Annotated in this window: 45 protein-coding genes; 18 read left to right on the forward strand and 27 right to left on the reverse strand. The window is 64.1% G+C overall.

The features are described from left to right. Window positions 1-475: DJ-1/PfpI family protein (locus KA354_14855; protein ID MBP7935923.1), on the reverse strand; the 475-nt coding region annotated here is incomplete at its 3' end. A gap of 203 nt (window positions 476-678) precedes the next feature. Between KA354_14855 and fliM the strand changes: the two genes are divergently transcribed. Further along, window positions 679-1,686 (forward strand): flagellar motor switch protein FliM, encoded by a 1,008-nt coding sequence (fliM, locus tag KA354_14860; GenBank protein MBP7935924.1) that lies wholly within the window; start codon window positions 679-681, stop codon window positions 1,684-1,686. Window positions 1,687-1,700: 14 nt separating this feature from the next. Here the strand turns inward: fliM and KA354_14865 are convergent, their stop codons facing one another. The 4 genes from KA354_14865 to KA354_14880 all read right to left on the reverse strand — a co-directional run bounded on the left by KA354_14865 (window position 1,701) and on the right by KA354_14880 (window position 7,295). After that, window positions 1,701-2,066: a response regulator gene (locus KA354_14865; GenBank protein MBP7935925.1), complete on the reverse strand. Its 366-nt coding sequence runs from the start codon at window positions 2,064-2,066 to the stop codon at window positions 1,701-1,703. Then, window positions 2,066-3,931, reverse strand: a complete 1,866-nt coding sequence (locus tag KA354_14870; protein MBP7935926.1) for a PocR ligand-binding domain-containing protein — start codon at window positions 3,929-3,931, stop codon at window positions 2,066-2,068. The genes KA354_14865 and KA354_14870 overlap by 1 nt, the downstream gene beginning before the upstream one ends. 45 nt (window positions 3,932-3,976) lie before the next feature. Next, a complete protein-coding gene (locus tag KA354_14875; GenBank protein ID MBP7935927.1) occupies window positions 3,977-6,520 on the reverse strand; it encodes an ATP-dependent Clp protease ATP-binding subunit in 2,544 nt (847 codons plus the stop codon). A 247-nt stretch (window positions 6,521-6,767) separates the two neighbouring features. After that, the gene (locus tag KA354_14880; protein ID MBP7935928.1) at window positions 6,768-7,295 is read right to left on the reverse strand and encodes a hypothetical protein; all 528 of its coding nucleotides are present in this window, start codon (window positions 7,293-7,295) and stop codon (window positions 6,768-6,770) included. A gap of 80 nt (window positions 7,296-7,375) precedes the next feature. On the opposite strand from KA354_14880, the gene KA354_14885 reads away from it, so the two are divergent. Continuing rightward, on the forward strand, window positions 7,376-7,972 hold the full coding sequence (locus KA354_14885; protein ID MBP7935929.1) for a hypothetical protein: 597 nt from the start codon (window positions 7,376-7,378) through the stop codon (window positions 7,970-7,972). 117 nt (window positions 7,973-8,089) lie between these two features. Here KA354_14885 and KA354_14890 read toward each other — a convergent pair whose 3' ends face one another. From KA354_14890 to KA354_14905, 4 genes are all read right to left on the reverse strand, one after another. Then, window positions 8,090-9,841 carry a sodium/solute symporter gene (locus KA354_14890; GenBank protein MBP7935930.1) on the reverse strand — a complete coding sequence of 584 codons (1,752 nt, stop codon included), beginning with the start codon at window positions 9,839-9,841 and terminating at the stop codon, window positions 8,090-8,092. 5 nt (window positions 9,842-9,846) lie between these two features. Further along, window positions 9,847-11,184: a hypothetical protein gene (locus KA354_14895; protein ID MBP7935931.1), complete on the reverse strand. Its 1,338-nt coding sequence runs from the start codon at window positions 11,182-11,184 to the stop codon at window positions 9,847-9,849. 62 nt (window positions 11,185-11,246) lie between these two features. After that, window positions 11,247-12,044: an SDR family oxidoreductase gene (locus tag KA354_14900; protein ID MBP7935932.1), complete on the reverse strand. Its 798-nt coding sequence runs from the start codon at window positions 12,042-12,044 to the stop codon at window positions 11,247-11,249. A 54-nt stretch (window positions 12,045-12,098) separates the two neighbouring features. Next, a complete protein-coding gene (locus KA354_14905; protein MBP7935933.1) occupies window positions 12,099-13,025 on the reverse strand; it encodes a dihydrodipicolinate synthase family protein in 927 nt (308 codons plus the stop codon). Window positions 13,026-13,458: 433 nt separating this feature from the next. Between KA354_14905 and KA354_14910 the strand changes: the two genes are divergently transcribed. Beyond that, on the forward strand, window positions 13,459-15,621 hold the full coding sequence (locus KA354_14910; protein ID MBP7935934.1) for a hypothetical protein: 2,163 nt from the start codon (window positions 13,459-13,461) through the stop codon (window positions 15,619-15,621). Between the two features lie 405 nt (window positions 15,622-16,026). Further along, window positions 16,027-18,051, forward strand: a complete 2,025-nt coding sequence (locus KA354_14915) for a pyruvate dehydrogenase (protein MBP7935935.1) — start codon at window positions 16,027-16,029, stop codon at window positions 18,049-18,051. A gap of 57 nt (window positions 18,052-18,108) precedes the next feature. On the opposite strand, the gene KA354_14920 is transcribed toward KA354_14915, so the two are convergent. Beyond that, window positions 18,109-18,447, reverse strand: coding sequence for an ATP-dependent Clp protease adaptor ClpS (locus tag KA354_14920; GenBank protein ID MBP7935936.1), 339 nt, complete (start codon window positions 18,445-18,447; stop codon window positions 18,109-18,111). A gap of 314 nt (window positions 18,448-18,761) precedes the next feature. On the opposite strand from KA354_14920, the gene KA354_14925 reads away from it, so the two are divergent. Then, window positions 18,762-21,110, forward strand: coding sequence for a right-handed parallel beta-helix repeat-containing protein (locus KA354_14925; GenBank protein MBP7935937.1), 2,349 nt, complete (start codon window positions 18,762-18,764; stop codon window positions 21,108-21,110). Between the two features lie 100 nt (window positions 21,111-21,210). On the opposite strand, the gene KA354_14930 is transcribed toward KA354_14925, so the two are convergent. Together KA354_14930 and KA354_14935 are read right to left on the reverse strand one after the other, a co-directional pair. Continuing rightward, a complete protein-coding gene (locus KA354_14930) occupies window positions 21,211-22,842 on the reverse strand; it encodes a DUF4445 domain-containing protein (GenBank protein ID MBP7935938.1) in 1,632 nt (543 codons plus the stop codon). A 212-nt stretch (window positions 22,843-23,054) separates the two neighbouring features. Then, window positions 23,055-23,900: a prepilin-type N-terminal cleavage/methylation domain-containing protein gene (locus tag KA354_14935; GenBank protein ID MBP7935939.1), complete on the reverse strand. Its 846-nt coding sequence runs from the start codon at window positions 23,898-23,900 to the stop codon at window positions 23,055-23,057. A gap of 158 nt (window positions 23,901-24,058) precedes the next feature. On the opposite strand from KA354_14935, the gene KA354_14940 reads away from it, so the two are divergent. Further along, a complete protein-coding gene (locus tag KA354_14940; GenBank protein MBP7935940.1) occupies window positions 24,059-24,697 on the forward strand; it encodes a hypothetical protein in 639 nt (212 codons plus the stop codon). 10 nt (window positions 24,698-24,707) lie between these two features. Here the strand turns inward: KA354_14940 and KA354_14945 are convergent, their stop codons facing one another. The 3 genes from KA354_14945 to KA354_14955 all read right to left on the reverse strand — a co-directional run bounded on the left by KA354_14945 (window position 24,708) and on the right by KA354_14955 (window position 26,727). Beyond that, window positions 24,708-25,778 (reverse strand): protein arginine kinase, encoded by a 1,071-nt coding sequence (locus KA354_14945; protein ID MBP7935941.1) that lies wholly within the window; start codon window positions 25,776-25,778, stop codon window positions 24,708-24,710. Beyond that, the gene (locus tag KA354_14950) at window positions 25,775-26,260 is read right to left on the reverse strand and encodes a UvrB/UvrC motif-containing protein (GenBank protein ID MBP7935942.1); all 486 of its coding nucleotides are present in this window, start codon (window positions 26,258-26,260) and stop codon (window positions 25,775-25,777) included. Before KA354_14950 ends, KA354_14945 begins: the two co-directional genes overlap by 4 nt. A gap of 86 nt (window positions 26,261-26,346) precedes the next feature. After that, on the reverse strand, window positions 26,347-26,727 hold the full coding sequence (locus KA354_14955; GenBank protein ID MBP7935943.1) for a 6-carboxytetrahydropterin synthase: 381 nt from the start codon (window positions 26,725-26,727) through the stop codon (window positions 26,347-26,349). A gap of 85 nt (window positions 26,728-26,812) precedes the next feature. Here KA354_14955 and trpE point away from each other — a divergent pair, with 85 nt between their 5' ends. Then, a complete protein-coding gene (trpE, locus tag KA354_14960) occupies window positions 26,813-28,321 on the forward strand; it encodes an anthranilate synthase component I (GenBank protein MBP7935944.1) in 1,509 nt (502 codons plus the stop codon). Window positions 28,322-28,389: 68 nt separating this feature from the next. Further along, window positions 28,390-29,529: a magnesium/cobalt transporter CorA gene (gene corA, locus KA354_14965; protein MBP7935945.1), complete on the forward strand. Its 1,140-nt coding sequence runs from the start codon at window positions 28,390-28,392 to the stop codon at window positions 29,527-29,529. A 66-nt stretch (window positions 29,530-29,595) separates the two neighbouring features. On the opposite strand, the gene KA354_14970 is transcribed toward corA, so the two are convergent. The 3 genes from KA354_14970 to KA354_14980 form a co-directional block, all read right to left on the reverse strand. Further along, on the reverse strand, window positions 29,596-31,344 hold the full coding sequence (locus tag KA354_14970) for an acyl-CoA dehydrogenase family protein (GenBank protein MBP7935946.1): 1,749 nt from the start codon (window positions 31,342-31,344) through the stop codon (window positions 29,596-29,598). Window positions 31,345-31,438: 94 nt separating this feature from the next. Beyond that, on the reverse strand, window positions 31,439-32,479 hold the full coding sequence (locus KA354_14975) for an electron transfer flavoprotein subunit alpha/FixB family protein (GenBank protein ID MBP7935947.1): 1,041 nt from the start codon (window positions 32,477-32,479) through the stop codon (window positions 31,439-31,441). 153 nt (window positions 32,480-32,632) lie between these two features. Then, window positions 32,633-33,481 (reverse strand): electron transfer flavoprotein subunit beta/FixA family protein, encoded by an 849-nt coding sequence (locus KA354_14980; protein ID MBP7935948.1) that lies wholly within the window; start codon window positions 33,479-33,481, stop codon window positions 32,633-32,635. 274 nt (window positions 33,482-33,755) lie between these two features. On the opposite strand from KA354_14980, the gene KA354_14985 reads away from it, so the two are divergent. Together KA354_14985 and KA354_14990 are read left to right on the forward strand one after the other, a co-directional pair. Beyond that, a complete protein-coding gene (locus KA354_14985) occupies window positions 33,756-35,018 on the forward strand; it encodes an amidohydrolase family protein (GenBank protein ID MBP7935949.1) in 1,263 nt (420 codons plus the stop codon). Window positions 35,019-35,472: 454 nt separating this feature from the next. Then, the gene (locus KA354_14990; protein MBP7935950.1) at window positions 35,473-35,721 is read left to right on the forward strand and encodes a hypothetical protein; all 249 of its coding nucleotides are present in this window, start codon (window positions 35,473-35,475) and stop codon (window positions 35,719-35,721) included. A gap of 149 nt (window positions 35,722-35,870) precedes the next feature. Here the strand turns inward: KA354_14990 and KA354_14995 are convergent, their stop codons facing one another. Next, window positions 35,871-36,569, reverse strand: coding sequence for an HD domain-containing protein (locus KA354_14995; GenBank protein ID MBP7935951.1), 699 nt, complete (start codon window positions 36,567-36,569; stop codon window positions 35,871-35,873). Between the two features lie 72 nt (window positions 36,570-36,641). Then, complete coding sequence (gene nadB, locus KA354_15000) at window positions 36,642-38,282, reverse strand: L-aspartate oxidase (protein ID MBP7935952.1); 1,641 nt, start codon at window positions 38,280-38,282, stop codon at window positions 36,642-36,644. Window positions 38,283-38,421: 139 nt separating this feature from the next. On the opposite strand from nadB, the gene KA354_15005 reads away from it, so the two are divergent. Then, a complete protein-coding gene (locus KA354_15005; GenBank protein ID MBP7935953.1) occupies window positions 38,422-41,139 on the forward strand; it encodes a hypothetical protein in 2,718 nt (905 codons plus the stop codon). A gap of 90 nt (window positions 41,140-41,229) precedes the next feature. Here the strand turns inward: KA354_15005 and KA354_15010 are convergent, their stop codons facing one another. Further along, window positions 41,230-42,042 (reverse strand): hypothetical protein, encoded by an 813-nt coding sequence (locus KA354_15010; GenBank protein MBP7935954.1) that lies wholly within the window; start codon window positions 42,040-42,042, stop codon window positions 41,230-41,232. Between the two features lie 196 nt (window positions 42,043-42,238). Here KA354_15010 and KA354_15015 point away from each other — a divergent pair, with 196 nt between their 5' ends. The 3 genes from KA354_15015 to KA354_15025 all read left to right on the forward strand — a co-directional run bounded on the left by KA354_15015 (window position 42,239) and on the right by KA354_15025 (window position 45,907). Continuing rightward, entirely contained in the window at window positions 42,239-43,576 is a 1,338-nt protein-coding gene (locus tag KA354_15015; GenBank protein ID MBP7935955.1) for an arylsulfatase, read from the forward strand. 147 nt (window positions 43,577-43,723) lie between these two features. Then, a complete protein-coding gene (locus KA354_15020; protein ID MBP7935956.1) occupies window positions 43,724-44,701 on the forward strand; it encodes a TIGR01212 family radical SAM protein in 978 nt (325 codons plus the stop codon). A gap of 177 nt (window positions 44,702-44,878) precedes the next feature. Next, complete coding sequence (locus KA354_15025; protein ID MBP7935957.1) at window positions 44,879-45,907, forward strand: Gfo/Idh/MocA family oxidoreductase; 1,029 nt, start codon at window positions 44,879-44,881, stop codon at window positions 45,905-45,907. A 16-nt stretch (window positions 45,908-45,923) separates the two neighbouring features. Here the strand turns inward: KA354_15025 and KA354_15030 are convergent, their stop codons facing one another. After that, a complete protein-coding gene (locus tag KA354_15030) occupies window positions 45,924-47,150 on the reverse strand; it encodes a hypothetical protein (GenBank protein ID MBP7935958.1) in 1,227 nt (408 codons plus the stop codon). Between the two features lie 345 nt (window positions 47,151-47,495). On the opposite strand from KA354_15030, the gene KA354_15035 reads away from it, so the two are divergent. Together KA354_15035 and KA354_15040 are read left to right on the forward strand one after the other, a co-directional pair. Then, window positions 47,496-49,517: a hypothetical protein gene (locus KA354_15035; protein MBP7935959.1), complete on the forward strand. Its 2,022-nt coding sequence runs from the start codon at window positions 47,496-47,498 to the stop codon at window positions 49,515-49,517. A 452-nt stretch (window positions 49,518-49,969) separates the two neighbouring features. Next, the gene (locus KA354_15040; protein ID MBP7935960.1) at window positions 49,970-50,728 is read left to right on the forward strand and encodes a PEP-CTERM sorting domain-containing protein; all 759 of its coding nucleotides are present in this window, start codon (window positions 49,970-49,972) and stop codon (window positions 50,726-50,728) included. A gap of 173 nt (window positions 50,729-50,901) precedes the next feature. Here the strand turns inward: KA354_15040 and KA354_15045 are convergent, their stop codons facing one another. From KA354_15045 to KA354_15055, 3 genes are all read right to left on the reverse strand, one after another. Continuing rightward, window positions 50,902-53,148 (reverse strand): hypothetical protein, encoded by a 2,247-nt coding sequence (locus KA354_15045; protein MBP7935961.1) that lies wholly within the window; start codon window positions 53,146-53,148, stop codon window positions 50,902-50,904. Window positions 53,149-53,452: 304 nt separating this feature from the next. Further along, window positions 53,453-54,394, reverse strand: coding sequence for a hypothetical protein (locus tag KA354_15050; GenBank protein ID MBP7935962.1), 942 nt, complete (start codon window positions 54,392-54,394; stop codon window positions 53,453-53,455). 215 nt (window positions 54,395-54,609) lie between these two features. Further along, a complete protein-coding gene (locus KA354_15055; protein ID MBP7935963.1) occupies window positions 54,610-55,059 on the reverse strand; it encodes a hypothetical protein in 450 nt (149 codons plus the stop codon). 4 nt (window positions 55,060-55,063) lie between these two features. On the opposite strand from KA354_15055, the gene KA354_15060 reads away from it, so the two are divergent. After that, window positions 55,064-55,426: a hypothetical protein gene (locus tag KA354_15060; protein ID MBP7935964.1), complete on the forward strand. Its 363-nt coding sequence runs from the start codon at window positions 55,064-55,066 to the stop codon at window positions 55,424-55,426. A gap of 257 nt (window positions 55,427-55,683) precedes the next feature. Here the strand turns inward: KA354_15060 and KA354_15065 are convergent, their stop codons facing one another. Both KA354_15065 and KA354_15070 read right to left on the reverse strand, forming a co-directional pair. Continuing rightward, window positions 55,684-55,980 (reverse strand): hypothetical protein, encoded by a 297-nt coding sequence (locus KA354_15065; GenBank protein MBP7935965.1) that lies wholly within the window; start codon window positions 55,978-55,980, stop codon window positions 55,684-55,686. A gap of 97 nt (window positions 55,981-56,077) precedes the next feature. Next, window positions 56,078-56,743: an MBL fold metallo-hydrolase gene (locus KA354_15070; GenBank protein ID MBP7935966.1), complete on the reverse strand. Its 666-nt coding sequence runs from the start codon at window positions 56,741-56,743 to the stop codon at window positions 56,078-56,080. Between the two features lie 121 nt (window positions 56,744-56,864). Between KA354_15070 and KA354_15075 the strand changes: the two genes are divergently transcribed. Beyond that, a complete protein-coding gene (locus KA354_15075) occupies window positions 56,865-57,665 on the forward strand; it encodes a sulfite exporter TauE/SafE family protein (protein MBP7935967.1) in 801 nt (266 codons plus the stop codon). The last annotated feature ends 6 nt before the right edge of the window (window positions 57,666-57,671 follow it).

The following is a 57,671-nucleotide window of genomic DNA, read 5'->3' on the forward strand; positions in this document are numbered from 1 at the left end:
CCAGGGCGATGTTCGCGTACGCCCCTCCAGCATGGATCACGTCGGGCCCAACCGCCGGGTAAGCACTGCACGAGCGGCCCTTGAGAACGCCGGCACCGGCCAGCAGCTGAGCTCCGTGGCAGATGGCCGCGATCGGCTTGTTCGCCCCGGCAAAGTGCCGAACCACTTTCAGCACCTTCTCGTCCAGGCGAAGGTACTCCGGAGCTCGCCCACCCGGAATAACCAGGGCGTCATAGTCCTCGGGACTGAGCCCGGCGAACGTCGCGGTCAGGGCGAAGTTGTGACCCGGCTTCTCGCTGTATGTCTGATCACCTTCAAAATCATGAATCGCGGTTCGAACCTTCTCACCCGCCCGCTTGCCCGGGCAGACCGCGTGGACGGTGTGTCCGATCATGGTCAGGGCCTGGTAGGGGACCATAACCTCGTAATCCTCGACGAAGTCGCCGACGATCATCAGGATCTTCTTGGCCGACATGGACACCTCCTCCTGCCATAACTTCCGCTGCTCAATGGGATTGACGATGCCGGCAGCTTATCCGATGCCCTCGGGCGACACAACCGCCCTGGCCAGCCATACCCCTCGTGAGAACTGCCGATCACGAGATTATCGGACCGGCCCGTCGATCGGACGGGAACTCAAGAGCCCCCCTGAAATTGTCCGATAAACGCAACGCACACATGGCCGATGTCCTTGACCAATCTGAAGTTGATGCCCTGTTGTCCGCGGTGGACGCCGGGGCAGGGGGGACGACCGCCGAACCGGAGGTTCCCAGTCGGGTCAAGCCCCGGACGCAGGACGTCCGCACCTACGACTTCAAGCGCCCCGAGCGGGTCAGCAAGGACCAGATCCGGGCCCTGGAGGCGATCCACGAGAACTTCGCCCGCAATTTCGGCGCATCCCTCTCCAACTTCCTGCGAACCATCGTCGAGGTCCGGGTCGCCACCATCGAGCAGCTTACCTACAGTGAGTTCATCCACTCGCTGCCCAACCCGACCTGCTTCAACCTCCTGAATACCAGCCCCCTGGAAGGGCAGTTCTGTCTTGAGATCAGCCCGCTGATCGTCTACCCGATCATCGACCGGCTCCTGGGCGGCTCAAACGCGGAGCTGTTCATTCCCCAGCGTCCCTTGACCGCGATCGAATGGCGCCTGGTCAAGCGGATCACCGATCGGGCTCTGAATACGCTCACCGAGGTGTGGTCCAACCTGGTCGAGGTAAACTTCGAACTGGCCGAGACCGAGTCCAACCCCCATCTGGTGCAGATCGTCGCTCCGAACGAAGTCGTGGTCGTGATCGGCCTCGAGCTCAAGATGGGTACCCGCGCCGGTACCATGACCTTGTGCCTGCCGTTCAACGTCATCGAGCCGGTCATGGGAAAACTGGCTACCCAGAGCTGGCTTGCCTATCAGCGCAAGGCGGCCAGCGACGAGCAGCGCCAACAGATCAGCCGCCACCTCAAGTCAGCCGAGGTCGGCGTCCGGGTCTTCCTGGCCCAGACCATGATCACAGTCAACGAGCTGATCAACCTCCAGCCTGGCGACATTGTCACCACCCGCAAACCCGCGAACTGCGATCTGATCCTTCAGGTCGAAAACCGCAACAAGTTCGCCGGGCGGCTCTACCAGTACAAAGGTGCACGTGCCCTGCGCATCATACGCCTCGCGGGGCAGGAAGAGTCGCTGTAGGCGGAGACGACGCCTCAAACCGGGCTCGTGGCCGCGTCGTGGATGGCAGTCACCACCTCGTCAAGACTGAAGGGCTTCTCCAGCACGCGGAAGACACTCTGCCGTGTCTCCAGCGGAATCTCCTCCACCAGGCACCCGGTGATGAGGATGGTCAACAGATCGGGAATGGCCGAGGCCAGGGCCCGGGCGACCTCGATGCCGTTGCGGCCGTCGGCCAGCCGCCAATCGGCGACCAGGAGATTCGGACGAAACTCGAGACCGACCTGGATGCCCTTCTCCACGCTGGAGGCGCTCCGGACTTCGTGAGACTCGCGCACCAGGATCAGCGTGAGCTGTTCGCAGTAGGTCATCTCGTCATCCACGATCAGTACTCTGCTCATCAGCCACTCCCCTGGTCAACGGAGCCTGCTTGACGCGGTAAGAACACCGTGAAAGCCGTTCCGCGCTCGGCGTCGCTGATCACTTCGATGGTCCCGCCGTGGTCGGTGGCGATGCCGTGGGCGATGCTCAGGCCCAGCCCGGTACCGCCTTCTCCGTGTCGGGTGGTGAAGAAGGGATCGAACAAGCGGGCAATCTGGCCGGGAGCGATGCGGGCGCCGTCGTTCGCCACGGTCAACCGAACACCGCCGGGAGCTCCGTCCGTTCGGACGTCAATGTGCCGGGCCCCCGCCTGGATCGCGTTCCGCAGCAGATTGATGGTGACCTGCTCGATTCCGGTGGTGCTCATCGCCAGAGGCTCCAATCCTGCATCCAGGTGAATCGACAGCATGCACTGGTTGTCCGCGGCGTACGCCGCCACCGTCTCACATGCCTGCCGGATCACCGCGTTGAGATCCGCCGGCGCCTTGGTGGAGGTCTGGGCCCGGGCGAACGAAAGTACGCTCTGCACGATCAGCTTGCATCGCTGGGCACAGCCGACGATTTTCTCCAGAGCGTCGATCATGCCCTCCGGCTCGGTGCGGCGGCTCAGGGCGTACTGGGCCAGCAGCAGGATGCCGCCGACCGGATTATTGATCTCGTGGGCGATGCCGCCGGCCAGCGTGCCCATGGCGGCCAGCCGCTCGGCCCGCAGCAGGTTCTCCTTGGACTTCGCCAGCTCGTGCGTACGATGCTCGACCAGCTCTTCCAAATGATTCTTGTAGCGGTCAAGCTCGCGTTCGGCCTGCTGGCGGGCGGCAATCTCCCGGGCCTGCTGGACATTGCGCAGGGCGAGCGTCGAGAGCTGGTTGGCGATCAGCCGCAGGGCGTCGCACACCCGCCGGAACCGGGAAAGCGGCATGCGCGTCACTCCAGCCAGCGCCGCCCGGTACTCCTCGACGTTCACCCCGATCCGGTCGGCGTAGCGCAGCAGCTGCTCCTCGTTTTGGCATTCGTCCAGGACCTGTCCGACCAGCCACTTGGCGATCCTGCGATCGCCGACGCAGATGCTCGTTCCGCCACCCCAGAGCCCGGCACTCAGGCACGGCTGAATGACCGGGCCGTCGGGTCGTATCTCGCCCAGCTGGGCGTCCGAATGCATGCAGTTGAGCCGGCCCTTCTCCGTCCTGCGGACCAGTTCCAGGCAGAGCCGGCAGAAGTTGCTCGGCTTGGTGATCGGCTGGCCGTCGAGATCCGTGATCAGGGAAGCGACGCCGGTGGCCTCGGCAAAGGCGTCCGAGATGGCCTGGATGTCCTCGAGCTTGAAAAGATCCTCAATGCCCAGGGACGATGTCTCCCCCGGCAGCTGGGTCAGCGTCTCGATCCGCTGGTGCAGGGCTTCTTCCGACTGGAGACGCTCCGTGATGTCTCGGGCAATGCCGGTCGTCCCAATGATCTCGCCCCGGTCGTTTCGCACCGGCGTCTTGATCGTCTCTACCCGCGTGATCCCGCCCTGGAGGTCCTGCAAGAGCTCCTCGATCCGGCGGACGGCACCGGTCCGCATGACCTCAAGATCGTCTTGACGGTACTTCTCGGCCAGTTCCGGCGGCCAGAGATCGTAGTCCGTCCTGCCAACCAGTTCCTCCGTGCTCATGCCGCACCAGCGGGCGAAGGCTCTGTTGACAGCCACGTAGCGGTAGTCGCGGTCTTTGAGCCAGGCAATGTCAGGGATGTTGTCCAGAATGGCCTTCTGGCGAGCATCGCTCTCGATGAGCGACTGTTCAATGCGCTGCCGCTCACGATGGGCGTGCTCGAGTTCGGCCACTCGGTCGCGCAACGCCTGGACCTCGTCCAGCGTCGCCGTCGCGGGCTCGTCGTGTCCACTCACCGGGGTATCTCCCCGCTAACCGCGAGAGCACTCCCCCGGCCGCCGTCAGGTCTCGTCGGCTACGTTGCTGGCGCCGACCGGCTCCGGCGGCTTCTCCTCGACGGGAGGCTCCTGGGCATAACCTTCGAAGTGCAGCTCCGGATCGCCGTCGCTGTTGTCCTTGATGGTGACCTTGATGTGGTTGCGGCCCTCGTATTCGCCGCGGAGTATCGCCTCGCTCAACGGGTCCTCGATCTTGTTCTCGATAGACCGGCGGAGCGGCCGAGCTCCGAACTTCTCGTCGGTCCCGTGTTCGATCAGGAAGTCCTTGGCCTTCTGGTCGAGGATCAGGTGATACCCCTTTTCCGCGAGCCGCTTGGCGACCTTGTTGACCTCCAGGTCTACGATGTTGACCAGGTCGTTGTGAGTCAGCTTGTGGAACACGACCAGCTCGTCCACCCGGTTGATGAACTCGGGGCGGAAGTAACGCTCGACCTCGCCCTGCAGCATGGTCTTCATCTTCTGGTAGCTGACTTCCTCGTCACGCTTGCCGAAACCGAACTCGCTCTGGTTGGTGATGCGGTCCGCCCCGATGTTGCTCGTCATGATCATGATCGTGTTCTTGAAGTCGATGTGCCGCCCGAACGAGTCGGTCAGCCGACCTTCCTCCATGATCTGGAGCAGCATGTTGAACACGTCCGGGTGAGCCTTCTCGATCTCGTCGAGCAAAACCACGGAGTACGGCCGGCGGCGGATCCGCTCCGTCAGCTGGCCGCCTTCCTCGTAACCCACGTAACCCGGCGGGGCGCCGATCAGCCGGCTGACATTGTGCTTCTCCATGAACTCGGACATGTCCAGAATGACCAGGGCATCCTCGTCACCGAACATGAACTCGGCCAGGCACTTGGCCAGGTAGGTCTTGCCCACCCCGGACGGCCCGATGAAGATGAAACTGCCCATCGGACGGTTCGGGTCCTTCAGGCCGCTCCGCGAACGACGCACCGCCCGGGCCACCGCCCGAACCGCTTCGTCCTGGCTGATGACCCGCTTGTGCAGCTCGTCCTCGAGCCGCAGCAACCGCTGAACCTCGGTCTTCTCCAACCGGGTCAGGGGCACGCCGGTGATGCCCGATACCACCGAGGCAATGACCTCGTCGTCAACCACACCGTCCACTTCCTTCGCCCGGTCTCGCCACTCGCGCTGCATTTCCTCCTTCTTGGACCGCGAGACCTCGGCCTTGTCGCGAAGCTCCGCCGCCCGCTCGTAGTCGGCGTTCTTGACCGCCTCATCCTTTTCCATGATCAGCTTCTCGATCTCGCGCTCGATCTCGGTGAGATTCGGCGGCTTGGTCATGGACTTGAGACGAACGGCCGCCCCGGCTTCGTCAATGACGTCGATGGCCTTGTCCGGCTGCACCCGGCCGGTGATGTACCGGTCGGACAGCTCCACCGCCTGCAGCAACGCGTTGTCGGTGATCTGAACGCGGTGGTGAGCCTCATAGCGGTCCCGCAAGCCCTTCAGAATCAGGATCGTCTCGTCGCGGCTCGGCGGCTCAACGATGATCTGCTGGAACCGCCGCTCAAGCGCTCCGTCCTTCTCAATGTACTTGCGGTACTCGTCGAGCGTGGTCGCTCCGATGCACTGAATCTCGCCGCGACTCAACGCCGGCTTGAGCACGTTCGAGGCGTCGATCGCGCCTTCGGCTCCACCCGCGCCGACCAGCGTGTGTAACTCGTCAATGAACAGGATGACGTTCCGGGCTCGCCGGACTTCGTTCATCACCGCCTTGATACGCTCCTCAAACTGCCCGCGGTACTTCGTGCCCGCCACCATCATGGCCAGATCGAGGACCACAATCCGTCGGTCGGCCAGCAGCTCCGGAATCTCTCCATTGACGATCTTCTGGGCCAGACCCTCGACAATCGCGGTCTTGCCCACACCCGCCTCGCCCAAGAGCACGGGATTGTTCTTCTGCCGCCGGCAGAGTATCTGAATCACCCGGTCAATCTCACGCTGCCGGCCAATCACCGGGTCCAGCTTGCCCTCGCGAGCCATCTCGGTGAGATCGCGGCCAAACGAGTCCAGGGCCGGCGTCTTGCTCTTGCCCTTCTTGGCCTCACCCCCGGGACCCGGAGGGCCCCCGCCCGCCGCCGCTTCCTCGCTCTCAATCCCCGCCCCCAGCAGGTTCAGAACCTCCTCACGAACATCCTCCAGCCGCAGCCCGAGGTTCATCAGCACCTGGGCGGCCACACCGTCCTGCTCACGCAGCAGGCCGAGAAGCAGATGCTCCGTGCCCACATAGTTGTGATTCAGGCTCCGGGCTTCCTCGATCGCGTATTCGATAACCTTTTTCGCCCGAGGAGTTTGCGGAAGCTTGCCCATCGTGACCATGTCCGGGCCACGCTTGACCAGCTTCTCCACCTCCAGCCGAACCTTCCGCAGGTCGACATCCAGGTTCTTCAGAACGTTCGCACCGACGCCCGAGCCTTCCTTCACCAGCCCAAGCAAAATGTGCTCCGTCCCAATGTACTCGTGGTTGAAACGCTGGGCCTCCTGGTTGGCCAACGCCATCACTTTGCGGGCGCGATCAGTGAAACGTTCGAACATCAGCCGCTCCTTGCTGCGGTGCCGTCCATCCGTCTGTCATGTGGCCGGGTCTCCTCTGAAGCATCTCCAAGCCGCGTTCCGACCACCTAGGGTCCCCCAACTGCACGCTCGATTGTAGCACCCCCTAAGGTACCCATCAACCAAAGGCCCGGCGCGCAACTGGGGGCAAATACACCACTTCCTGTATATCGGCTGACCAGAGAGCCGAGTTGTGGCCTTTCGCCCGAGGAAGCGGCCAGCAGCGGAAGCGTCACGTCCGGGCGAATCGTTCCAGAGCGGCTGCGATTTCCACACTGAAACGGTGCTCACAATCATACTGAGCGGCCGCCCGCCACGCAGCCCAGGCCCGCCGACCACCCGCCGTCTCGGAGATCAACCTCGCCCACAGGAGACGCGTCTCCGCGTCCCCGTCATCGACCGACAGGGCCAGCAGCAGAGCCGAGCGAGCAGCCTTCCATTTCCCGTGGGCCAGACAGCCTCGGGCCAGCCGCCGGAGAATGGCCAGCTCGCGCGGCAACGCCGGATCGAGCAGAAAGCGAATCCTGCTGATCAGCAGGCCCTGGGCCACAAACCACGCCGCCAGGGCAAATCCACCCGCCGCCAACGCCGCCCACCGCTCGACAACCACCGGGGCAATCAGCAACCCCGCGATCGCAACCTCCGCCGCCAGCGCAAACCAGACCGCCAGGGCCAGACCCAGCCACCCCCGGCCCAGCATCATCAGACCCGTGCCCGGCACGATCAGGTTCATGACCGTCGCTCGCAGAAACCGCTTCACGACCGGCAGTATACCTGTTCCTTGACTTGCCCGGTACGCATCCGATAATGCCACACGTGCCAACACCGGGAGTGCCCTTGATGACAGCCATCCTTCGCCCCAGCCCTCTTCTCACCATCGCCTCGGCAGCCAGCCTGCTCTGTGCCTTGGGTTGCTCCGACATGGACACCTCGTCCACCGGCTCGCCGACCTTCGGGCGACCGGGCGACTACGCCACTCGCCGGATCGACGGCCTTGCCCTCCGCGACGTGCGGCCGGCGGCCCTGCGGGCCTTTCGTCAGCATTTCCGCGTCGACCCGAACGCCTCAGCCGGTGACCGGCTCGTCTCCTACCCGGCGGAAATCACCCAACAGGCCCAACCCGAGCGACTCCGCGATATGTTCGGCGGTAAGAACCGCCATCGCCAAGTGGCCATACTGGTCCTTAGCCAGGAGGGAACCTCCGTCCTGGCTCAGTGCCAGGTCCGCAACCAACGCCTCGACACCGCCGAACGAGCGGCCTTCGCCCGGGAGACCGGCGACGACCGGCCCGGCGATACCCCTATCGAGCGGCGGGGCGCCTCCTCGCCTATCGCTCGCGAGGAATGGACACCCGTCGGCCGCGATCGCACCACCGAGGCCGAAATTCTCGATTCCATCGTGCACGCAGTGACCGGCAGTCAGCCGGCCGGCGAGTGAGCCCGCCCCTCTGCCTGATCCCACCAACCTCCGAAACCGGCAAGCGGCCCGCTGTGCCGGCACCCTCGCGTGGCAAACGCCGTCTCAGAACACCTTCCAGCAACCACGATCCGTGCCTCACATGCGCACGCCCGAGAAAACCACCATCAGCCCGACGATCATCACCACAAACAACGCCCACCAGAGCAGGACGCTGTTGTACCAGTGGCTCCCGATTTGGCCGAGAATGTTGAGCTCGCGCCAGTTGAAGGTCAGATCGTCGGAGACCTGCTCCGGACGCGGGGGCGCGCTGAGCACGCTCACGATGATGCAGACCGCGACGGTGGTCAGCCAGGTCACAACCGCCTGATTGCCGAAGGGCGAAAGCCACGTCACCACCGCCTCGCTCAGAAACGCCGGCGGACGAGTCACCCCAATCTTGAGCAGGACCGCAACCGCAAACCCCACACAGGCCCCGACGCCGGCGCCCACTCCGTTGATCCGCCGCGACAGAATCCCCAACAAAAAAACCGCCCCGAACGGCGGGGCGAAAAACGCATACAGCATCTGGGTGTACTCGAAAAGCCCCATGCCCAGCCAGACGACCATGTGAGCCAGGACAATGGCCAGCGCCAGGATGGCCACCGAGGCGATCCGCCCAGTCAGAATCTGCTCGCGGTCCGAGGCCGCCGGCCGCATCCACCGCTTGTAAATGTCCAGCGTGAAGACCGTCGCCGTCGAGTTCAGCACCGCCTGGACCGTCGATTGAATCGCCCCGAACAGGGCTGCCAGGAAAAGTCCGCGCAAGCCGCCGGGAATCAGCTGCTGCAGCATCGTCACGTAGCCCTTGTCCGCCTGACTGCCGGCCTGCTCCCACGGGAGCATCAGGATCTCGGGGTGATGGGCAAATAACACAAGACCGGGAAGAACTACCATCACCGGCAGCAAAACCTTGAGGTAGCCCGCGAAGACAATGCCCATGCGAGCATGGTACATGTTCTTGGCCCCAAGGACGCGCTGGATCATGAACTGGTTGATGACGTTGTACCAGATGCTCACCGTGAAAGTGATGAAAACCAGGCTGGTCCAGGGCACCAAGGCATGGCTGGGCGGCTGGATCACCGACAGACGGTTGTAGTAAGCCTGGTCCGGAGTGATGTTCCGAACCGCGGCGGCTACAGCGTCGCGCCATATACCCTCGCTGGCCCGGTTCCGCTCAATCATCACCCGGAAGCCCTCGATCACCGAGCCGGATTCGGGAGCCAGGCTTTGAAGGCCGAGAATGGCCACCATCATCCCGCCGGCCACCATGACCACGACCGTGCAGACATCCGCCCAGGCCGCCGAACTGAGCCCGCCGTAAATGGCCCAGACCCCCGAAGCGAAAGCGAGCACCACGATCGCCACCGTCAGGTTCCAGCCGAACAGACTCTGCAGGGCCAGACCGCCGCCGTACAACGCCCCGCTCAGGAACGCAACCACACCCGTGATCACCGTCACGACGGCAAACAACTGACGCAGAAACGGATTGAATCGGCGCTCCATGAACTCAGGCGTGGTGAACACCCGCGAGGCCAGCAGAAACGGAATGAAAAACCAGATCAGAATGCTGAAGGTGGTCAGATTGCCCCATTCGAACATGGCGGCGCAGACCCCGAAAAGCACCGCCGCTCCTACCGTCCCGATAAACTGCTCGCTGTGAATGTTCGAGGCGATGAAGGAACTGCCCACCACATACCAGGGCAGCGAACGGCCGGCCAAGAAGTAGTCGTCCGAGACCCTCTTCTTCCGCCGCCCGGCCAGGTAGCCAATCGCCGAAAGCACCACAAAGTAGCCGATGAAGGCAACGTAGTCGGAAGCACTGAGCTGGAAACCCTCCAGACCTGTCATGCCGCTCACTCGCCTCGTGCAAGCAATGCCCCGATGGTCCGTTCACACGCCGCGATCAGGCCGGGCAGGGCCGCTCGATCAAAGGGACTCTGCCAGACTTGATAAATGTCGCTGCCGTGCAGCTCCGGGGGGCTGAGATAACCGCACGAACCGTTGACCAGGTTCAAGACCGCCACCGCCGCCTGCGGGAAGCGCCGCCGCAATTCCACCTGCAGCGCCGAGTAGGCCTCGTTGGACTGGCCGACGAAGACCGCGCCCCCAACTCGCCAGATCCACACGGGCATCCGGCAACTCGGGCCCGAACCGACAAGACGAAGCACCCGCAACTTGCGCCGCAGACGCTCGGCCAGCACCCGATCCCCGCAACACTCCATCTCCCGCCGTACCTGCTCCTCCGCGGGCAACGGCTTCAACGGCAGCTCCACGTCGATCCGCTCGGCCAGAACCACCGACGAAGGCGCGAAAGACTTGCGCGCCCAGACCGCCAACGCCGCACCCGACTCGACCAGCCCCGCGTAGCAGAGGCACTGCCCCGCCGGGAGCATGGACTCCAACGCGGCCAGCACCGCATATCCCAACCGCCGCCCATTCGCGTCGGCCACGGCCACGTCACCGGTATACTGCTCGCGAGGGGCAAGATCACCGGCCGCACCAAGCAAGAAGAGGCACGGAGCACCCCCCGTGTCCCGCTCCACCAGGGTCCGCATTGCCCCGACATAGTCCGGCGAAATCAGCCGGTTCTCCCACGCCAGGGTCGTCGGATGACAGGCGTAGTTGACCAGCGTGGCCTTGAACCGCCCGGCAGTATCGCAGATCCGCCCGACCAGAACCGTGTCGTCCGCCGGATGCGCCGGATTGAACCCGCAGACCACCCGCGAACCGCCCGGCTCGGGCAAATCACGATTGGCCGCCAGATCACACCGTCCGTAAGCCCAGGTCATGATCGCCGGAGCCAGCCGGGCCAGCGCTTCCCGAGCGGCTTCAATCAACCCCGTGCGAACCTGACCCAGAAAGCCCGCAATCAGGTTGCCGCCCGGCTTGTCGGCATCCTCCAGACAGATCGATGCCCCGGCGTGGGTGTGAACGCAGGCCACCATCACCCGGGCCGGGTCGAGATGCAACACCTCAATCAGACCGCCACGAACGCGCCACTCATCCTCCGACCGTTGCCACCAGCCGAGATCCATCGAAGCCAGAAGCAGCGGCGGCCGGCCAGCACCCTCGCTCATCGCCAGAACGGTCGCGTAGAGCGGACGGTGGACGCCCTCCGCGACATCGTGCGCCGCGGCTACCCACATGCGCGAGTAGATACCGACCGGCGGCGTAATCTCACGCCGGGCCATCCCCGCCCACAGCTTGGCCGTAGGCGGCACCAGGTCCGCCGGGATCGGTCCGCTGACATCACTCACCGCCGCTGCCCTCCAGGGCCGAACAGACTCAAGCCGCCGTCCATGGTCAGCGTCTGACCTACAACCTGCCGGTTCAACGGGTCGCACAGCCAGACCACCTGGCGGGCCACTTCCTCAGGCGAGATCAGTTCACCCACCGGAACCGATTGCCGCGCTTCCTCGCGACGACCGGGATCCTCCTTGAACAGCCGCCCGCTCAGCCCCGCATCGACATAGCCCGGAGCCACCTCGTTGACCAGAATGCCGTCTCGGGCCAGGTCGGCGGCCATACAGCGGCACAGCATGCTCACCCCGGCCTTGGAGACACAGTACGCCAGAATGCCCGGGTGCGGCACACGCCCCGCCCAACTGCCGATGAACACTATCCGACCCCCTCGACCGTGGCGAAGCATCCGCAGCGAACCGCAACGGGCAAGATGAAACGCCCCATCCAGGTTCGCCGACAGCTGGCTTCGCCACTCCGTGTCGCTCACCTCACGCACACCGGCTTCCTGCACCACCGCAGCATTCGGAACCACCAGCGTGATATCGCCCAGATCACGTTCCACGGCCTCGATCCAGGCCGCAACCGCCGCGGCATCGGCCACATCGACACGATCGTACCGAGCCCGTCGCTGCAGAGCGACAATCTGTCGCAGCAAGGACGTCGCTTCCGAGCCCGCGAGCACATCACCCACCGCCACGTCGGCTCCGCATGCGGCCAATGCCAGGGCAATGGCCCGGCCAATATCGCCAAGCCCGCCGCTGATCACCCCTACCTGGCCCGTCAGATCCACGCAACCGCCTACGCCCATGGCGCTCCCCTTGCTGTCGTCCCGGTGAGCGAACCACCCTCCCGCAAGCCCCGGTCAGACGTCACGAACCGCAGCCATCAGCTGATCGAACAACCGATCCACCTCCGCACGGGTCTCCTCGTCGAGCATGAACCCGACCGGCCCGCGAACCAGGGTGTTGCGAAAAACACCTTGCTTGACAAGCAAGTACTTCTCAACGGCCAGAAAACCGTCCAGCCCGCTCTGCATGCCAATCAGGGATGAGAGCGGCAGGGAAAGACGATAGGTCCGTTGCTCGTCGCCGGCGACCAGCGCCCCCCAAAGGGCGACAAGAGCCTCAATCAGCTCCCCCCCCGGCATCGTGCCAACAATCCCGCGCCGATAGCTGTCCACCAGGGCAATCCCACCGCTGCCCTCGAAAACCGCCGCTTCACCGCCGGTCGCCTCCCGCAAGGCGCTCAGCCGCGGCCCGATCGGGGTCGCCTCCGGCTTGAACAGCACCCGCGAGCCAAACTCACGCTGCATCCGAACCAGCAGATCCACCGGCATCGGACGCCCAACGTAGCCGCTCGCGTCCTGAACAACCACCGGAATGTCCACCGCCTCCAGAATGCGGTCGTAGTACCTCAGAACCTCCGATTCCATGGCCACGATCGACACCGGGGGAATGGCCATGACCGCCGTGGCCCCCACCGACTCGGCGTGTTGCCCCAGACGCACCGCCACCCGCGTACTCTCCGCTCCAACGCTGATGATCACCGCCCCAAGACCGCTGCCCAGGCGACAGGCGTGCTCGGCCAGCAGCTCGCGCTCGTCAGTCGAAAGCCGCAGAACCTCCGACACCATCGCCATCACAATTCCGTCGGCCCCAGCGTCAAACAGCCAGTCGATCTCCTTCTCCAGGATGGCATAATCGATGCTCTCATCGTCGTGGTAGGGAGTCTGAAAAACCGGCAGAACACCACGCAGAGCTGGCCGTTCAGGTTGTGCCGCCGAACCCATCATGTGTAGTACCTCCTCCCCGCCCGGGCCCGGCGACATTCTATCCCCACAACCGAAACCTGCCAGCAGGCCCCGGACCGGTCACTACCCCCTCGGTTCCGCCAACGAACAGCCTGCACAACCTCTCGCTTCCCCGCTCTCTGTCCGGGACACCCGTCGTGTTATTCCCCGCAGACGCGAGTTGAACCGCAACCAACGCCATTGGCTTCGTTTGGCGCTGCGGTTTTCACGAGATCAAGGGCGGAAAACAACCCTCGCAGGCTCAAGAACGCGGGTGGCCCACCAGGGCCATGGGTCCGTTCGGCAGGGGAACCCACACCCCCCAACGCGTTCATCCTGACCCGCGGTCCGGGTACAATGGCCGACCTGGAAGAACCGCCGGGGAAAAAAACCGGTCGGCTTCCGCGATTCACAGACCCTCAGGAGCATGCATATGCGGGCAGCGTTGGCTTCGTTTGGCGCAGTGCTGTACTCGATGACGGCGGCGACAGGAGCCGAGCCCGCCAAGGTCGACCGGCAATTCCTCGACTGCAAGACAGTCTTTCAGACCAATACCGGCTACGACCCCAGGCTCGCCATCGCCGTCGACGGCGTCATCGTCCACCAGCACGGGGCAGCCCCCGAGCGCCTCGGTAAGACGATCAACTCTTGGCGCCGGCGCGGATTCACCGTCGGCCGCATGTTCTTCGCCGATTCCGACGCAACCAACCAGTACTGGACCGGAAAGTGGGACGGAACCGAACACCCCGACGAGGTCGAACGCGATCAGAAGAACGACGTGGTCATGTGCGCCGGCGTCCGCCCGTACATGCTGCCAACGCCCGGCTGGACCAGGTACCTGCAGGAAATGGCAACCCAGTCAATCGACCTAGGCGCCCAGGCCATCCTGCCTGAGGAACCCCTCGCCCACGCTCACACCGGCTACGAGAACGCCTTCCGTAAGGCTTGGGAACAACGCTACCACCGACCATGGGAACCCGAACGAACTTCACCTACCGCCCGATTCCTCACCGGCCAGCTCAAAAACGAGCTCTACCTCGAGCTCCAACGCCAACTCGGCCAGACCGTCGTCCAGGGCGAGAAACGCACCGGCCAAACCATCCCCTTCGTCTTCCCCGTCCATAGCCTGTACAGCAATGTGGCCGCTCACCTCGTCGCCCCCCTCGGCACCTCGACCGCCATCGAACAGATCGACGGCTACATCGGCCAGGTCTGGACCGGCCCGGTCAACTGGGCCCTGCATAACTACAGCTCGCCGGATAAGTCCTTCTTCGCGTCCGCCTACGTCCTCTATGACTACTTCGACCAGCTGACCCGCGGCACCAACCGCAAGCTGTGGCTCCTCACCGACCCCGTCGAGGACGATCCCAACCACAAGTGGTCGGAGTTCGAGGAATGGTACCGGCATTGCGTGGCCGCCGAACTGCTCCTGCCCAACGTCGACGCCTTCGAGGTCATGCCTTGGCCCGACCGCATCTTCCTGCCCGGCTATTCGACCGGCGGCAGTACCCCCGCCCCCGAACGATTCCGAATCATCGTCCTCTCCGCCATTCAGGTTCAACAGGAAATCCCCAGGTCGGGCACGTGGCTGCAGGATCCGATCGATCAGCCGACAGCCGGCATCGGCGTGGCCGTCACCGATACCCTGCTTTGGCATCAACTGGCCTCACCCCTCCTGGACGGCGTCTACGGCATGTTCCTGCCCCTGGTCAACGAAGGCATCCCCGCCTCCGCCTGCCTCCTGGAACGCGCCTTGGATCCAGGTTACCTCGATCAGTTTAAGGTCATCGTGCTGTCCTACCAGGAGATGAAGCCGATGGACCTGCGGATGAACACCGCTTTGGCCAACTGGGTCCGACGCGGCGGCTCACTCATCGTCCTCGGAACCGGCGGCGAAATCTCCGACGGCTCGCTGTGGTGGAGCAAGCTGCCCATCGGCGATCCGCTCGCCCATCTGCTCAAGACCGAGCTGGGCTTGGAGCCCGGCGCGGAAGGAGACCGCCAGGTCGGCCAGGGCTGGGTCTATCGCCAGCTCGGCTCGCCGCGACGGTTCGTCGATCCCAGGGTCGCTCGAGAGGAATACCTGCGGCTCATCGAACGCGCCCTGCGAGCGGCCGGAGGCGCCGCCAAGCTCGCCAGACCCGGCGAATTCGTCATGCGACGCGGCCCATTCGTCATCGCCCACGCCATCCACCAACCGGTCTCGGTAAAGGGCCCAGTCGTCGATGTCTTCGATCCCGAGTTCCCGCTCCGCGATAAGGCCGAGCTCAAACTCGGCCAGAGCGGTGTCTATCGCGACGTCACCTCACTCATGACCCCAACCGGACCCGCCAAGCCCTGCGTCCTGCATGCCACCCACCGCCTGCTGAGCGAACAATTCGTCGACAACACCACCCGCGCCCTGATCCGCGGCCCGGCCGAAACTCCCGCCATCGTCCGCCTCTTCGCGGCCGGATCCACACCCCAGTCCATCACCGCCACCGATGCGAAAGACGCCGCCCTCGAAGTCACCTGGAAAGCCGACGGGCCAACCATCCTGGTCAGGTTCCCCAACGTCCCCGAAGGCGCCACCCTGATCGTGAAGTGGACGAGATGAGGGGAGGAGTCAGTTGCCCTATGGAGGTGAACGATAGACTGCTGTAGTGTCTAGAGGTGTTATAAGGTGGTATACCCCGCAGGCTTCGGTGTGGCGGCTCAACCCGGCGATGATGCCATCGGACTCCACGACGGTCGACGAACGACCTGCGCGAAGCGAGCGGATCATGGGCTCCGCCGCCAGGTATCCGAGCGGCCGACGAGCGTCGGCACGGCTAGCGGTTGTCCCGCAGAATCGGGGGGATTATCGGACACTCGGGTCCGGGCCCAGACCACAATCCGATAACCTCAGCCGCCTCATCCAATCGCCGATAATCCCGGCATGAACCCAGTCGTCCTGGAGTCCCAGAGCGCCGATGCCCTGCCCGGCCACCAGACCACCGCCTGCGAAACGGACCGGGTCGCCATGCCGAACGACCCGAGCCGAAAGGCCAACCCGGCTCATGCCTCACCGTCAGCCGGCGTACTCGACGGCATCGCTCGGTACCTCGTTCGCCAGGCACTGACTATTCGCCGAACCGAGGAGCGACTGTTGTCCCTGTTTGCCGAGGGCAAGCTCTTCGGCACGGTTCACACCTGCATCGGCCAGGAGTGGATCGGTGTGGCCGTGGCCAATGCCCTTCATAGCGGCGACGCAGTCTTCACCAACCACCGCGGGCACGGCCACTACCTGGCCCGCACCGGCGACGTCGAGGGACTCATCGCCGAACTGATGGGCCGGACCACCGGGGTGTGCGGCGGACGGGGCGGCAGCCAGCACCTGTGCCGCGAGTCGTTCTACTCTAACGGGATCCAGGGGGGCATCGTCCCCGTCGCGGCCGGCCTGGCCATGGCCCGCAAGCTGATCACCAGCGGCACGATCGCGGCGGTGTTCATCGGCGACGGCACACTTGGGGAGGGCGCTGTCTACGAAACCCTGAACATCGCCGCGAAGTGGTCGCTGCCTCTATTGGTCGTCATCGAGGACAACGGCGTGTCCCAGTCGACCGACCAGTCCCAGACGCTGGCGGGAACGATCGCTGGCCGTGCCCAGGCCTTCGGTATGGATGTGCGGACGGCGGACACCTGGCACCCCGCGGAACTGATCAACCAGGCAGCCCTCGCCGCCGACCAGGTGCGACGGAGCGGCCAACCGCTCATCCTCCACGTCCGCACCTACCGGTTGAAGGCCCATTCCAAGGGCGACGACGAACGCGACCCCGCCGCGGTGGCCGCATACGCCCAGCGCGACACGCTCAACCGCCTCATCGCTCAAAACGGCCCGGAGACGCGGCAAACCCTGGCCGCCATCGATCAGCGGATCGAACGAGCGGTCACCCGGGCGTCGACAGATCCCTACACCACCGTCGAGATCACCACACTCACAAGGCCGGCGATCGCTGCGGGGGGGCGATCGCCGGCCCACGCTTGCCTGTGGAAGCCGCTCGACTTCCAGCCGCAGCGCGCGGTGGACGCCATTCGCTCCGCGCTGGGCGATGCCATGGCAGCCGACGAACGGATCGTCCTGCTCGGCGAGGATATCCGCGATCCGTACGGCGGGGCCTTCAAGGTGACCGCCGGCCTGAGCACCCGATTCGACGGGCGCGTCTTCAACACGCCAATCAGCGAAGCCGCGATCACCGGACTCGGAAACGGTCTCGCCCTCGCCGGCCGTCACCCGGTGGTCGAGATCATGTTCGGCGACTTCCTGCTCTTGGCCGCCGATCAGTTCATCAATCACGCTGCCAAGTTCGCCGGGATGTACAACGGCCAGGTCACCGTTCCACTCGTGATCCGGACGCCCAGCGGAGGCTACCGCGGATACGGCCCCACCCATAGCCAGTGCCTCGAGAAACACCTGTTGGGCGTTCCCGGCACGCGCGTCCTGGCCCTCCACAAACGGTACTGCCCTGGCATTCTCTACCACACCCTGCTCGCGGCACTCGATCGCCCCACGCTGGTCATCGAGAACAAGACGCTCTATGGACGGCGGACCGAACCCGCGCCGCCCGCCAGCTACACGATCGCGGCTACCGATTCGCCGTTCCCCACCGTTCGCCTCCGGCCGACTGGCCCGCGCCAAATCACGCTGGTCGCCTACGGCGGCATGGTTGAACTCGCCGAGGCGGCCATGATCGCCCTTCGCCAGCGAGAAGAACTGTCCGGTGAGCTGTTGATCCCCACCCAGCTCTATCCGCTCGATATCGAGCCGATCGTCGAGTCGGTGGGCGAAACCGGGAACGTCCTGGTCATCGAGGAGGGCCAGGGCTTCGCCGGCTTCGGGGGCGAACTGATTGCCCAGCTGGCAAGCGATCCGCGCCTGACCGGTCTGAAAGCCGCCCGCGTTTACGCGGCCGACTGCACCATCCCGAGCTCGAAACCGGCCGAACTCCAGGTCCTGCCAGGGGTTGACCGCGCGGTCGGCCAGGCCGTTCGGCTGATCACATCCTGACAAGCTGGAAATCCCGCCCCGGAAGAGAGCCCGCGTCGCGACCCGATGCCCAAAAGCTCACGTCTCGGGTTCAGCGGTCGCCGTCAGGCCACAACTGGCAAACTGTTCCACGTAGAGTTCCGCGCGCTCGCGATGCGTGACCAGCAAGAGGGCCAGGCCCGTCTGGTGCGCTTCCAACGTTCGAGCGACGGCTTCCTCAGTGTTCAAGGGCGTGAGTTTGCAGATCGCCTTGACGACATCCTCGATGTCGTTGACGTCATCGTTGTGCAGAACGACGCGCCAAGGCGGAAGCGGTTTTCGCTTGGCCTTCTTCACGGACTGGCGAGGTTGGGTCTTGCCCGGCCGAGCGCTCACCGGGATGTCTCCGAAAGACTCTTGATTGTTCTGATCGGTCATCGGCGATGCTCCTCGTTCCCGCCCCCGATGCTCCTCGAATCTGGCCCCATTGTATCGATGCTTGCCTAACTTGCCAACACACTTCCGGGCGAAAACGTGAACATGACCCAAGCACCCAGAACGATGATCACCTCCTCGTCCTTATAGGACGCAGATTGGTTTGCGGACCCTTACCCTGGAGGGTGAACACCCTACGGTTCAAATAAGTGGGAAGCCGATCAGCGGGCTGTTAAGGGGATGACCTGCCGGACCGATATCACCTCGGGGTCGCCGAGCCATCGCCGAGGTCTCGACGACACAGGAATCGCCTATTCATGTTTACGCCCTCGATCCGCTTCCGGATCGCTCATCCTCGGCTGGCGATGGCGGCCATTGCCATCGTTTGGATCTGCTGCTCCGCGATTCCCGTTGGGGGTTATGTCGAGTTCCAAGGTGCGGGCGAAGACGCGGAGGTTGCCGCCGAACCAGGCCGATCCGTCGTTCTTCGTGCAGATCCGTGCATCCCGGTTCGTCTCGGCGGGGCTCCTGCCGAATCCACGGAAACGGCACTTCTGCCGGACGCGTTGGTGCGGGCAGTCGGTGATCCCGCGAACCGACTCGTCACCTTCGACCAAGGTTCGTTCGGCGATGCCCCGCGCACCGTTCATCTCACCAGGCCGCTGGTCCGCGGAACGAACACCTCGGGCCCCATCACCATCGACGGCAGCCGACTGCCCGGCGGTCTTGTACTCGACGCCTCCGCGTGTCGGGAGGCAGCCGTCATCGTCGAGGGGGACGGGCGACTGACCGTTCGGGCGGTGACGTTGCGCAACGCGGCGCAGCGCACCATTGTGGTCAAGGACCAAGGACAGATCATCCTCCAACACGTCACCATCGAGACGAGCGGCGGGCCGGGCGTGGTACTCTTCGGGCAGGCCTCGGCCACCCTCCGAGACTGCACCCTCTCGGCCAGCCGCACGCATGGCCTGGAACTGCACGGTCGAAGCTCGGCCTCGCTGGTCAATACATCGATCCTCAACGGCGGCCAGTCCGGCCTGGCCGTCTTCGACGACGCTGAGGCCGAGGGCTCCGCGTGCCGGCTCGACGGGAACGGCGAGTGGGGGGTTGTCGCGGCCAACCGCAGCCAGGTCAGCCTCACCGGGACAACCATCCGCGGCGGCCGCTTCGCCAACGTCGATCTGAGCGATATGGCCACCCTGACCCTGACGGAGTGCGTCGCCGAGCACGCCTCGCGCTTCGGCGTCTTTGCCACCGGCGACGCGGTGCTGACCCTGGTTCGCTCGCGGCTGGCCAGAAGCGGTGGCCGGGGAGTCGAACTCCAGGATCGTGCCCGGTTGGCGGCAACCGACGCCCAGATTGAGGGTAACACCGACTATGGCCTGGTACTCTTCGGCATGGCTCGAGCCGAGGCCGAGCGCACGCTGTTCACCGGCAACGGCGTTCACGGCGTGAGCCTGTGCAACAGGTCCAGCGCCGAGTTTGACGTCTGCACCTTCTCTGCCAACCGGTACAGTGGCGTGGCCTGCCCGGATGCCGGCGACGGCGGTGCCTGCCTGGTGAGCCGGTCCCTCTTTCAGCGAAACGGCATGCGACCGATCTATCGCGGTCCGCTGCACATCGACCCGCTGGTGCCCACGCCCGTCCGCATCGACGGCCCGCGTGTGGTGTGCATGGCCGATCCCGGTGCTCGGATCGAGCTCTTTCTGGATCGCGCCGGCGAGGCCGCTCGCTTCCTTCGAACGCTCCATGCCGATGACGGAGGGCGGTTCGAGGTCGATGTCCGCGACGTGCCCGGTGGTTGGGTGATGACTGCCACCGCGACGGTGATGACCGCGGGACGCGGGCCAGGCAATGCCGGCGGCAAGCCGGGCTCAACCAGCGAGTTCAATGTGATTGCAGGTTCGCCCTCGGGACCGATTCTCGCCGCTCTTACCGCCCGTACGGGTCCGCTTTCCGATGACGGCGGGGATGTGAGTCTCGATGCTCGTCTCCGCCGGTGGCAGCGAGGCACGCGGCTGGTGCTGCAGTTCGATGAGCCGCCCGGCCGAACCGCCGAAGCTTACCTGCGGTTCCTCTGCCCACGCATCGGAGAGTGGACGTTGAATCAGGTCGCGGCGGAGACACGTACGGGTTCCGCCGATACGCTCGGCCCGGACCGGCTGGTTGTGCCGGTGCGGTATATGCCCTCGGAAGCGGTCGAGCTGCAGGGTCGCGGCGGGGTGACGTTCATGAAGTGGAGCCCGGAAGGGTGCTTCATGCAGCCGATGAGGATCACGCTTGCCTCGGCCCCGGATCCGCGAGACTGCTGCCCACGGGTACTCGCTCATGAGATCGGCCATGCTCTGGGGCTGGGGCACGTCCGCGTGGGCTTGCTCTCACGGATGCAGGGCTCGGCCCGACCGGTTGGCGAGGGGATGGTCAACGACTTCTCGCCGACGTTCACCTACTACGATGTCCAGGCCCTGCACCTCCTGCACGATCCCAGGGATACCCCCGGAGCCACACTTCGCAGACTGGCCGAACGCGGCCTTCTTCCTCCTGGCCCGGACATCAGCGTGGCTCGGGCCGGACCGCCGGTCGCCGATCCGACTTTCAGTCCGCCGGTACCCAAGCTCGACTCTGCTAAGACGCCGACGTTGCCTCCCGCGGCAAGCGTGAAGTGAGAGGTGGCCGGCGGCCGAGAACAGGCCTCCGCCTGCCGAACAACCGTACTGCTTCGTTGTTGATGGCGCCCAGCCGGCCTCGTATCCATCATTCTGCGGCTCACCGTGCTATCGGCTCGATCTTGGTCATTTCGACGAACAACTCAAAGAAGTCCGGTTCCTGTTCGAGTTCCACGTGTTCGATCGTGGGGACGAGTCGCTCGATTCGCTCGCGGCAGGCTCGGTTGAGCAGGGCGGCCTTGGTCCCTTCGATGCTGGCATTACCGATGCGCACGATCCGCTCGTTCGGAACCGGCAGAATGAGGCCGATGCGCCGGGCGTTCTCCAGGTTCATCTTGTTGGCAAACGCTCCGGCCAGGAAGAACGTGTCCAACTGATGAACGGTGATCCCTGCCCGGCGCAGCACGACCGCCTGCCCCACGCCGTTGGCAGCCTTCGCCTGGGCCAGCTCACTGCCGTCCTGCCGGGTGAAGAACAGATTCGAGGACTCGCAGACGGCAATCCGCGGCTGCCGGTCGCGGAATCGTCCGAGTGCGTCCATCTCCCCGCTGGTCCGCAGTTCGGCCAGGATGTCCACCAGTCCCGATCCGCAGAGTCCCCGTGGCGGCAGGTCGCCGATCTTGGCGATTCGCCAGGTGCCGTCGCGTCGCTGCAGTTCGGTGATCGCTCCGTCGGCCGCGGGCATGCCGCAGCCCAGCCGCCCACCTTCAAATGCCGGACCGGCCGGGCACGAAGCGCACAGCAATCGGCCATCCTTGCCCGCCACGACCTCGGTGTTCGTTCCGATGTCCACCACCATGAAGGAACCGGCCATCTGCTCCTCGGAGAGCGTGCCCAGGACGGCCGCCATGTCGGCCCCGACATGATTGGAGATGATCGGCAGGCCGTAAACCCGCGCCGCCGGGTGCGTGGCCAAGCCCAGGTTGGCCGCGTCGGTCCAGAGGGCGGTGCTCGGTCGCCTGCCGGCCTGGTACTCGATCTGGGTGTGGGATACGTACGGCTTCTGTCCGATGGTTTGGACGTCCAGCCCGAAGAACAGGTCGCGCATCGTCGGGTTGCCGGCCACGGCCACGGCCCAGATCGACTCCGGCGACACCGAGGAAGACCGGAAGGCAGCGTTGAGGTGGGCGATGAGGGTGCGGTGGAGCTGCCCCGGCCGCCGCGCGTCGTACGAGATCCGGTGCATGACATCGCTGCCGCCGTACTTTTGCGGGTTCTCGAACGCATGCTGGGCGACTTGCCGCCCAGTGGCGAGGTCAACGATGTCCACGACGACGGTGGTCGTGCCCAGATCGATCGCCGCACCGTGGATCGGGCCTTCGCAGCTTCCGATCAGTTCATCGCCGAACCAGAGCGTGCCGCTGGCCGCCTGCCGGACCCAGGGGTCCATCTCGCAGGTCACCGCCCGGCCCTCGGTGACGATCCGCAGATGCCGTTTGAACGTCTCGACCTCGATCACCGCGTCGGGCTGAAGCACGCGCGCCTGGCACGCCAGACGGAACACGGGTGCGTTGGGATCCTCGGGCCGAGCCAGGAAAGCCTCCGAGGCAGTGGGGGGGCTCAGGGCCTCATTTCCGCGTCGGACTTCGACCAGGCACTCGCGGCACTGGCCCGCGCGAGGACAGGAGCTGGCGATCTCCTGCCGGGCATGGATGGAGCGGTCCGCGGCCTCGAAGAGCGTTTGTCCGACTTCGATCTCGATCCGTTCGCCGTCCAGGTTGATTGTTGGCATTGGGCTCCCATTGTACCGTCTGGGATTTCCATGTCGCGGGGGATGGTCTTGGAGAAGCCGACGAGCGGCGGTATCGCTGATGGTGTCGACGGTCAGGGTGACGTTCGGCCCGAGGATCGGCAGGGCGGGCCCAGAACTCGGAAGCTCTGGCATACGCCGCAGGGTTCACAGGGTCAGCCACGCCGGCAGGAGGCTTTCCATGCTCATGCGGGTTACTCGGTGGGCAGGCAAGGCATGGAGGATTCCTTGTCGGTCCACTGGGCACAGTGGTTCTTGAAGTCGTTGTTCCAGCGGGCCCGCATTCGCTTCTTCTTCTCGATCGCCTTCTTCTGGGAGATCCACTCCGCGTGTCCGTCGCAGAAGGCGAAGTTGGCTCCCTTGTTGTGGCGGGCGCCGGGGTACTCGTTCGGGTTCGACGGATCGATGGCGGTATCCCAGGTCCCGTAGACTTGGCTGAAGAGGTTCTCCTTGGTGACGTCGTTATCGGCGATGGCCAGCATCTCCGCCGGGGCTTTCACCTTCTCTACGGAGGGCTCGCCGTGCACCTTGTCATTGATGTGTCCACCCAGGCCACGATGGGGGGCCTGGACGTTGGCGACCGCGCCCCAGTCATTGTAGCCGTAGGAGAAGGTGCCTTTCTCGTCCGACCTGGTCACATACGTCATGTATGGAAGGAGGCAGTCCTTGCCGTTCCAGAGCGTCTCCTTGGGGGCGGACGGGCAGGAGAACGCTTGATTCTGTTTCTGGGTGTACTTCAGCAGGCGGACAGGCCAAAGGATCTGCCACTGGCGGTAGCCGCTGGCGCCGGGCGCGAGGCCCGGGGTGAGATGGTGACCGGGGTATGCCTTGTGGTCGATGGTGTAGATGGTCAGGGCCACGGCCATCTGGTGCACATTGGACTTGCAGACGGTGCCCTGGGCTTGTTCGCGGGCTCGGGTGAGCGATGGGATCAGAATCGAGATCAGCAGGGCAATGATCGCCACCACGACGAGGACCTCAATCAGAGTGAAACCTCTCCCTCGCCGCGTGCCGCACGCCTTGGGCAGGCTGGATACCACGTCAATTCCTCCTGGGTCATTCCTGTTCTGGACGGACTGCGTCGTCACTTGTTGCGCTTAAGTATATCGGAAGGTTATGGGTACTTCCAGTCTCTCGAGGCGCGTTCTTGGAGAATGGGGTGGTACGCCGCGGCCGGTTTCTGCCGATAACATCCAGCATGGCAGTTCATCCCGAGCCTTCGGAGGGTTTGCCCATTGTCCCGTCGGCCCGCCCTGCCGTTCCGGTCATGGACCCGGCTTCGCCGCTGAGCGAGTCCGATTTCCTGCTGCTTCGGCAGGTGGTGGCCGCTCGCCGGCCGGTGCGTCGGGCGGCCCGGGTGGCCCACGTCTCCGCGGTCACGATCCTTGCGGTCGGGGTGCTCAGTCTTCCGTGCCTGCTGTGGGTTCCGGGTTGGCTCAATATGGGTATCGTATTCGGGATTTGCGTCATCGGGCTCCTCGAGTACTCGGGCGCGGCTCGGATGCGTCACGGGGTGCCCGAAGCGGCCGGCATGCTGGCCATGAACCAGCTGGCCCTGCTGGGCTTGATCGTGATTTACTGCCTTCTGCAGATGCTCTCGTTTTCCAGTGAGGAAGTCACGTCCTCGCTGTCCGGCATGGGGGCAGACATCGAGAAGATGGCCCAGTCGCTGGCCCCGCTGGTCACTTACGGGATGTACTCTCTGATCATCGTTTTGAGTGCCTTCTTTCAAGGCGGTCTGGCCGTGTACTACTTCAGCCGGCGGCGGCACCTGGAGGCGGCCCGGCAATCGACACCCGCATGGGTAGGTCGCGTGCTGACCGAAGTCGGGTACTGAGGGGGGGGCGTCAGTTCTTGTTGGTCGTTGCCCGTGCGAGGCAGTCGCGGATCAGTTGGGCGCGAAGGATGGATCGGTGTTCGCCGTCCAGCTTGGTTCCCTGGCGCTTCTGCAGATGGGCCGACTGGATGGCGAGGAACAGTTCGTTGATCGCGTCCAGATTGACGTTCTGGATGCGTTTGAGTACCACGCCCATGCGGAGATGGGACAACAGGTAGAGGGCCTCCTCGGTGCTCATGGTCCTGGCGTTCTGGAGCAAGCCGAACGCCCGCCAGATCTTGTCGTCCAGGATGGCCAGCTGGTCCTTCTGAAGGACGCGTCGCGCTTCTTGCTCATACTTGACCACCGAGGGGATGACGTTGGCCTTGAACGCGGAGAGGATGTCCTCCTCGTTTTCGCCGAGGGTGACCTGGTTGGAGACCTGGAAGAAGTCACCGAGGGCGTCGGTGCCCTCGCCGAACAGGCCGCGAACCGCGAGCCGCATGTCTTTGGCCGCCCGGAACACCTTCTCCATCTCTCCGGTCAGCTTGAGGGCTGGAAGGTGGAGCATCACTGAGACCCGCAGGCCGGTGCCGACGTTGGTGGGGCAGGCGGTGAGATAGCCGTACCGCTGGTGATAGGCGAAATCGACAAGCGATTCGAGGGCGCTGTCCACGCGTGTGGTTTCCTCCCAGGCCTCGTCGAGGTTCAGGCCTCGGCGCATGACCTGGATGCGGAGGTGGTCTTCCTCGTTGATCATCAGGGCGAACGTCTCGCTCGAGGCGATGGCCACACCGCGGCTGCCCTCCGCATCGGCGTGCTGCCGGCTGATCAAGTGCCGTTCGACCAGAAGCTGCCGGTCGAGCGGATCGCTCTTGTCCACATCGACGTAGAAGGTGCTCTGGCCGAAGTTGCACGCGGTGACGGCTTCGAAGAGGGTACGTTCGATTTCGGTGCGCTGCTCGCGAGAGGCCCGGCTCAGAAACGGCTGGTCGGCCACGTTCCGAGCGAGACGGATGCGCGATGAGATGACCACGTCGCTCAGAGGGCCGCCGGTGGCCAGCCATTCGCCGGTGGATCGTGCCAGTTCGTCGAGGGTCATTGGGCGTCCAGCTCCGCGAGCTGATCGCGCAGTTGAGCGGCCAGCTCGTACTTCTCGTTTTCGATCGCTTCGCGCAGCTCCCGATGGAGTCGGAGCCGCTTCTGCTGTCGAGGGTCGACGACTCTGGACTGCCCGGGTGCCTTGCCGGTGTGCTGGGTATGCCCGTCCTGGGCGCGTTCGATCATGCCGTTCAGCACCTCGCCGAACACGTCGTAGTCGCGCGGGCAGCCGAGCAGGCCCTGGCTGCGAAACTCGACGAACGACATCCCGCAGTCCGGGCACTTGAGTTGGGCCAGTTGCTGAACGCCGGTCTGCGACATCAGGAACGAGTTGAGGACGTCGTTGATCGAGATGTGCTGTTTGACGGTGACGCCTTCGTGGGCGGCGCACTGCTCGCAGAGGTGCTTCTCTCGTTTCTCACCCTTGACCAGGTCGGTCAGGTGGACGGTGGCCGTCTGCTTCTTGCATCGTTGGCAAACCATGGTTTCGTTGCAGGATCGCCGGGATCAAGCGATCAGTCCTTGCTCTCGATCACCCTATTGGATGTTAGACTGCCGACGTTATATCGTCAAGATTGGGACGTTTCTGCAGTATAGCCGGCCACGCATCCGGGTGCTTCCCTGACATACACGGCTGCCAGCGCGCCCGGGTGACCCATCGCCTCGGCCAGGCGTTGGAAGATGCGTTTGGCGACCAGCTCGGCGGTGGGATTCAAGCCGGCCATGAAGGGCGAGCCGTTCAGGACCGCGTTTTGCAGCGGAACGAGTACTTGGCGAAGGGCTTTCTCGGCGGCGGTGAAGTCGACCAGAATGCCGCTGGCGTCGAGTTGCGGTCCGCGGAAGACGGCCTCGGCCTCCCAATCGTGTCCGTGGAGGGGCTCGAGGGCGCCGGTTGCGAGCGGAACCTGATGGGCTGCGCAGAAATGAGCTTTGATCCTGACTTCGTACATCGCCATTAGGTTACCCGTCTGATCGGTGGGTGGGCAAGACCTGCCCGGTTGACCGTACCCGGCAGGGGGGGCTACCATGCCGTTCATGGCACAGTACTTCCCCGATTTTGCGGAGTTTGAGCGGCTGGCCCAGCGCGGCAATGCTGTTCCGGTCTACTGCCAGTTGCTGGGCGACAATCTAACCCCGGTAACGGCCTTTGCGGCCATCGCTCCGGACAGTCCGTACGCGTTTCTACTTGAGAGTGTGGTTGGTGGCGTCGAGGTGGCCCGGTACTCGTTTCTGGCCGCCCATCCCCAAGTCACTTTTGAAGCCACACGCGACCAAGTGACCATCGAAGGTCCTCAAGGCCGCCAGCAGCAGAGCACCGGCGATCCGCTCCGACGGCTGGCTGACCTGGTGGCCTCCTATCGGGCGGTGCATTTGCCCAACTTGCCGCGTTTCGCCGGTGGGGCGGTGGGGTACGCCAGCTACGACACGGTTCGCTACTACGAGCCGTTGCCGACGCCCCCGACGGATGATCGCCATCTGCCCGATTTGCTCTTCAACCTCTACGACACGATGGTGGTGTTCGACCATGCGAGCAAGACGATTCTGGTCATCAGCCACGCCCACGTGGAAAGCGAGGGAGTTCGGGGTGGGTATGACCGGGCGTGTGAGCGGATCGAGGCCATGGTGCGGAGACTGGCCGCTCCGCAGTTGACCCGTGTCGGGCGGGTTACACCTTCGGGCGATCCCTCGCTTGCATTTACCAGCAACTTCCAGCGTCCAGCGTTTGAGAAGGCGGTCGAGGGGTGCAAGGAGTACATCCGGGCCGGTGACATCTTCCAGGTTGTGCTTTCGCAGCGGCTGCTGGTCAAGACGGTGGCTGAGCCCTTCGATATCTACCGTGCCTTGAGGGTCGTGAACCCGTCGCCGTTCATGTTCTACCTGAAGACGCCGCGGGTGATTCTCGTCGGGGCGTCTCCCGAGATCATGTGCCGCGTCGAGGACGGGATGGTGACCAATCGTCCGCTGGCCGGTACCCGGCGTCGCGGCCGCAACGAGCAGGAAGACCAGGCTCTCGAGGAGGAGTTGCTGGCCGATCCGAAGGAACGGGCCGAGCACATTATGCTGGTTGACCTGGGCCGCAACGACGTGGGCCGGGTCGCCGAGTTGGGCAGCGTCGAGCTCAAGAAGATCATGACCGTCGAACGCTACAGCCATGTGATGCACATCAGCAGCACGGTGCGTGGGAAGCTTGCGGCAGACAAGAGCGCATTCGATGCCCTGCGAGCCACGCTGCCCGTCGGGACCGTCAGCGGCGCCCCCAAGGTCCGGGCCATGCAGATCATCGACGAGTTCGAACCCACTCGGCGGGGTCCCTACGCCGGGGCCGTTGGCTACGTTGATTTTGCCGGCAACATGGATACCTGTATTGCGCTGCGAACCATCGTCATCACGCCGGGCGATACCTTCGGCAAGCACCACGCGTATGTTCAGGTCGGTGCCGGAATCGTGGCCGACTCAGAGCCCGACAAGGAGTTCGAAGAGACGGTCAACAAGGCCAAGGGCATGCTTCGGGCGATCGAGATCGCCGAGAGGGGTTTTGAGTAGGTTGCAGTGACGGTGAGGCGAGCTCCCCCGTTTGCCGGTTGCCGCGATGTCCGGCCGAGGTCCAAGAGGTGTCCCGCAAGAAGCGACTGCGACGTCGGAATCCGCCTGGAACGCCGCCGGGCACGCTGGTGGCCGACCCCTCCGCGTCCAGGCCGGTGATCCGCGTCATCGCCTACGGCGACGAGGGTTACACGGAGCAGACCGTTGAGGACGTTGCCGTTTTGGGCGGGTACTTGGATCGCTGGCCGGTCACCTGGGTGAACGTCGACGGCCTCGGCGATGTCCAGATGATCGGGCGTCTGGCCGACATCCTCGCCCTGCATCGCCTGGCGGTCGAGGACACGGTCAACACTCATCAGCGAGCCAAGGTTGAGCAGTATCGCGATCATCTGTTCCTGGTGGCCCACATGGCCACCTACAATGACGGCCTGGAGACTGAGCAACTGAGTTTGTTCTTGGGCCGGAACTTCGTGGTCACGTTCCAGGAGGGCCGCCCCGGCGATCCGTTTGACCCGGTGCGCGAGCGAATCCGGAACGACGTCGGTCACGTGCGGAAGGCGGGTGCCGATCACCTGGCGTACTGCGTCATTGACGCGGTGATCGACGGCTACTTTCCGGTGCTGGAGACGACCGGCGAGCGGCTGGAGGAAATCGAGGATGAGATCCTCACTTCCCCCACCGGCAAGACCGCGTCCCGCGTTCACCGGATCAAGCGCGACCTGATGACGCTGCGGCGGACGATCTGGCCTTTGCGTGAAGCCATGAACTCGCTGCTTCGCGATCCCTGCCCCTATATCGTCGACGAGACCCGGCTGTACCTTCGCGACTGCTATGACCATACCGTCCGGATCATCGATTTCGTCGAGACCTGCCGGGAACTCGGCTCGGACCTGATGGATCTGTACCTATCGAGCGTGAGCCAGCGGATGACCGAGGTGATGAAGGTGTTGACGATCATTGCCACGCTTTTCATTCCCCTGACATTCATATCGAGCATTTACGGTATGAACTTCCACACCGAGAGGTCGCCGTGGAACATGCCGGAGCTGAGCTGGTACCTCGGCTATCCCTTCGCCCTGACCCTCATGGCGGCCATGGCGATCGGCATGCTCGCGTACTTCCGCCGCAAGGGCTGGTTGGGTTCGCCCGCCGACCCATCGACGGGCCGCGACTCGATCGATCGGAGGGACGATTCCACCGGCCGGTAGACAGGGGGCGACCGGTTTTGGGGCCGAGGCAGAGGCATGGGGCCGGGATGGGGCTGCGGTTGGGCTCTAGGCCGGGCCGGGTGGGCCGGCGATCATCTCATAGGCCTGTATGGCGGTCTGGTCTCCGCTCTGGATCAGGGCGATGTCGCGGCGCAGGGTGGCCACGCCGGTCTCGATGAACCGTCGGGCGACCACCTTCTTGCGGTCGTTGGCTGCCGCCTGGCGGAGAAGCAGGTGTCCGACCAGCACGGTGATGGCGCAATCGACCAGCCTGCGGCCGTACAGGTCCATATACTCGTTGCCCTGGGTTTTGATGAACTTGATGGCCTCCAGGACCAGTTGTTTGGCCTCGAGGAGCCCGGCCTTGAGGGCGAGCAGCGGTTCGCCGGTACAGTCCGCCGCCTCGAGCTCTTCGATGCGCTTCTCGAACGAGCCGGAGCAGACCCCGCGGACTGCGGCCACGATCTGGAGCTGGCTGGTGCCTTCGTAGATGGTGGTGATGCGGGCGTCGCGCAGATACCGCTCTGCCGGGTAGTCGGCCATGTAGCCGGAGCCGCCGAGCACCTGGATGGCCTCGTTGGCCACCCGGATGCACATTTCTGAGGCGTAGTACTTGCTCATCGGCGTGAGCATGCCGTTGAGACGTTTGAAAGTTCGCAGGTCGTTGCGGAGCTGCTTGACCTCGTTCGGGTCGCTGGGTGTGTGCCGTTCGAGAACGCGGAGGATGTTGTTTTCGAAGTCGCACACCCGGCTGGTCTCGTAGACCAGGGCCCGGGCGGCCTCGATCGCGATTCTCATCTCCGTGATCATGTCGGCCACGGCTGGCAGCTTCTCGATCGGGACGCCGAACTGTTTGCGGGTACTGGCGTATTTCCGGGCCACGTGGTAGGCGGCCTCAGCGATACCCATGGACTGGGCGGCGATGCCCACGCGAGCCCCGTTCATCAGGGCCATGACATAGGTGATCAGTCCCCGCTGTCGCTCGCCGATCAGCTTGGCCGGTGCGTCGTCGAAGACCAACTCGCAGGTGGGCGAGCCGTGGATGCCGAGTTTCTTCTCCAGGTGGCGGACCTTGATCCGCTCGCTCCGCTCGGAGAGGAAGAGGCTGAGTCCTCGGCCGTCACGGGTATCCGGCTCGCTGCGGGCCAGGGTGAGGAGGATTTCCCCGCAGCCGTTGGTGATGAACCGTTTCACCCCGGTCAGTCGCCACTGCCCGTCGTCGTCCTGCCAAGCCCGGAGGCTGACCGATTGGAGGTCGCTGCCAGCATCGGGTTCGGTCAGCACCATGGCCCCGGTCACTTCGCCGTTGGCGAACCGCGGGAGGTACTCGGCCCGGATCTGCTCGTCGGCGAAGGCGTTGATGGTTTCCGCGATGCCCTGCAGGCCGAAGAGGTTCATCAGGGACGCGTCCGCCCGGCTGATGATCTCGATGGCCATGGTGTAGATCAGGTTCGGGCAGTTGATCCCTTGATATTCGCGAGGGAGGGTGAGCCCCATCAGATCCGCCTGGGCGAGCAGCTGGAGGTTCCTGCGAACGCCCTCGTTGAGCGTGACGGTGCCGTCCTCGTTGAGCGAATTGCCCTCGCGGTCAATCTGCTCGGCCCGGGGGGCGATGTGGTTGCCGGCCAGGTCGCCGACGACCTTCAGAATCCGCCGGTAGTTGTCCAGTGCGTCCGCGACGTTCCGCGGCGCATATTCGCGCCCCGGCCCGTCCACGCGGGTGAAGTTGTCTTCCTGCAGCGCGGCCAGCTCGGCCATGATCAGGTGCTCGAACAGGAACTTGATGTCATCGTTGTCTTCAAAGAAGTTGGGCATAGTATTGTCAGCTCATAGGGTTCGGCGGTCGGCAATCAGCGGTTGGCGGTCGGCGGTTAGCGAGCCGCCGGGCTGGTGCCGGTCGTCAGACTCGTCACTTCGTTTCATTTCCCCTCGATCGGATTGCCTCGATCAGCATGGGAATCACCTTGGCGGCATCTCCGACGATGCCGTAGTGGGCGACCCCGAAGATCGGGGCGTTCTTGTCCCAGTTGATGGCGATGATCTTGGCCGATTCCTCCATGCCTGCGCGGTGCTGGACGGCACCGCTGATGCCGCAGGCGATGTAGAGTGCCGGCCGCACGGTCGTGCCGGTCTGTCCGATCTGGTGTTCCTTGCCGACGAATCCGCCGTCCACCGCTGCGCGTGACGCGCCGACGGCTCCGCCGAGCACGCCTGCCAGATCATGGATCAGCTTGAAGTTGTCCTTGCTGCCCATTCCGCCGCCGCCGGCAATGATGATTCGGGCGCTTTTCAGATTGACCTTGCGCTTTTCCCGGTGTCGCTCGATGACCTTGACGGCGAGGTCGAAATCCTCGAACGCGATTTTCTCGTCCACGATCTCGCCGCCGCGCCGGGGATCGCCTTCCTGCATTCGCATCACGCCCTCGCGAACCGTGGCCATCTGCGGCCAGCGATCGTAGTTGATGATCGTGGCGATGATGTTGCCGCCGAACGCCGGGCGGATCTGCAGGAGCAGGTCCTTGTGGACGGTGCTGGTCTTCTTGTCCTCGTAATCACCGAGGTCCAGATCGGTGCAGTCGGCGGTCAGGCCGGCCCGCATCTGCGAGGCGATACGCGGGGCCAGGTCGCGACCCAGCGGTGTGGCCCCGTAGAGCACGATTTGCGGCTTGTGCTTTTCGATGAGCTGGCACATCACCCGGGCGTAGGGATTGGTGCGGTAGTGCTCCAGGCGGGTGTCGTGCACGTGGTACACGCGGTCTGCCCCGTGGGCGATCAGCCGGTAGGCCAGTTCGCGAACGTTCCAGCCGGCCAGCACCGCGCCCATTTTCACGCCGAGCCGGTCCGCCAGTTCCCGCGCCTTGCCGCACAACTCCAGCGAGACGTCGTTGAGACTCTCGTCTTCCTGCTCGGCAAACACCCAGACTTCGCCGTTACGATTCGGTTCGATCATGGAAAACCTGTTCGCTATCAGCTATCAGCGTTCAGCTTCGACTCTCTTGGATCCGGGAGTGGGACTCGGTTCGGTCGGTCCCACTGACGCGGCGATTTCACCCTCGCCTGTTCTCCGGCGGACGGCTGGAAGCTGACCACCGCGAGTTCCGCCTCATCCCAACGTCCGGTCCACGATCAGCTCGTGGATCAACTGCCTCACGCCCTCCTTTGTCGGGGCGATTTCCGTGTATCCTTCCTTGGTGAGCACGATTGACTGGATGCGATGTACCTTGGTGGGAGAGCCCGCCATGCCGCACCATTTCAGATCGGCGTTGACCTTGTCCAGATCCCACTGCTCGATCAGCAGGTCTTCCTTAGCCAGGGCTGCGGTCCGGCGGGCGCACTCGGTCTGCTTCTGGGTCTCGGTCGAATGGGGCATGTCCTCCGCCACTTCCCTGGCAATCTCGATCGGTGCCCGGGCACGCTTGTAGCGCATGAGCCGTCGAACCGCCGCCGGTCGGGGTTCGTTGGCCGTGTCCAGAACCGTGACCAGAACGGGCAACCGTGTCTCGAGGATCTCCCAGCCGTTGCCGACATTCCGTCGGAGTCGAGCGGTCCGGCAGTTGAGCATGGCCAGACCCTCGTAATAGGTTACCTGGGGAATGCCGAGTTTCTCGGCCATCTGGGGTCCGACCTGGGCGGTATCGCCGTCGATGGCCTGACGGCCGCAGAGAACGAAGTCGTACTTGCCGACGGTTCGCACTGCTTGGCTGAGAATGTAGCTTGTCGCCAGTGTGTCGCTGGCGGCCGCCCGGCGATCGGTGATGAGGATGGCTCGGTCTGCGCCCCGGAAGAGGCATTCGCGAAGCACTTCGCAGGCGCTGCCTGGCCCCATGGTGATGGTCGTCACCGTGCCACCGTGGGCGCTCCGGATTGCCAGAGCGGCTTCCAGGGCGTTGAGATCCTCCGGGTTGAAGATTGCCGGAAGGGCTTGCCGGTTGACGGTCCCGTCTTCCTTCATGGCGTCCCCGGTGATATTGCCCGTGTCGGGGACCTGTTTGACACAAACGACACAGTCATAGCCCACGATGATCGCTCCTGCCTTCCTGTTGGCGGTGGATTCCAAACGCCGCAGGGGAGTTCCAAGCAGCGCAGGGCAAGGATGTTAGCCGGACACTGCCGAATCGTCAAGGACCGTCGGGAGGCTTGATTGGGCGGAGCCGGCCCGGTAGTGTTTAGGGCTCAGGGGGCACCGCGTGCGGTGCCTTGCAGACGTGTCGAAGACGGAGCGGGTCATGCAAGAGCTGGCCGGAACCCTGCTTCAGCCACGGTCCGCCGAACGGTGCGACGTGACCCCTGGGGCGTTTCTTCGGATTGCGGACGACGGACGGATCGCCGCGGCTGGCCCGGGACGGGTCAAGGCCGGCAAGGTTCTGGGAGGCCAGGGATGCTGGATCATTCCCGGTTTCATCGATGCTCACTTGCATCTGCCCCAGTGGGACCGACGGGGAATCGACGGCCTCTCTCCACTCGACTGGCAGGAACGGGTGGTTTTCCCGGCCGAGGCCCGGTTCCAGGACGCCGCCCTGGCTGAGAAGCTTACCGAGGATTTCGTCACTGGGCTGATCGCCCACGGCACGACCACCGCGGCGGCCTTTGGCAGCCCGTTTGCCGAGGGCACCGACCGGTCCTTCAAGGTCTTTGCCCGCCGGGGTTTCCGAGTGGTGTTCGGCCAGATGCTCCACGACGTCGACTGCCCGCCGGGGCTTTGCCAGGAGGCCGACAAGGTCCTGGATGAGTCTCGAGCCCTGGCCGCCAGATGGCACGGGGCCGAGAACGGGCGGCTCAGTTACGCCTTCAGCCCGCGCATGCCCAATTCCTGCAGTGACAAGCTGATGCGCGGGGCCGCCGCTCTGGCCAAGATGCTCAAGTGTTACGTGCAGACCCATGTGGCCGAGTCGGCGGCTGAGGTCCACGCCGTCCGGCAACGGTTCCCCGACAACGTGGACGATGTTGATGTTTTCGCCGAGACGGGTCTGCTGACCCCCCGAACGCTGCTGGGCCACGGGGTCTTCCTGGATCGCAACCAGCGGCGGCAGGTGGCCGAGGCCGGCACCGCCCTGGTCCATTGTCCGACGGCCAATCTGTTTCTGGAGAGCGGCCTGATGGACTATGTTGCCCACCGGGCGGCCGGGATCCGCATCGCCTTGGGCAGCAGCGTGGCGGGGGGGTACGAGCTGTTCATGCCCCAGGTCGCCGTCGCGTGCCTTAACACCGCCAAGACGGTGAAGGTTCATGCCATGCCCAGGCGGTCGCATACGGTGCCGTCGCCGGCCGAGGCCTGGTGGCTGCTGACCCGAGGTGCGGCCGAGGCCTTGGGCATGGCCGACCGCATCGGCTCACTGGAGCCGGGCTTCGACGCCGATCTTCTGGTGGTCCGGCCTGAGCCCTGGATCGCCGGACTTCCGACCGAGCAGCAAGCGTCGGCTCTGCTCTACACCTTGAAGCCTCAACACATTGAGCAGGTGTTTATCGCGGGTAAGCGGGTGAACCCGTAGTCGGGGGGTCCGCGTGAGGGCATAGCCCCGGCGCCAAACGAACCCAAATCAGCAGCAGCGATCAGCAATCGGCGGTCAGCGATCAGTAACGCCGGCAGGTGGAGTCGGGCTGGGGAGGGCTTTCGGGATGTCAAAGAGCCGGGAGGTACGTTGGTGGATCGGCCTCCGCAGTTACAACACATGTCCCGTCCCGGAGAGGGAAGAAGTCCCGAGCGCCTTGTTCTTGGTCGTCAAGACGGAGTATCCAGATTGCCCGCGGGCTTCGGCGAGCGTCGGCTCTCAATAAATGGACCTGTCCCGTTTTCTTGGCTTCTATTACGGTGGGTACAGATGGGGGCACAAGGCGGAGCGGTTCACGGAGCGCCAGATCGGCTTTGCCCACATGCCCCGCGATCGGTATGTCGGCCTTGCGGCCGGCGGGAACTCAGGTCGCTTGTTGACGCGGACGGCGACGATGCGGTCATCTGACATGACCGTCAACGCGCGGGTGGATCCTGGTGGAGGCGAGTTGAGGGTCCGAGTCGTCGACAAGGGAGGCCGACCTCGTGCGGGCTTTGACTGGCAGGACTGCACGCCGATCAAGGGCGACCGGGTCGATCATCCGATTGCGTGGAAGGGTGAGAACCGCATTCTGAGGGGTGAGGTCGTGCGGTTTGAGTTTCGATGGAAGCAGGCGACCATGTACAGCTTCGATCTCAAGTAGTTCGATGGCAAATTGCGGACCGTCAATAACGCAAGAACGGGTCCGGCTATCACGCCCTCAATAACGAAAAAAACGGACCCGTCCCGTTATCACCCCCCAGAGAGACGGGTGGTGGATGCACAGCGTGTGCCGGTGGGTGCGGGGGTGGGTCAGGCCTGGGTCTCGGCCATCATTGGCCCGGGCTTGTCCTGCGGCGCGGTTGGGGGGAGGCAGGTGGTCTGGAGATCGGCCATGAATCGGGCCAGGGATTGGTACCGTTCTTCTGCCAAGACCCGGGACGACGGGAACCGAAGGCAGTCGCGGATCCAGGTCGGCCAGTAGCGATACTCTTGTTGTCGCCGCCAGACTTCGACCAGATCCAGAAGCGACTTGCCTTCGGTCAGCTGGCGTCGGACCATGCCCCAGATTGCCTGAGGCCCGATTTCATCCAGACTCTCCGCCTCGGCCAGGATCTGGACTTCAGGGAGGCGAGCTTGGCGGTCGCTGCATTCCCGCACAATGCGAGCGGCCAGCTGCAGCCCGCGTGGCGGAAGAAGGCCCTCCAGATGCTCGATCATCCACTGTGATGCCATCTCGCGCTGCCGGGTGCTGGTTCGTTTGAGCAGCAGGTCGGAGGATCGGATCTGTCCGGCTCGGAGCTGCAGCAGCCAGCCGATGTCGTGATAGAGTGCTGCCAGGGCCAGGGCGGCTCGGTCGAGCACGTGCCTTCTCACTTCAGGGAAGCCGGCGATGACTTCGGTCAGTCTGGCCACGCGGGCGGAGTGCTCCCAGATTGTCAGATCCGGCAGCCCGCTGGCCGTTGCTGGACAGAGATCATTCTCGGCTCTGGCCCATAGATCCGTGAGCATGGTTAACTCTCGTGCTGCAGGATTATCGGCATAATCATCCCCGGACGAGGAGTCAACTGCCTTGGGCGACGGTTATTCCTGGAGGCGGATCTCCAAGCCATCGTTCTTGCGCTGCAGGACGAGGTGCCGGCCGTCGAGTTTGGTGTCGGGGTGCGGGAAATCGGTTCGGAAGTGCACGCCGCGGGATTCCTCCCGGCGGGTGGCGGCCGCGGTCATGAGGCGGGCGACGGTGAGCATGTTTTGCGTTTCCCAGCCCTCGTGGTCGTCAAAGACCTTGTCCATGACGTAATGGCCCCAGAAGCCGATGATCTCGCTGGTTTCGGCCAATCGTGGGCCGTATCGCTCGATGCCCACGTTTCGCCACATGAGGCTACGGAGCGAGTTGCGGACGTCGGCGAGGTCGAGCATGGTTCGGCCGGATGGCTGCAGCTTGCTCTGGAGTTGTTTGGGGAATCGCGGCTGGCCGCTCTGCTGGGCGGTCTGGCCGGCGATGGCACCGGCGACGGCCCCGAAAACAAGCCCTTCCAGCAGGGAGTTGCTGGCCAGGCGGTTGGCTCCGTGTACACCGCTGCTGGCGGCTTCTCCGCAGACGAACAAGCCGGGCATGCCCGACCGGGCCTCGTGATCGACTTGGGCGCCGCCGACCATGTAGTGGGCGGCCGGTCGGACGGGGATCGTTTGGGTGCTGATGTCGATATCGAATTCCTCGCACAATCGGCTGATGGTGGGGAACCGCTTGCGGAATTTTTCGCTGTTCAGGTGACGGGCGTCGAGGTACATGCAGGTGGCGTTCTGCTTGGCCATCTCGCTGAGGATAGCTCGGCTGACGACGTCGCGGGGGGCGAGTTCTGCCTGGGGGTCGTATTCGGGCATGAATCGTCGGCCCTGGCGATCGACGAGATAGGCTCCCTCGCCGCGGACCGCCTCGCTGATCAGTGCTCGGCTGGCCCCGGCGATGTACAGGGTGGTCGGGTGGAACTGGATCATTTCCATATCCCGCAAGGGCACGCCTGCCCGGTAGGCGATGGCGTGGCCGTCGCCGGTGGCCACCTCAGGGTTGGTCGATTCCCGGTAGAGCTGCCCGCACCCGCCGGTTGCCAGGATCGTCTGGCGAGCCCAGAAGATCTGGTGGCGGAAATGGCGGTGGTAGGTTGCCACGCCGCAGCACCGCCCGTCGAGGTCGATCAGGTCGATCGCGAAGCAGTCCTCGAAGACGCGGACGTTCTCTTTGCTGCGGACGACCCGGATGAGGGTCTCGGCCACTTCGCGTCCGGTAGCGTCGCCCATTGCGTGGATGATTCTGGGGGCTGAGTGGCCGCCTTCGAGACCGAGGAGGAGCTCTTCTCCGCGTCGGTCAAACAAGCCGCCCCAGTCGATGAGTTCGTGGATGCGTTCCGGCCCCTCGCGGACCATGCGATCGACGGCCGCCCGGTCGCACAGGCCGCAGCCGACGGTCAGGGTGTCCTCGATGTGGCTGTCAAAGGTGTCGTCGGGAGCGGTGACGGTGGCGATGCCGCCCTGGGCCCAAGCGGTGTTGGACTGCTCGATGCGGTCCTTGGTGACCAGGAGGACGGAGCCGTAGCGGCTGGCCTCGATGGCCGCCCGCAGGCCGGCCACGCCGCTGCCGATGATCAGTACGTCGGTGAAGAGGTTTCCGGTCCGCTGCACGTCGAAGTTGGTGAGGTACCGCCGTGTGTCGTAGAGTTCTGCCATTGCAGGAGATATGGTACGGTGGGGTGGCGGAGGTTTCAATCCGGGCGTTCACTGATGCCGACCCATCCGGGTGCCGATAATTCTAGAGACTGCGCGCCCGAAGGGTGCGAGATGGTGTCTGGATAGCCGTGGATCGTTGATGATGCTGACCGGTTGGCTGGTCACTGTTGCTTGGCTGTGGGTCCTGGGCCAGGGTGCGCCCGTCTTGCCGTTGGGGACGAGTGATGCGGTGCCGGCCGCTTCCCAGCCGGCGGAGGTGACGGGCGACGCCGGTCTGGACCGATCTCCCCTGGCTGCCCGGCGTGTGGTGAAGACGTTTGATTTCGACGAACAATCGGCGGGCAATTTCGGGAGCGTCCCAGTCGGCTGGCGGAGGCACGAAGGCGTCGGCTTTCCGCTTTTTCTGGAAGGACAATTCGACCTTCAGGAGGGGCACGGCAAGCCGCCGTGCTATCGTCTGGACCTCAACGGCGGCTCCCTGGCCTACCACTATCAGGGGCGTGACATCGCCGTTCGCCCGAACTGTGACTACCTGGTCATGGTTTGGGTCAAGACGAGCCGCTTAAGCAGTGCCCGGGCTTTTGTCTCGGCGGAGTTTCTGGATCGCAAGAATGTGCCCATCCAGGGGACCGACCAGCGCAGCGAGCTTGTCGGGGGAGAGAGTGAAGGCACCGATTGGCGAGCGCTGACGCTTCGGATGCGTTGCGATCTCCCGGAGGTGCGATACTTGGGGGTGAGTCTCTGGCTCGTGCAGAAGCGGGCGTGGGATTCCGGGCCGACGCCGCTGAGGGCGATTGAACGGGAGGATATCCGGGCCTCGGCATGGTTTGACGACCTGACGGTATATCGAATGCCGCGAGTGTCACTGACCACTTCCCACCCGGGCGGTGTCTTTGGAGGCCACGAGCCGGTGGAGGTGTTTCCTGAGGTCAGCGACCCGGATGGTCTGAATCTTGTTGCCCGGCTTAAGGTCGATTCGACGGATGGCCGTTGTCGCGATGAGCGGACCGTCCCGGTCAGAATGACCGAGCAGAAGCCGGTGGAGCGGTTTCTGTATCCCGACTTACCGGTTGGGCTCTACCGGGTTGAGCTGATCGTGAGCACGCAGGATGAGGTTTTGGTACGTCGGGCGTGCACTTTGGCCCGGGTGGGGGATCGGAACAGTGCCCCGGTGGCCGTGGGTCGGGGTTTTGGCGTTGTGTTGAGGAGTATTGAGCCTGCGGCGGTTCGTGCCCAGAGCGAGTTGCTCCAGGATCTTCGTCTGGAGCTGGTCAAGGTTCCGGTCTGGTATGCCCAGCGTGCCATGGCCGGTCAGTTGTCCATTGGGCTTGCCCTGGATGCTTATCTGGAGGCGATTCGGGCCACGCACGCTGATCCGGTGGGCGTGATGATGGATGATCGTTTCTATGAGGCGGCCTCGGCTCGCGGCCAGATGATGTCCATGCTGGACGTGTTCAGCGAGGCTCCCTTGGGCTGGAAGCACCTGATCGCCAGCATCTGGACGCGATATGCCGGTCTCATCCATGTCTGGCAGGTGGGCAACGACGGGGATGCGTGGGTCGCCCTGGACGATCGTCTTCACGGCCTGCTTCCGGGCCTGCGCAGGGAAATGACCGAGCTCATGGCCACCCCGATGCTGGCCGCGCCTTCCTCGCCGTTGTACATCCCGTCCGCGGTGCCGGCCGACTACCAGTCGTTGTCGTTGCCGTCTCTGGTTCCGGCCGAGGATGTCGAGCAGTACCTTGCCCCGTTGCTGGCCGCCTCGAAGGACCGCAGTCGATTGTGGGTTGCGGTGGCACCTTTGCCGGAGGGCCCGTACCCCCGGGAGCAGCGATTGGCGGAGTTCGGGCGGAGGCTGATTGAGGCGGCGTTTCAGAATCCCGGGGCGGTTTTCGTGGACGCGCCGTGGGACGTCCGGGTCCGCTCGTACGGTGTTCAGGTGGACCCCCGTGAAGAACTCCTTGTCTTCCGGACGGTCGCGGATGTTCTGGGTGATGCTCAGCCACTTTCCCGAACCACGCTGGACGGCCAGATTCAGTGTGTGGTTTTTGAGCGGCAGGGTCAGGCGATCCTGTGCGTATGGGACGGCACGGCGCCCCCCGAGGGCCGCGTGCACGAACTCACGCTGGGCGAAGGGGCTCGCGTCGTCGACCTTTGGGGTCGCGGGGGTGACGTGCCCGCGGTCGGGCGTCGCCAACTGTTGCGTGTGGGGCCGGCACCGGTGTTTGTGACGAACACGTTCGCCTGGCTCGTCGAGTTCCGGCGTCTGTTTACGGTTGCGCCTACCACGCTCGAACCCAACTTCGACAAGACCGAGATGGAGGTCAGCTTCCGCAACACGTATCGCGAGCCGATCAGCGGGCAGGTGCGACTGGTACTGCCGGCTGGCTGGGAGGTGCGTCCCGACCGGTTGTCCTTCTCGCTCGGAGCGGATGCGGTCTTTCGAGAGAGGGTGGTGATTCGTTTTCCGCTCAATGCTCCGGCAAGGGTCATGCCCCTGGTGGGCGAGTTCGTTGTCGACGCCAATGCTCGCTACTCCTTCACCACGCCCGCGTGGTTCGATTTTGGACTGGAGGGCATTGATCTCAGTGCGATCAGCTACCGCTCCGGCGATCGGGTCACGGTGCGGGTGTCCATGGCCAACCGGACCCCGAAGGAGCTCTTTTTCGAGGGTTACCTGGTTATCCCCGATCGCCCGCGATTGCAGCAGCTCTTTCACAATCTGCAACCGGGCCAGAGCTTGACACGGAACTTCGTGATCCGCGACGCCGCCGAGTTGGCGGGCAAGAGTCTCCGCGTCAGTCTGAAGGAGACGCAAGGTTCGCGGATCTGGAACCGGATTGTGACCGTTCCGTAGCGGCAATGCCCCGACTCTCGGCCAGCGCGAATCTCTGATCGGATACTCGGGCCGGGGTCGGATGGGGGGCTGTCGAAAGAGAGCTGACTGTCAGAAGGGCGGAGTGCAGTCTGGAGGCAGGGTGACTCCCTGGCCGGACAGGCAGTCTCGGAGGATCCTGAGGTCGGCGGCATCCACGTCCCGGTCCTCATCAAGATCTAGGCAATGGCACCGGGGTCTTTCTTCCTCGGTGAGGTACACGCCGGACCCGGTCAGGCAGTTCTGGTAGAGGGCGAAATCGTCCAGGTCGGCGTCGCCGTCCCCATCGGCATCCGGTGAGAGCCGAAGGCACTGAACTTGAGGCTCGACGTAGCCCACGACCTGGACGCCGTCTCGGAGGATCCAGTCGTCTTTGTCCAGGTCGACCTGGGTTACCGGCCCATCCGCGGGCAGGAGGTACCACTGCCGGGTCTGGTCGTTCCACACCGTATGGGTGACGCTCCCGGTGGTCGAGGTGATGGTCAAGTCGATCGGCATCCGAAACAGCGGGTAGTTCGGTGTGCTTTCCTGCTGGCACTGGTTCACGTAGCAGCGGACGTAGTACCGCCCGCCGAGCCCGACCTGTTTCCAGCCGTAGCGGTAGGAAGGCCCGCCGCCGCCGTAGACCCACTGGCTGAAGAACCAGGTGAGATCCTGCTCCGAGACCTGTTCCACGATGGTCTTGAAGTCTCCCGTGTTGCCGATACTAGGGGATGTCCAGAGGGCCTCGGCCGCCGTCGCCCGAGAGCAGAGTCCGTCCTTGCCGTCCTGGTTCAGCGGGCAAGACGGGTCGTCACCGACCTGACCCAGGACTGCAGCTGCCGCGCTCCATCCGAGGATGGCTGCCAAGCCCAGTCTGCGGGGTCGAAGAATCACGGATGTCATGGGCATCTCCGCGGTGTGACGTTCGCCGAGTTGGCTGGGCCTTGCCGATTCGCCCGTCGGTTCTCCTCCTGGTATCATGCTACCTTCCGGACGGTGATTCTCCAAGCAGGCGACGCGGATGGAGGCGAGGGTAGTCACTGTTTGGCGCTTGTTCGGTCCGGGTGGCCACTCGTCGGGAGAAGCGGGGAGATCCGACATGATCCGATGGCCGGTGATGATCGTCGCGGCGTTCCTGACGGTTCCGTGTCTCGGTTACCAGTCGCCGTCGCGGCCGAATGTGATTCTCATTTTGGCGGATGATCTGGGTTACGGTGATCTGGGCTGCTACGGCCAGAAGCTGATCGACACGCCGCGGCTGGACCGTATGGCCGCCGAGGGCATGCGTTTCACTCAGTTCTACGCCGGCAGCACGGTCTGTGCACCCTCGCGCTGCTGTTTCATGACCGGCCTGCACACCGGGCATGCCCGCGTTCGCGGCAACAGTCTGGTTCCCTTGCGGCCGGAAGACACCACGGTGGCCGAGGTCCTGAAGCGGGCGGGATACGCCACCGGCATCGTGGGCAAGTGGGGTCTTGGCGAGCCCGACACGACTGGTGTGCCCAACCTGAAGGGTTTCGACTTCTGGTTTGGCTATCTCAATCAGGTTCACGCGCACAACTACTACCCGGATTATCTGTGGCGCGATCAGGAGAGATACCCGCTAGCCGCCAACCGTGATGGCCGCAAGGGTTGTTACACCCACGACCTGTTTACCGAGGAGGCCCTTTCGTTCCTGCAGCGGAATTGCCACCGCCCGTTCTTCCTGTACCTGAGCTACACCATCCCGCACGCCAACAACGAACTTGGCGCCAAGACCGGCGACGGCATGGAGGTGCCGGATTACGGGTCATACCGCGATCGCGAGTGGACCTCTGCGCACAAAGGCCGGGCGGCGATGATCACGCGCATGGACCGTGACGTGGGTCGCCTGCTGGACCGGCTGGAGGAGTTGGGGCTGGATCGTCGTACGCTGGTCTTGTTCACCAGCGACAACGGGCCGCACAAGGAAGGGGGCACGAAACCGGCGTTCTTCAATGCCGGCGGTTCGCTACGGGGCATCAAGCGGGACCTGTACGAAGGGGGGATCCGCGTGCCGCTGGTGGTGCGGTGGCCTGGACAGGTTCAACCGGGTCAGGTGAGCAAGCATGTGTGGGCCGCATGGGATTTCCTCCCCACCATGGCGGATCTCGCCGGTGTGAAGGAGCCGGCTGGTCTGGACGGCATCTCCATGATGCCCACGATCCGCGGCCAGCCGCAGAGGGGCCACGACTTCCTGTACTGGGAGTTCCATGAGGGTGGTTTCTTCCAGGCGGTGCGGATGGGCGGGTGGAAGGCGGTTCGCAAAGGACTCACCGGCAGGATGGAGTTGTACGACCTGGCGGCCGACGTTGGCGAGCAGCACAACGTAGCGGCGGCGCACGCGGACATTGTGGCCCGGATCGAGGAGTACCTGAAGACTGCGCGTCGCGAATCTACCGAGTGGAAGCCGAAGTGAACTGGAGGCGTCGAGGCCGGAGAACGGACAGTGAAGAGGCGTTGGCCGTTACTGTTCCGCTGGTCCACCGCTCGCGCCTCGTGTACTCATTCCCCACTTTCGGTGTTCGATTCTCACCTTCGTCCGACTCCACTATAATCATCTCGAATGGATGAGCTGCGTTACTACAGTTTCAGCCACTACCTGCGTCGCAGGTTTGGCTGTCGGGTGCAGAAGGTGACGCTTCACGCGGGTTTCACGTGCCCCAACCGGGACGGCCGGGTGGGCCATGGCGGATGCGTGTTCTGCAACAACGCCGGCTTCAGTCCCAACCTGCGCGTCGGCTCGGCCGAGGTCCGCGAGCAACTGGCCCGGGGGATCGAGAGCAACCGCGGACGCAGGATCGGCAAGTTCATCGCCTACTTTCAGGCTTACACCAACACCTACGCTCCGGTCGAGGAGTTGAGGGTTCTCTACGACGAGGTCTGGAAGCACCCCGAGGTTGCGGGGCTGGCCATCGGCACGCGGCCGGACTGTGTGGATGACCGGATCCTTGATCTGATCGTCGGCTATCTGTCGCGCGGGATGGTCTGGATCGAGTATGGGCTGCAAAGCGCCCACGACAAGACACTCGAGCTGGTCAACCGCGGCCACGACTACGCTTGTTTCGAGAAGGCGGTGTTGGTGACATCGGGGCGGGGGATCGAGGTTTGTGCTCACACCATACTTGGCTTGCCCGGTGAGGATCGCGAGATGATGCTCGAGACTCACCGCCGATTGGCTCGCCTGCCGATCAGAGGGATCAAGATCCACCTGTTGCACATCATGAAGAACACGGTCATGGCTCGCCAGTACGCTCGGGGCGGAATCCGGCTGTTAGCTCGCGGTGAATACGTCTCGCTGGTTTGCGACATGCTTGAGCAACTACCCCCGACGGTCGCCATCCAGCGGATGCACGCCGATGCTCCGCGTGACGTCCTGGTCGCCCCCGACTGGTGCCTGGACAAGGCCGGTATTCTGGAGGACATTCGCCGCGAGCTGTTGCGGCGCGACAGCTGGCAGGGCAAGGCCCTGGGGTTCTCGATAGCGGACATTCCCACCGTTCCGCCCAGCTCGCTGGCTCGACCGACCGGCGTAGCTTCATGAGCGTATGACTTGCGCCCCCGGCTTTCCGGTTGAGGGGTTCCTGGCGCGGCGTTGGCTGTCTACCGCCGAGGGGATTCGCGCTCTCGCCGGGCCGTGCGGGGGCTTGCCGGTGAAGTCTGCCGGGCGTATCGTAGCCGGCGCTGTTGCCGAGGAACGCTGATTTAAGGAGGACTGAGCATGACGCGCGTTGGTCTCATCGGTGCCGGGTTCATTGGGCGAAACCACTTCAACCAGTACGAGAGGCTTGGGGGGCGAGCGAAGGTCGTGGCCCTGTGCGACAAGGAGGCTGATCGCCGGTCTGGTGACTGGTCCAAGGTCGGCGGCAACATTGCCGATGCCCAGGGTACGCGACGTGACCTGGGCGACATTCGCCAGTATGCGGAGTGGAAGAAGCTGCTCAAGGATTCGGAGGTGGACATGGTCGACATTTGCGTGCCGACCTATCTGCATGCTCAGATCGCCATGGCTGCCCTCAAGGCCGGCAAGCACGTTCTGTCCGAGAAGCCGATGGCCCTGAACGTGCGCGACTGCAACAAGATGCTGGCGGTGGCGGCCGAGTCACCGGGCAAGTTCATGATCGCCCAGTGTATTCGCTTCTGGCCGGAGTGTGTCTGGCTCAAGGAGGCCGTCGATGACAAGCGATTCGGCGAGTTGAAGGCCCTGCACCTCCGCCGCCAGGCGAGTACCCCGACGTACTCGGAGGGCAACTGGATTCAGAACCCGGAGTTGTCCGGTGGGGCGATTCTCGACCTGCACGTGCATGACGTAGACTACGCCCTGTTCATGCTGGGCAAGCCCGAGTGGGTGTGTGCCCAGGCGTATTGGCGGGCCGGTGGCGGCCACGATCGCGTTCATGCGCTGTGGCACTATCGTCCCGACCTGGTCGTTCAGCTCGAAGGGTTCTGGGACATGTTCCCGGCCTACTCGTTCAACATGGGCTTCACCGCCCGGTTCGAGAATGCGGCGGTGGTCTTTGATTTGGTCGGCGGCAAGCCGCTGACGGTTCAGAAACCGGACGGCTCGATCGAGACGCCGCCGATGCGTCCCGACGACGGCTACTTTAACGAGATCTGCTATTTCCTGGATTGCATCGAGAGGAACGAGACGCCCAAGGTGAGCACGCCTGCCGAAAGCCGTGATGCGGTTGCCATTGCGTTGGCGGAAGTCAAGAGCGCGCTGACCGGCAAGGTGGTGGCGATCAAGTAGGGCGGGCTGTACCTGCCTACCCCGGCTTGGAGAGGACGTTTTGGTTCGGCAGGGAAATGCTGCCGCAATGGACGGCTTCGACCGGGCCGAGGATCTTGCCGGCGGCTTGCTCAATACTGATGTTGGCGCCGGTGGTGGCCTCGAGCCGGCCGACGTCGCCCAGGAACCGGCCGACGAACATCGACCCGCTGCTCGCCCAGATGGTATAGCCGAAGGTGCCGCGGAGTTCGATGTCGTTGCAGGTGAAGGTGCTCGCCTTTTGCAGGGCGATGGCCATTTCGTTCTCGCCCTGGATGGTGACGCGGGCGTCCTCGCCGAGGATGTGGCCATCGTGTTCGAGGCCGACGGGCGTGTTCCGTTTCACCCTGGCCTGGAGCACGACTTGCGTGCCGTGCAGGTCGATTCTCCCGCTGTTGTTGACCGCCAGGGTGTTGGATTGTTCGCCCCAACTGGTGATGCAAGCAGTCTTACAGCCCAGACCGATCACGCCGTAGTAGCTCGCCGACAGGCTCCCGTTGCCGATGTCCAGGGAGGCGTTTTCGCGTTCTCTGAACTCGACCAGGCCATGATCGGTGGCGACGATTCCGGAGAAGGTCTCCTGGCCGCCGCGGTCATGAAGATGCTCGTTGAGTCGGATGTCGCCGAAGAGGGACACCTTGCCTCCTCGTGTGGCATAGATGGCTGCGTCGGACTGGCTTCGGGTGCGGAAGGTGATGTTCTTCAGGGTGACATGCGCCGGTCCGGTGACCTCGACGCCGCGTCGCTGGCGGGTGGAGCCGGTGCCGACTTGCACATTCTCCAGTCTCCAGTCGCCTTCGCAGGCGTAGACCATGGCCGAGCCGCCTTCCCAGGCCAGCGTGGTCGCATTCCCCTTGTCGTCACGGCCGCCGGCCAGCAGGACGCACACTCCTGGTCGCATCCGGCGCATCAGCTCGAGCCGATCGGCGGCCATACCGATGCCGCCGGTGTTGCGATGCGTGCCGGGGGCGAGCTTGATGGTTACGGTTCGCGTCAGTGGGTCGGGCAGCAGAGCGACGGCCGCCGAAATCGACTTGAGGGGGTGCCCTTGGGAGCCCGCGTTCCCGTCGTTACCCAGGGCAGGGTCGACGTGGATGGTCTCCGGTATCGACAGGCCAGGTGGGGTGGTGGCACTCCGTGCCCGGGTTCCGGGGGTCTGTGCCTTGGCGGCGATCAGGATAGCTGCGGACGCGGCCGCGAAGAGAATGATTCGGTCTGTTGACATGGCTTGGTTTCCTCATGTACCTGGTGGTGATTGGCCGGCGGCTTCCTCTCGGGGCCTGGACCCGGTTCTCACCGTCGTTGACTATGAGAACGTGTCTTCCAAGGTAGTCCGGTTCCAGGCTGGAAGCCAGGGACGTGGTCGTCGTGTCGAGTCTCTCGTGACGAGCCTATCATGGGTCGGGCCACGGAGCGGTAACGAGTCGGTAACCACTATCGTGTCAGCCCTCGCCCCGAGTCCGTTGGTCGAGTGCCGTCGTCTCCTCGATGTCGAGAAGGATCACCGGGCAGTCAACCGAGACCGTGTATGCGACTATACTGCGCCGGCGTGCCCAGGAGTAACCCGTCCATGAAGCAGGCATCCTCTCATCGTCCGATCCTCATTTCGGCGCTTCTGGTTGCGTCCTGCAGTCCTGTCGTGCTGGCCCAGCTCGAAGCCATGTCCAACGGCAATCTGCGCGGGATACGGATCGACGGGGAACTGATGGCTTTCACTGCCGGCATTCGGGTGACCGCTGCTGGGGGCTCGAAAGGTGGACCGACGGGTGTGGGGAGAAGTGGCGGCGGCCGGTACTCGCGTCAGGGTATGGACTTGGTGGTGACGGGCGACCTTTCCTCCCCTCCCGGTGGGCCGGGGCGCAGGGGACGCCGGGGGACTGCAAGCTACCGGACGGTCTACAGGCAGACGGCTGCAGATGCCATCCATGTGGACATCCAGATGGATGCCATCGCTGAGACGCCGATGGGCGGGGTGAGCTTCGTGGTCACTCTTCCGGGTGTCGACTACGCCGGCAGTTCGGCGTATCTGATCGAGCCTGTGGACACTCAGATTGCCCTGGCCGCGACCCGTCCTTCTGTTCCGAACCTGTACCTTCGGGCTTCGGCCAAGGGTGTTCGCGTTGGCTGTCCGCGTCGGCAGTTCGAGATCGCTTTTGATGCTCCGCGGGAGGTGATCATTCAGGACGATCGGACCCGCGGTAACGGCGACATTGAACTCGCGTTTCCTCTGAGTAAGGGCAGTCTGGCCGCCGATCAGCACATTCGCTCGGGCTTCTCCATCAAAGCCACTGGCGAGGTCGACAGGTCGGCGGTGGCGCTCGCGATGGACGCCTCGCGGCCAGGCTGTGCCTATGACGGGATCGGCGGCAATTTCCGGATTCAGAGCTGGGCTGACGCGGCGCACATTGAGTACAACCTGGATCATCTGCGTGTCGCCTGGGGTCGCGTGGCCATGCCGCTGGACCGATGGCAGCCCGACGAGGATGCGGATCCGGTGGCGGCGGCCGCGGCGGGGCAGCTGGACGGCGCCGTTCGGCAGGCGATGGAAATGGCGGGAGCACTGGCCAAGCGCAGAATCCCCACGATTGCCAGCGTTTGGTCGGCCCCTCGCTGGGCGTTGGGCAGCGACGACGGGAAGGGCGGACAGAAGCGGCTCAATCCTGAGAAGTGGGACAGGGTTTGCGCGGCGATTGGCGGTTACCTGGAGTACTTGGGGCAGCACTATGGGGCCGAGCCGGTGCTCTTCTCGTTCAATGAGTCCGACATGGGTATCGACGTGCTTCAGAGCCCCCAGGAGCATGCGGAGGCCATCAAGCGGCTGGGGGGCCATTTCGCCTCGCGCCGGCTGGCGACGAGAATGATCCTGGGGGATACCGGCAATCCCACTGCCACCCACTTCATCGAGCCGGCTATGGCGGATCCGGAGGTGGTCAAGTCTATCGGCGCCGTCTCGTTCCATTCCTGGTGGGGCGGCACTACTGAGCAGTACACTCGATTCAGCGAAGCCGCCCGCCGGTTGCAGGTACCCCTGATCGTTGGTGAAGGTGGCGTCGATCCCTTCGCTTACCGGGTTCGAGACGTGTTGATCGAATCCTGGTATGCCCTCGAGGAGATCAGCCAGTACGTGGAGATTTGCCGTGTGGCTCAGCCGCGGTCGATTCTGCATTGGCAGCTCACGGCGGACTACTCCGTTCTGACCGGTGGCCTTGATGGCCGCCCGCTCGAGCCTACGCAGCGATTCTGGCAGCTCAAGCAACTGGGCATGACCTCCGTGGGTGCGGCGTCAGTGCCGATGACCTGCGACAGGCCTGGTGTGGTCTCCTGCGCCTTTGTTGATCGCGGATCGTACGTGGTCCATCTGGTCAACAAGGGAGCGGCTCGAAAGGCCGGGATATCCGGTTTTCCGAGGGGAATGGGGGCGGTGCGAGTCTATGTGACCGATGGTCGGCGTGGCATGCAGGAAAGCGGCCGCGTGCCGGTCGTCGACGGCAAGGTGGAGCTATCGCTCGACAGGATGAGTCTGACGAGTGTTGTGGCGAAACCCGACGGGGAGGAAGGGGCCTTGCCAAGCGGCGGCGGCGGATCCGGGTGAAGGAGATGTCCACGTGAGGTTCGGCAGTTATCGTGGTAACCGGTAGGAGAATGACCTATATGGTGTTCAGAATCAGGGTGGGTTGAGAGGTGGTTCATGCCGGTCAGGAACGATGCTGGCCGTGCTCGTGGATGGGGACGGGCGTCGTGCCGTTTGGGGCATGCCTGGTACTCTCAGTACTGGAGATCAACAACGAAGTCCTGGCCCGCGAGCCGGACGGTCTGGACTGTCTCTGGCCATGGAGCCGGGGATCGCGCCGATGACGGAACACGATCGGTAGTTACCCGATTTTGCTTGACAACGCATCGAGACTGAGGTAGGTTGGACTTGTACAGCCCGGACCTCTCACGTCGAGTCCGTGAGCGTACTCGGAGGGCGACCCCGCGGTGGGGGCAACCAGCCGTACCAGAGTGGTCAAACAGTAAGTTCATCTGTTAGAGGAGAAAGATGCCATGTGTGTGCGTACTGCCAAATGGATGACCGTCGTGACGTTGGCCTTGAGTCTGGCCGCCCCGGTCGCGTTCGGTCAGATGATCAGCAGCGTGGTTGAGACCGGGGGTGACAACGAGCCCACGGACACGATCGCGGCGAAGTGGACGGGCCAGACGTTTGCCATCACGGTGGCCAATGAGCCCTTCCCGGGCGCGGTTGTTGGCGAGAATTTCACTGTGCCGGCCTTCGGCAGCCTTGCGCCCACGTTTGTGGACCGGGCGCACCGTTACTCCGATGATCTCGCCAACGGCCTGCCGGTCCCGGCGTATCTGGTCGGTGGCGAGTACATCATGTCCGGCAACGACAACCGCGACAACGCCCCGTACAACTTGGCGGTCACGGTTGGCCAGCCGGTGACGGTGTACATGCTCATCGACAACCGGTTGTCGGACGGGGACAATCTCACTCCGCCGACCTTCGACTCGACTCACATGCAGTGGATTCTGGACGAGGGCTGGCTGGCCACTGCGAACGGGATGAACCGCTTCAAGAACACCGCTGTTCCCGACGAAGTCGCCATTGACGAGAGCTCTGACGGCACCATCAACCAGTGGTATTCGGTTTACCGCAAAGACTTCGCGGCTGGTACGCTCAACCTGCTGCAGGCCGACAACGGCGGCCGGAACATGTACGGTGCGGTGATCACGCCGGAGCCCTCCTCGGTTGGCCTTCTGGCGATTTTTGCCGTGTTGGGTCTGGTTCGCCGTCGCACGCGGTAGTTGCAGCGATCCGAAGACCGAGTAGGTGGAGTAGTCATTGTTCACCCGGCGTGCTCGCCCGCGCCGGGTGAACTTGTTTATGAGGCCGACCGGCCGATGGGGTCGTGGATGGATCGATCGAGGAGGGCAGGCGGCCGCGTTGGCGTTCAAGCTCTTGGCGGTTTTCTGAGGCGTTAGTGTCCCGGCTCGGCGGGTCCACGCCAGACGCTTCCGCCGAAGGTTGCGAGGTAGATTGTTGTTGGGTCCGATGGATCGAACGTGACCCGCTGGATGTTGCGGAACGGCAGATCGTCGAACGGGAGCCACGTTTTCCCGTCGTCGCGGCTGAGCCACAGGCCGGGGCCCGGGGCTCCTTCACACAAGGTCATGTAGATCCACCCCTGGTGGTGTGGACTCAGGGCGGCGCCGAAGTGCTCTGGTCCCTTGCGGGCGAGGAGGCTCCATGACCGGCCTCCGTTGCGGGTTCTGTACAGGCCTGCCTGCTCGTGCGGCCGGGCGTTAGCCGCGGCCAGGTAGACGACCCTGCTGTCGGCCGGGTCGACCGCGAAGTCCTTGGGCCACAACAGCGGCTGGGACTCGTTCAACAGCCGCCAGGTCGAGCCGCCGTCGCTCGAGGCGAACAGGCCTGCCCCGTCGGCCAGCCAGCCGTTCCCTTGGCGCATGGCGGTCACCAAGGCGAGCAGGGTGCCGTCGCGATGCAGTTGCACACGGCAGACTCGCCGGTTGTCCTTGGAGCCCACCTGCCCGGCGCGGCTCCACGACTGACCGTCGTCGGTGGACTTGTAGACGCCGTGGCCGAAAACGCCGGCGTAGAGAGTTCGATTGCCCTTGGGGCTGTTTGGGTCGAGGACGATGGCGGTGCAGGGGGCTTCCGGAAGCCCTTTGCTGACGGTGGTCCAGTGTTCTCCGTGGTCCACGCTGAGGCAGACGCCGCCTGGCCCCTTGGAGTTGTGTCGGCCGCTGATGATGTTGTCGTTGGGGATGTCGTGGACGTTCGAGAAGGCTCCCCAGACCTTTCCGCGCATCTCCGGGTCGAAGGCCAGCTCGTAGCAGGTGTTGCGCCAGGGTGCCTTCTCGCCTTCCGCCCACCAGCGCCATGTACGGCCGGCGTCCATCGAACGGGCGAAGCCGATGTCGGTGTAACAGATGTAGCGGCGGGCAGGTTCGAACGGGTCGAGGTAGTAGTGCCACGTGGTCGTCACCACGAGGCCGGTGCACTCGAAGAAGCCGGCCTGCTTCGCCTGCCGGGTGTGGCCGTTGTACCATTGCCTGCCGCCGTTCGTGGTGATGATGCAATTGCCCGAGTCGGTCTGGATGAGGATATCCGGGTCGGTTGCGCAGATGGCGACGTTTTCCGGTATGGACTGGTAGTATTGGCGGTCGCCGACGGTGGTGTAGTCGGGCTCGACGTTGTAGCCTGGGAATCGCGGATCGGGGAAGAAGGTTGGCCGGAAGGTGTTGCCCCCGTCGTCGGAGCGATAGACGGCTGTTTGGTGGGGTGGAATGACGCCGGTATTGGCGTTGAGGGCATAGACGGTGAGTGGTCGGACACTGGTGGTGAGCACGCGGTAGTATTGAGCCACGGGATGGTGGGCCCACTGGTCGGCCGGCTTGACGTCCTTGTTGAGTCCAAGCCCGGGCACGCTTTCCCATGTGTCGCCGATGTTTGTGGAGCGATACACGCCGCCGGCGAATTGTCCTCCTTCGTTCTTGCTGGGGATGGCGCAGTAGAGCATTCCTGCCTTTCCCTCGCGGTCGAATCCACCGGTGAATCCGCGGACGTTCTTCCAGGGCAGGCCGGTGCTTTTCTCTGTCCATGTTCTGCCGTCGTCGTCGGATCGCCAGATACCTGCGTTGGTGGCGGCCAGGATCGCCCCGCGGTCGCCTGATCCCGCCTGGCGGAAGCAGAAGCCGACGGCTTCGCCCTTCGGGCCGTCGCATCGCACCCAGTTTGTGCCGCCGTCATGTGATTGCCAGACCTCCTGGTTCACGCCGGTGAGCATGGATTGGGGTCGGTGGGGGTTGATGGCGATCTCGCCGACGAGATCGCCGCGCAGGTTTCCGATGGCCTTCCAGGTCTCGCCGCCGTCGCGGCTGACTGCGAGCCGGCCGGACCATCCGTTAGCCGCGAAGATGGTATCTACCTCTTGAGGATGAAAGGCGGGGCGGCAGCGGATGTTGCTGAGCAGCTGGCCTTCGTGGATCATGCGCCACGTTCGTCCCGCGTCGCGGGAGACATAGGCCGCGCTCATGTCGCAATTGACCATCATGCGCCGGGGATCCACCGGGCTGATCGCCGGTGTGAACATCGCTCCGCCGCCGGCCAGCCCCTCGGGCTGCCAGGTGATTGGCTCGGCGGCGGTCGCGATGGAGGCTTCGACGGTGAGCACGACGAGAAGGCGGGTCAGAGCGACTCTCATAGGATTCTCCTCTGTCTGTGAAAGTCCGTTCTCGTTTTCGCAGCCAGACTCGGGTATGTGGGAAGGGTCGGTTCCGGGCCCGATCTGGTCGCGCTTTCGTGCTGTGGACCGTGACAGCCGGCATGGGAGGCGATTCTCCGATCGTCGTGAGAGGACGTCGGTGGTCGTGGGGCAGCCGATGGCGGAAGCCTCGTCCATGGTTGGAATGTGTTCCGGTTCGGTCCTGGCGCTCCCGCGACCGTCGGTTGTGGCGGCCGTGGCTCGGACGGGGTGAAGTGTCGTGCCGGCCGGGGGCAACGGATTGTCAGAAGGAGTCGATCTCGATGGTGCCGACGTCGGATCGGACATCGACGGTCGCTCCGCCGCCGTTGAGCTTGCCCCCCACGTAGCCCGAGTTCCTGGCGATCTCCGAGGTGGCGTCGAAGTCCTGCTCGTGGAAGTGTACGAAACCCACCTGAGTCAAGGCCATGAGGTCGGCCTGAACGTCCTTGGGAAGCTGCAAGCTGATGTTACCGGCATCCACGCGGACCTGGGCTTCATCGGTGGCGGCCAGGGAGACGATCTGCAGGCTGACCGAGCCTGCTCCGACGGTCACGTTGGCGCTTCCGCGATGGGCCTCGATGGTGACCGATCCGGCCTGAGCGCTGGCGGTGACGTCGGCCTGGGCCCGGATGGAGCGAATGGAGCCGGCCGAGGCGGTGAGCGTGCTGGCGGTGTCCAGTTCGATAGCTCGGATCGGCCCGGCGAGTTGGGTCACGTTGACCGCATGGGCCGGCGGCAAGGTGATCTGAAGGCGGTACTGGGCGACCTGCGTGTCGCTCAACAGGGCAGTGACGCTGACCTCGTCGTCGTCATTGAAGGTGAATTGGATCTGGCTGGTGTCACTGGTCGCTGCTGGTGGAGAGACGGCCTTGATGAGCAGGGTATTGTCGGGTGCGGCGGCGGGTGTGACCGTGACTTCCATCTGGGCGAGCAGTGCCTCAGCGGCCTCGGTGGTGGACGCGATGGCCGTCTTGGTGATCCTGATCGTTGCCTCGGTGGCGGTGGGATCCACGGTAACGCGCGTGCTGCCATTGTCGTTCTCGATTTTGACGATCGCCCCGGCGGGCACGGCGGCGGTCTGGGTTTCCGTGGATTCCTTCTTTGCCGGGGGGATGAAGGTGACGTTGCAGGTGAACGTACCGCCCATCAGAAGGGCACTGACCGCACCGAGCACACTGAGCTTGAGCAGGAGCCACCGTGTCATGTTAGATCCTCTCTTTGCATGGTTGATCGGACTCGAATCGGGTGGCCGAACGGCCCCTTTGCTGGGCGCGATCGGCCTAACCGCGCATAGCATCTCTTCTGGGTTGACCGCTTCCTGCATTATCATAGTCTCCAGGTGTCTGGCGGCCACGTACGGGAGTATCGGGAGTCGGAGCGCATGTCCTGGAGGCGATTTGGTGGCGGATGCCTGACGGGTCAGGGCGTCAGATCGGCGGTCATGTTCACTTGCTCGTCGAACACGGGTTCAACCCGGCCGAGCACCTCGATGCCTGGCTGGCTTTTCAGCTCTTCGAGGACAGCCGGCGAGGCCAGAAACTGGTCGATGCGTAATGTATTGTGGATACGAATGATACGAGCCGTGTTGGCGTCCTGCGGGGACGTTGCCTGGAGGGCGAAGTCGAGTGCTTGGCGATCGGTTTCCGCCACCATGGGCACCGTGGCTCGTTCGAGACAGGCGCTGGTTAAGGCATTCTCATAGGTGGCACGGAAATCGGGTTTGCTGCACAGTCGGCGGGTGGTGATCTCTGCGAGGCCGATGCCGACCGCGTTGCCGTAGGATGCGGCCGTCAGATTGCGAACGATGATGATGCGGATAGTGGGGGTCGGGGGCTTTGGCTGTCCGCGGATTCCCAGCTGGCCGATCACGTGGGTGTCCGTCCCCCGGGCCGCTGATGCTGTTGCCGATTTTGTCCACGATGAGGATATTGAGATCGTTCACCGGCAGGGCGGGGGCATTAGCGCGGGCGATCTCCGGCAGGGGGGCTCCTACCCGGGGACATCTCGGGTGGGGCTGGGGCACATCTCGGGTGGGGATGGTCTTGATCCGCATGGTTTCGTTGCGGGCGTTTTCCACGACGGCCAGAACGAGGCGCATGTTGCCGTGTTTGAGGATCTGGCGGGCGATCCGGGGCGTGGTATCACGGAGTCCCAGTACGCCGAGCTGGTGAATCACGAGAGCCTGAGCGCGTGTGCCCAGGCAATGGCGAGTATCCTCATGATGCCGCTTTCGTAGCGTCCGAGGAACGAGGTGTGCGGTTTGAGGCGGTTGATGAGGGTCAGTTCTGCGCGCACGGCGCCGCTGACGTTGGTGAGGTGTTCAGCCGGGATTTGCCTGTGCACCCGGGAGAGTTGCGCGTCCTGTTCTCATGGCGGCAGTCCAGCCGGTGAGGTCATCCGAGGGCTAGGTGCGCCGGTACCACCTATTGGAAGCTGGAGAGCGGATTACATCGGTTGGGGCGGGCCATGCGGAAGGTGACGAGCGGGCGCCGGTTACGACGCCTGGGCCAGCGGCTTGGTGTTTCGCGGAATGGGCGTTGCCTTGTCCTTGGCGGCTTCCGGCGCCGACCCCTCGTCCATTCGGTCCTCGTGGCTAAACTCGTATTCCTCCATGCCCTCGTTCAGCCAGCGGAGGATATCGTCTTCGGTGGGGTGGGGGTTGTACTCAGAAACCCGGAACACGCTTCTACACTTGGAGCAGGTGGCCCGATGTCCGACAGCCGTTGCGGGTACCGTGTACGTGCCCCGGCAGGTGGGGCACCGCGTCGTGATGGTGGTTCTGTTAAGCATGGCTCCGCTCCAGGCATTCATGGCTTCCTTCCGGATCCGCCTGGCTTCGTGCCTCTACTTGTTACTACGCCCCCCGATTGGCATAGTTCCATGTGTGTCAGTCGGACAGAAACGGGTTGAACTTAACTTCTCTTTCGATGGTGGTCACCGGTCCGTGGCCGGAGTACACCTGGGTTGCCGGAGGGAGGGTCAGAAGATGGCGGTGAATGTTGGAGATCAGCCGGGCGTGTTGGGAACCGGGGAAGTCCGTACGGCCGATGCTTCCGGCAAACAGGGCATCTCCGGTAAACACCACGCCTGCGTCGCGGCAGTATAGGGAACGTCCCCCAGGCGAGTGGCCGGAGGTGTCCAGCACCGTCCATTGCAGTGTTCCCAGCGTCAGATACAGGTTCGGCTCGAGGTGTTCGGTGACCGGAGTCTGAATCTGCAGATGGATGCCGAACGGGTCTGACAGGTTGAGCGTCGCGTCGGTGAGCATGGGCTCGTCGTCGGCGGCGATCATGAGTTTCGCGGCGGGATGGCGGCGTGCTACGGTATCGACGCCGGCGATGTGGTCTCCGTGGCCGTGGGTGAGGAGCATACGTTCCAGCTGGATGTTCTGGGTCTCGAGGTAGGTGAGGATCCGTGCCGCCTGATCGCCCAGGCCGGGGTCGATGACCCAGCCGATGCGCTGGTTATCGGATCCTGGCGTGCTGAGGACATAGGCGTTCTCGCCGAACATGGTGTCGATGAACGCTTTGATGTCGAGGTCCGCTTGGGACATGTCGCCCTCCTTGCCCGGGTCGCGGGGTTGGACACAGGGTTGCCTGGTCGCGTATCTATAGGGAAAGCGGGCCTGTTCCGCAAGAGGTCGGATGCCTGGCTTGCAGGGATTAGCCGCGACGATGGGACATGAGCAACTGCTGCTGTTGACGATCGGCCTGGTGGCGGGTGTGGTCGGCGGACTGCTGGGCGTGGGCGGGAGCATCATCATGATTCCGGCCATGACGCTGTTGCTGGGGCCGAGTCAGCACCTGTACCAGGGCGCCGCCATGATGGTGAATTTCTTCGTGGTCCTGCCGGCCTTCTACCATCATCGGAAGATCAAGGCCGTGTTGGAGCCGATCGTCAAGCCGATGGTGCCTTTTGCGGCGATTGGTGTTGTGATTGGCGTCTGGCTGAGCTGTGGCGAGTGGTTTCGCGGAGATCGCCAGATCTACCTGACGAAGGTGTTCGGCTGCTTTTTGGTTTACGAGGTTGGCTACAACCTGTACCGCCTGCTGAGCAACCGGCGACTGCCTGAGATGGACGAGGCTGCGGCGAAGGGGCTTCCGGCGTGGAAGGTGGCCTTGGCGGTCGGATTGCCGACCGGCCTGGTCGGTGGGCTGTTGGGCGTGGGTGGAGGCGTGGTTGCGGTTCCGCTGCAGCAGCTCATCCTCCGGGTGCCGTTGAACCGGGCGATCGCCAATTCCGCCGCGACCATCATTCCGCTCAGCGTGATTGGTGCCACTTTCAAGAACCTGGAGAACGCCGCGGCGGGAGTGCCGTTCAGGAGTGCGTTGCATCTGGCTTTGCTGTTGGCGCCGACGGCCATCCTGGGCGGTTATCTGGGGGCTCGCCTGACCCACGTGGTCCCGCGTCGTGCCCTGCGGATCGCCTTCATTGTCTTCATGTCGTATGCGGCCGTCATGCTGATCCGCAAGTGATCGCAT

It is taken from the genome of Phycisphaerae bacterium, from assembly GCA_018003015.1.
In the GTDB taxonomy this organism is placed as follows: Bacteria; Planctomycetota; Phycisphaerae; order UBA1845; family PWPN01; genus JAGNEZ01.

What these genes read in the sequence shown, in the direction of transcription:
- KA354_14865 (MBP7935925.1), bottom strand. Translation starts at nt 2,066, where the DNA reads ATGAGCAGAGTACTGATCGTGGATGACGAGATGACCTACTGCGAACAG.
- KA354_15005 (MBP7935953.1), top strand. Translation starts at nt 38,422, where the DNA reads ATGATGCTGACCGGTTGGCTGGTCACTGTTGCTTGGCTGTGGGTCCTG.
- KA354_14990 (MBP7935950.1), top strand. Translation starts at nt 35,473, where the DNA reads ATGCGGTCATCTGACATGACCGTCAACGCGCGGGTGGATCCTGGTGGA.
- nadB (MBP7935952.1), bottom strand. Translation starts at nt 38,282, where the DNA reads ATGGCAGAACTCTACGACACACGGCGGTACCTCACCAACTTCGACGTG.
- KA354_14915 (MBP7935935.1), top strand. Translation starts at nt 16,027, where the DNA reads ATGCCGAACGACCCGAGCCGAAAGGCCAACCCGGCTCATGCCTCACCG.
- KA354_14940 (MBP7935940.1), top strand. Translation starts at nt 24,059, where the DNA reads ATGGCAGTTCATCCCGAGCCTTCGGAGGGTTTGCCCATTGTCCCGTCG.
- KA354_14885 (MBP7935929.1), top strand. Translation starts at nt 7,376, where the DNA reads ATGACAGCCATCCTTCGCCCCAGCCCTCTTCTCACCATCGCCTCGGCA.
- KA354_14905 (MBP7935933.1), bottom strand. Translation starts at nt 13,025, where the DNA reads ATGGGTTCGGCGGCACAACCTGAACGGCCAGCTCTGCGTGGTGTTCTG.
- KA354_15015 (MBP7935955.1), top strand. Translation starts at nt 42,239, where the DNA reads ATGATCCGATGGCCGGTGATGATCGTCGCGGCGTTCCTGACGGTTCCG.
- trpE (MBP7935944.1), top strand. Translation starts at nt 26,813, where the DNA reads ATGGCACAGTACTTCCCCGATTTTGCGGAGTTTGAGCGGCTGGCCCAG.
- KA354_15045 (MBP7935961.1), bottom strand. Translation starts at nt 53,148, where the DNA reads ATGAGAGTCGCTCTGACCCGCCTTCTCGTCGTGCTCACCGTCGAAGCC.
- KA354_14985 (MBP7935949.1), top strand. Translation starts at nt 33,756, where the DNA reads ATGCAAGAGCTGGCCGGAACCCTGCTTCAGCCACGGTCCGCCGAACGG.
- KA354_14930 (MBP7935938.1), bottom strand. Translation starts at nt 22,842, where the DNA reads ATGCCAACAATCAACCTGGACGGCGAACGGATCGAGATCGAAGTCGGA.
- KA354_15075 (MBP7935967.1), top strand. Translation starts at nt 56,865, where the DNA reads ATGGGACATGAGCAACTGCTGCTGTTGACGATCGGCCTGGTGGCGGGT.
- KA354_15050 (MBP7935962.1), bottom strand. Translation starts at nt 54,394, where the DNA reads ATGACACGGTGGCTCCTGCTCAAGCTCAGTGTGCTCGGTGCGGTCAGT.
- KA354_15070 (MBP7935966.1), bottom strand. Translation starts at nt 56,743, where the DNA reads ATGTCCCAAGCGGACCTCGACATCAAAGCGTTCATCGACACCATGTTC.
- fliM (MBP7935924.1), top strand. Translation starts at nt 679, where the DNA reads ATGGCCGATGTCCTTGACCAATCTGAAGTTGATGCCCTGTTGTCCGCG.
- KA354_14955 (MBP7935943.1), bottom strand. Translation starts at nt 26,727, where the DNA reads ATGTACGAAGTCAGGATCAAAGCTCATTTCTGCGCAGCCCATCAGGTT.
- KA354_14945 (MBP7935941.1), bottom strand. Translation starts at nt 25,778, where the DNA reads ATGACCCTCGACGAACTGGCACGATCCACCGGCGAATGGCTGGCCACC.
- KA354_14890 (MBP7935930.1), bottom strand. Translation starts at nt 9,841, where the DNA reads ATGACAGGTCTGGAGGGTTTCCAGCTCAGTGCTTCCGACTACGTTGCC.
- KA354_15020 (MBP7935956.1), top strand. Translation starts at nt 43,724, where the DNA reads ATGGATGAGCTGCGTTACTACAGTTTCAGCCACTACCTGCGTCGCAGG.
- KA354_15025 (MBP7935957.1), top strand. Translation starts at nt 44,879, where the DNA reads ATGACGCGCGTTGGTCTCATCGGTGCCGGGTTCATTGGGCGAAACCAC.
- KA354_15040 (MBP7935960.1), top strand. Translation starts at nt 49,970, where the DNA reads ATGTGTGTGCGTACTGCCAAATGGATGACCGTCGTGACGTTGGCCTTG.
- KA354_14970 (MBP7935946.1), bottom strand. Translation starts at nt 31,344, where the DNA reads ATGCCCAACTTCTTTGAAGACAACGATGACATCAAGTTCCTGTTCGAG.
- KA354_14980 (MBP7935948.1), bottom strand. Translation starts at nt 33,481, where the DNA reads ATGAAGGAAGACGGGACCGTCAACCGGCAAGCCCTTCCGGCAATCTTC.
- KA354_15065 (MBP7935965.1), bottom strand. Translation starts at nt 55,980, where the DNA reads ATGCTTAACAGAACCACCATCACGACGCGGTGCCCCACCTGCCGGGGC.
- KA354_14910 (MBP7935934.1), top strand. Translation starts at nt 13,459, where the DNA reads ATGCGGGCAGCGTTGGCTTCGTTTGGCGCAGTGCTGTACTCGATGACG.
- KA354_14920 (MBP7935936.1), bottom strand. Translation starts at nt 18,447, where the DNA reads ATGACCGATCAGAACAATCAAGAGTCTTTCGGAGACATCCCGGTGAGC.
- KA354_15030 (MBP7935958.1), bottom strand. Translation starts at nt 47,150, where the DNA reads ATGTCAACAGACCGAATCATTCTCTTCGCGGCCGCGTCCGCAGCTATC.
- KA354_14895 (MBP7935931.1), bottom strand. Translation starts at nt 11,184, where the DNA reads ATGGCCCGGCGTGAGATTACGCCGCCGGTCGGTATCTACTCGCGCATG.
- KA354_14995 (MBP7935951.1), bottom strand. Translation starts at nt 36,569, where the DNA reads ATGCTCACGGATCTATGGGCCAGAGCCGAGAATGATCTCTGTCCAGCA.
- KA354_15010 (MBP7935954.1), bottom strand. Translation starts at nt 42,042, where the DNA reads ATGACATCCGTGATTCTTCGACCCCGCAGACTGGGCTTGGCAGCCATC.
- KA354_14950 (MBP7935942.1), bottom strand. Translation starts at nt 26,260, where the DNA reads ATGGTTTGCCAACGATGCAAGAAGCAGACGGCCACCGTCCACCTGACC.
- KA354_15035 (MBP7935959.1), top strand. Translation starts at nt 47,496, where the DNA reads ATGAAGCAGGCATCCTCTCATCGTCCGATCCTCATTTCGGCGCTTCTG.
- KA354_14925 (MBP7935937.1), top strand. Translation starts at nt 18,762, where the DNA reads ATGTTTACGCCCTCGATCCGCTTCCGGATCGCTCATCCTCGGCTGGCG.
- KA354_14975 (MBP7935947.1), bottom strand. Translation starts at nt 32,479, where the DNA reads ATGATCGAACCGAATCGTAACGGCGAAGTCTGGGTGTTTGCCGAGCAG.
- KA354_14900 (MBP7935932.1), bottom strand. Translation starts at nt 12,044, where the DNA reads ATGGGCGTAGGCGGTTGCGTGGATCTGACGGGCCAGGTAGGGGTGATC.